The organism is Bradyrhizobium sp. SZCCHNR1051, from assembly GCF_032489615.1.
In the GTDB taxonomy this organism is placed as follows: Bacteria; Pseudomonadota; Alphaproteobacteria; order Rhizobiales; family Xanthobacteraceae; genus Bradyrhizobium.
In genome coordinates this window covers 1-57671 of the sequence record NZ_JAUEYJ010000009.1, presented here as the reverse complement: position 1 = coordinate 57671, position 57671 = coordinate 1, and the positions used below count along the sequence as shown (strand labels likewise).

The window sequence follows — 57671 nt, the reverse complement described above, 5'->3', positions numbered from 1 at the left end:
TTCGTTTTCACGATCACATCTGGGCGGAAGTTTGCGCAGCTTTGTCTGCCGTGAGGTAGCAATGGACCTCTTCAGCTTCATCGATTGTGCAAACCGCACGCAGTCGCTGTCCGACCTCTTCGATCTTCTCGTCAGTTCTGCAGCCGATGAGGGGTTCGGCCAAGTGGCTTATGGCGCCCTGAACTATGAAGAGACGGTACGGCTGCCAGAGCATCCTATGCCGGCCGTCGCTCTCAACTTTCCGCTCGATTGGCGAGAGCACTATTTCGAGCGCAAGTATCACGAGATCGATCCGGTCGTCAGGCGAACCCCGTTTCATAGCAGTCCATTCATGTGGGATCAGCTGCTCGAGCAGAAGCAGCTGCAGGATGGCGAGCGGTTGGTCCTTCGTGAGAGCCGCGAAGCCGGTCTCAAGCACGGGGTGAGCGTGCCGCTGTTTGGGCCATCGGGGCGCATCTCCGTTCTATCCTTTGCATCCAGCTTCGACGATGCCGACCCGATCCGGCATATGAAGCATCTTCACGCCTTGGCGTGTCAGTTCCATGTTGCTTTTGGCGAGCTTGCCCAGCCAGCGATGGGCAAGAAGGCGATTGGGCTCTCGCAGCGCGAACGCGAATGCCTGAAGTGGACCGCAGAGGGCAAATCCTCCTGGGATATCGGAATCATCCTCAAGATCAGCGAAAACACGATCAACTTCCACCTCAAGAAGGCGATGAGAAAGCTTGGCACGAACAGCCGGACGGTCGCCGTCGTGAGGGCGATAAGGCTTGGTCTCATTGAGATCCCCGGATTATCCGGCCCATCCGTGTCGGCGTGGACCGACACGCCACCGACTGAAGCCGACGCCGCCCGACCGTTGCCGCTCTGACACTCACGACGAAGCGCCGTTCCTGCGCGGCGCGCAATTGGCGAAACGGCGCGATGGTCGCGCGCAATCGCCAGCTTTGAGATCGATCGCTTCCGTAAGCCAACCACGGCGCGTCCTCCATCGATGCGCGCGGCGGTGTGGCGGCACAGGGTTCCGCGTGCCGCCTGTAACGGAGCTATGCTCATGCTCTCATGGGGGCCGTTCCGGATGGAGGCGACGCGCTCCGGGTAGACGGTTCGCCGGGTCTGCAGTCGCTGCCGCCTGGGTCCTGGTACTCGAACTTTTGGGCCGCGGTTGAGCTTCGCCGTTAGCCCATAACGCCCAAGAATAGGTCTCCTTGATTTCGGACTTTGACAGAGATGCAGGACTCTTCCAGCCTGATGCGTGGGCAACGGGCGAGGCACCGGATGAAGTACGTCTCTATGAAGTACGTCTATATGTTGGCTTTCTGCATCGCCGTCACGGTGAACGCGACCGGTGATGTGTCTGCAGCGGAAGCCCCGGGGACCACCCTGCAAATCGGGGCCGGTGGATCAGACATTACCACGCTCGACCCCCATCGTGCGACGACCAGCACCGACAAGCCGCTGATCGGCCTGATGTTCAACGGCCTGGTTCGATTCAAGCCAGGGAGCGCGGACCCTAAGGATCTCGAGCCCGATCTCGCCGAGCGGTGGGAAACGTCCTCAGACGGACGAGTCTGGACCTTCTTCCTCCGAAAGGGCGTCAAGTTTCACGGCGACTGGGGCAGCCTCTCCGCAGATGATGTCGTCTACTCGCTGACACGTGCCGCAGACCCCAGCCGATCGAGCTTCGCTGCAGACTTCTCCGCGGTGGAGAGCATCGCCAAGGTAGACGGGTCCACCGTTCGCGTGACCCTGAAGTATCCAGATCCGAATTTCCTCGGCCGCTTGTCCAACTATCACGGCGGAAACATTGTCTGCAAAAGAGCAGTGGAGGAGCTCGGAGACAAGTTTGCCTCCAACCCCGTCGGTACGGGTCCGTTTGCGTTTTCAGAGCATGAAACGCAGCGGCATGTGAAGCTGGTCGCAAACGAGGGCTATTTCCGCGGCCGGCCGCAGATCAGCAATATCATGTACCGTACGATCCCCTCCGACAGCGCCCGCGAGCTCGCCTTTGCGTCTGGAGAGCTCGACGTCATCCAAGGCCGGCGCGAGCAACGCTGGGTCGATATGACCCGCCAGCGCGGCAACATGGTCGTTGATGTCTTCCGTCCAGGAGAGTTTCGAACGCTCCACATCAACAGCAGTATTCCGCCGCTCGATGACCTGAAGGTCCGACAGGCAATCGCCGCTGCGGTCAATCTCGACGATCTCGTGCAGTTTGTCGGTAAGAGCGTCAGTCTGAAAGGCTGCTCGGTCGTGCCCCCGGGCTATATCGGAGAGGACTGTTCATCAGGGGCTTATGCTTACGATCCGGTGAAGGCCAAGGCACTTCTGGCCGAAGCGGGCTACCCAAATGGCCTGACGCTCAAGGTCGTGGTGTCCAACATCTCGGCTATCCTGCCGACAATGGAAATTATTCAGCGCCAGCTCGCAAAGGCCGGTATCAAGCTGGATATGAGCGTTGTCGATCACGCCACGTATCAGAGCCAGATTCGCGGCAATGCCAGCGCTCTGGTGTTTTATGGCGCCGCCAGATTTCCGGTCGCCGACACGTACCTGACCGAGTTCTATCACTCGAGCTCGAGCATTGGAAAGCCGACGGCGGTTGCCAACTTCTCCCATTGCGACGTTGCGGACGCCGACATACAGGCGGCGCGGGTGGAAGGCAGTGTGGAGCGGCAGCAGGAGCTGTGGAAGGAGGCTCAGCGCAAGATCCACGACGCCGTCTGTTCTGTTCCGCTGTTTGAGCTTCAGCAGGTCTGGGGGCACAGCAAGCGTGTCAACTACGGCTATGAGCTCAAAGGAGCCATGAATCTCGCTCCGCCGATCACCGAGGCGACGACGCTTATGCCGCGCTGAGCGACTCCTGGGAGAGCCGTGCGGCCGTCGTGCGCGCCTGCTGCAGGAAGGCGTCGACCAGACTTGCATTGCGGCTGTCGCGCATTCGACAGAGCTGGAAGTCGTAGGACAAAGCGGGCTCGAAGCGTCTGATGGCCAGACGGTCCTGAAGCCCGCTGAACATCAAAGGGTGCACCAACGCGACGCCGAGGCCGGCTGCCACGAATTCGCACAGGGTCGGCGAGACATTGGCAACGAGCACGGTGTTGGGTCTGACGTTGTAGGCGTCGAACATCGTCGCAATGCACTGACCGGCCTGGCTCTCAGGGTCGAAAGACACGAAGGGAATGTTGTCGAGATCATCCGGCTCCACAACGTTCTTCATGGCGAGGGGATGATCGGTCGGCATGATGCAGACGAGCGGGTGCTGGGTCAGCGGTTCGGCGATCACATAGGGATTGTCGATCCGCGAGCTGACAAGGCCGACATCGAGCTTGCGTGTGACCAGCCAATCCACGATCCATTCCGAGCTGCGTGACTTGACCGAGCAGAACACGTTGGGATGCTGCTGCAGGAAGCCCATCGTCGCCTGCTGGATGAACGAACGCGACAAAGCCGGCATGACTCCGACAAGAAGCTGCCCCTGCTCCTCGCGGCGGATGGCCTCGACGGCATTCTCCACCTGGCGGACACCTGAAAAAATCCGATCAATCTCCTTGTAAAGCCGCATGCCGCGCTCTGTCGGAGCAAGGCGGCCCTTGACGCGATCGAACAGGCTGAGCCCGGTATCCTCTTCGAGATGCGCGATCAGTTTGCTCATCGCGGGCTGGGAGATGTTGAGGATCAAAGCGGCTCGGCTGATCGAGCCGCTCTCGATCACCGCTTTGAACGCCTCGACCTGTCTGAGATTGATCTGACGAGCCATCCCATAACCCTGAAGAATACAGCCAGAGATTTTCGACTTTGACCAAATATCTCTTTTTGTCGTCATATTGGGCAAGAGGAAATCTGATGCATCCTGAGATAATAGTTATCGGTGCGGGCACGGTCGGTGCTGCGATCGCTTATGGGCTTGCGCGAAGACAACGCCGAGTGCTCGTGCTCGACGGTGACGATCGCGACCATCGTGCGGCGCGGGCCAATTTCGGCCTTGTTTGGCTACAGGGCAAAGGCCAGAACATGCCCGCCTATCAGCAGCTGTCACGCCGTAGCGTCGACATGTGGTCCGACTTTGCGTCGGAACTCACTGATCTGGCCGCGTTGGATCTTCAGTATGAGCAGAATGGCGGTTTGGCGTTCTGCCTCGGAGATGACGCGTTCGAGAAGCGCCGCTTGGACCTTCAGCGGCTGCAGAATCCGCTCGGCGGAGCGGAGGCGGATTGGCGGATGCTCGATCGCGCTGAACTGGCCAAACTGCTTCCGAAGGTTCGATTGGGGCCTGACGTGGCCGGCGCCAGCTTCGGCCAGCGGGACGGGCATGCCAATCCGCTTCAGCTCCTTGCGGCTCTTCATGCCGGAATCCTGCGTCTGGGTGGAGATCTGCGCCCAAACGCTGCGGTGCGGCAGATCGTGCCCAGCGAGGCGGGCTTTACGGTGACGTTCGGAAACGAGACCGTCAGTGCGCCGCGCGTGCTGATCGCTGCGGGTCTCGGGTCTCAGGCGCTGGCGCGGCAAGTGGGTCTTGAAATCCCGCTGCGGCCTCAACGCGGGCAGATCCTGGTGACCGAGCGCCTTGAACCATTTCTGCCTCTGCCGACGAGTGGCTTGCGTCAGACCCGGGAAGGCACCGTGATGATCGGTGCTACCCATGAGGAGACCGGTTTCGATAGCTCCGCGACCGCGATCGCGGCGGCAGATCTCAGTCGGCGGACGCTTCGCATCGTGCCGGGGCTTGCTGAGGCAAAATTGGTTCGGCAGTGGGCCGGGTTGCGCATCATGACGCCTGATGGGTGTCCCGTCTACGCCCAGTCCCAGAAGCACCGGGGAGCCTTCGTGGCGTTGTGCCATTCAGGCGTCACGCTTGCAGCTCTGCATTCCACCGTCTTGGCCGATGCCATCTCGGCCGGCCAGTTGCCGGATTCGCTCGATATCTTTCATCAGAGTCGCTTTGATGTTTCGAAAGCTGCATGAGCCCGCTGAGACCGTGACTGTCTATGTCGAAGGCAAACCTGTCACGGCGGAGCCGGGCGAAAGCCTGGCAGCTGTGCTGCTCCGGCAGGCTGTCGTCTGGTCGCGCCCCACACCGGTCAAAGGGAGCGGGCGAGCTCCCTATTGTATGATCGGCGTCTGCTTCGACTGTCTCGCTCAGGTGGATGGAATCGCCTCGGTTCAGACCTGCATGACCCCGGTTCAGGAGGGCATGAAGGTTGAGCGCCAGCAGCGTAAGCGGTGCTTGCCGTCATGAGCACCACCGATCTTCTCATCGTAGGGGCTGGCCCTGCTGGCATGACAGCGGCCATCACAGCCCGCCGCTATGGAATTGACGTCCTGGTTGTGGATGATCAAAGTTCGCCTGGCGGGCAGATCTGGCGCTCGGTCGAAACCCAAGCGGCGACCCCGAGGGGCGCCATCCTTGGAAGGACTTATCAGGACGGAAAGGCTGCGACCGATGCATTCCGCGCCAGCGGCGCGCGGTACGAGCCTCGTACACAGCTTTGGCAGGTCGAACCTGGTTTTCGTGCCTTCGTGACCCATGATGGTAAGGCCCGGACGATCGAGGCGCGCGCCATCATCCTCGCAACCGGCGCCCAGGAGCGGCCTGCTCCCTTCCCAGGCTGGACACTGCCGGGAGTCCTCACGGTGGGTGCCGCTCAGGTCCTGTTGAAGACCGCCGGGCAGATCCCCTCCAAGCCGGTCTGGGTCGCTGGTTGTGGCCCGTTGCCGCTTCTCTACCTCGTTCAGTTGCTCAACGCCGGAGGTCAGATCGCCGGCTATCTGGACACGACACCGGCCGGGAGTCATTGGGCGGCGCTCCGGCATCTGCCGAAGGCCCTGCGTGCCAGTGGGGCGCTCCTCAAAGGGCTCGCGTGGACGGCCGTCCTTCGACACCGGCGTGTGCCCGTCGTCCGTCATGTCATCGACCTCGTGGCGCACGGATCGGACCGGATCGAATCCATCAGCTATCGAACGGCCGATGCACAAGAGAAGACCGTTTCCGCGGATAATCTGTTTGTGCATGAAGGTGTCGTGCCGAACGTCCATGCACCGCTGGGGCTGGGCTGCGCGGTTGAATGGCGTGACGAGCAGGATTGCTACGTTCCGGTTCTCGATCAATGGGGTGAAACGACCAAAGCCGGTATCTTCATTGCCGGGGACGGCGCGGGCATTGCTGGTGCGAAGGCCGCGCAATTTCGTGGGGCGCTCGCAGCAGACAGGCTGGCAGTCAAGCTCGGCTATGCGGACGAGCAGATCGTGCTCAAGCAAGCGCTGCGCGTTCAAAAGAGTTTGGCTCGCGAACTTGTCTTGCGGCCCTTTCTTGACACCATGTTCAGACCCCACGGCAGGATTTTTAGTCCGTCCGATGAGACCGTCGTATGCCGCTGCGAGGAGGTCACGGCAGGAGAGATCCGGGCGATGGCGCAGATCGGCGGCTCCGGCCCGAACCAGATCAAGGCCTTCACGCGTGCAGGGATGGGCCCCTGCCAGGGGCGGCAATGCGGTTATACCGTCACCCGCATCCTCGCGGAAATCCAGGATTGTCCTATAGGGGAGATCGGCTTCTATCGAGTCAGGCCCCCGCTCAAGCCCGTGACGCTTGGAGAGCTGGCCACACTCGATCAAGAGGAGGAGGTGTTGTGAGGCACTTTCCCTGTCTGGAGAGAAGAGTTCAGTCCGAACATTCTGGTTTCTGTTCGCGAATGTGCTGGGTGATCCAATGATCAGCTTTGCCTTCAAGCGGCTGCTGCTGGCCATCCCCACTTTGCTGGTGATGCTGACAGCAATCTTCGTGCTGGTGCGTCTCGTTCCGGGTGATGCGGCATCCGTCATCCTTGGCGATCAGGCAACCGAAGCCTCGCTTCGCGCGATGCGCGCCCGGCTCGGGCTCGATCAGCCGATCCAGGTCCAATATCTTCACTTTCTCGGTGAGGTGCTCACCGGAAATCTCGGGCAATCGCTGAGCAGCGGCCGGACTGTCGTGCAGGAGGTCCTGCTGGTGTTGCCCTCCACGATCCAACTCACCTTGGCGGCCATCGTGATCGGAATCGTCCTGGGTCTGCCGCTCGGAATCCTCGCCGCGCTCGGCCGCAACAGCTGGATCGACTACGTCTCGCGGCTGGTCTCGTTGGTCGGGCTATCGTTCCCAGCGTTTGTGTCAGGCATTCTTTTGCTCATCGTATTCGCAATCCAGCTGGGATGGTTCCCCGTTCTCGCGTCCGATAGCACTGATCCGATCGAACGGTTACGAAGCCTTGCCTTGCCTGCGCTGAATCTCGGCTTGATCCTGATGGCCTATGTGGTGCGTGTCACGCGGTCATCCATGCTGGGAGTCCTTGGCGAGGATTACATCCGCACAGCGCGCGCGAAGGGAGTGACTCCCACGCGCCTCGTCATGCGACACGCTCTGCGCAATGGCCTCATTCCGGTGGTTACCGTTGTTGGCCTCTACTTCGGTACGTTGATCGGAAATTCGGTGCTCACGGAGATCATCTTCAACCGGCCCGGCCTCGGCAAGCTGATCTTCGGGGCACTCAACGCTCGCGACTATACGCTGCTCGAGGGGCTGATGATCATCTTTGCCATCTGCGTCATCGTCGTGAATACGCTGACGGACATTACCTATGGGCTTATCGATCCGCGGGTGAAATACAAATGACGGTTGGGGTTGCATCGGTTGCAGTGTCGCAGCCCAGTCGATTGTGGCTGGCCTTCTCCAGAAATCCTCTCTTCTGGCTGGGTGCGCTGCTCCTCGCGCTCATCATCGTCGTGGCGGTGCTCGCGCCTCTGATCGCGCCTCATGACCCGCTGGAGCAGAATATCGTGGCCAGGCTCGAGCCGCCGTCAGCGGAGTTTCTGTTCGGAACGGACAATTACGGCCGAGATGTCCTGTCCCGTCTGATCTATGGAGCCCGCATCTCACTGATGGTCGGTTTCGTCGCCATCCTGATTGCGATGACAATCGGCTGCACGATCGGAATCGTTGCGGGTTATGTCGGAGGAGCGCTGGATCAGCTCGTGATGGGAGTGCTCGATGTCATGCTCTCGTTTCCAGCTCTCCTGCTCGGCCTCATGATTGCGGCGATGCTCGGCGCCAGCCTTCAGAACCTGATCATTGCAATCGCAATCACGGAGATCGCGCCGTTTGCGCGAGTTGCCCGGGCGCCAACGATTGCCTTGAAGCAGCAGGACTTCGTGATCGCCGGCCGAGCGCTTGGGTTCGGACCCGTCCGGATCATGGGGGTTCATATTCTCCCCAATCTCATCTCGGATGTCGTGGTGATGAGTTCACTATGGATGGCTTCCGCGATTCGCACGGAAGCATCGCTGAGCTTCATCGGGCTAGGCGTTCCGCCACCGACACCGACCTGGGGCAGCATGATCCGCGAAGGGTTCGACAACATCCTCGACGCCTGGTGGCTCGCGGTCTTCCCGAGCCTTGCGATCCTGTTGACCGTGCTCGCCCTCAATCTCCTGGGAGACGCTCTGCGAGACGCCATCGATCCAAAGCTGCGGGGGGAATAGCAGGCATGACATCGTTTCCTAGGCCAGCTCTCGACCTGCGCAATCTGCGGACCGAATTCCGAATCGGCGGCCATTGGTACCCGGCAGTACGAAACGTCTCGGTATCACTGATGCCAAACGAGACGCTCGCGGTCGTGGGCGAGTCGGGCAGTGGCAAGAGCGTCACGGCCCTGTCCATCCTACGGCTGCTTCCGCATGCCGGTGCTCGCATCCAAGGCGGAGAGGTGTTGTTCGAGGGTCAAGATCTCGTGACCTTGTCCGAGCGGGACATGAGCACGATCCGGGGCAATTCGATTGCGATGATCTTCCAGGAGCCGATGACCAGTCTCAATCCGACCATGACCGTGGGAGACCAGATCGCGGAGGCGATCCTCATTCATCGCGGAGGGTCGCGCATGGAGGCCAAGGCTGAGGCGCTTCGGCTCTTGGCGGAGGTCAAGATTCCATCGCCGAAGAGCCGACTAGATGAGTATCCGCATCAATTTTCGGGGGGGATGCGCCAACGCGTCATGATTGCCATGGCGCTTGCCTGCCATCCGAGGGTTCTTCTGGCCGACGAGCCGACGACGGCACTCGATGTGACGATCCAGGCGCAGGTGCTGACTCAACTCGAAGAGCTCAAACAGGCCTACGGAATGTCGATGTTGTTCATCACGCATAATCTTGGCGTGGTTGCGCAGATCGCCGACCGCGTTGCCGTGATGTATGCGGGCGAGATTGTCGAGCTTGCGACTGTCGACGCGCTGTTCGCAAAGCCCATGCATCCTTATACGGCGGCGTTGCTGCGCGCCATGCCGCGAGCTGACCGGGCCAGCGAGAGTCTGGAGCCGATCCCCGGCAGTGTTCCGGCCCTGTCTGCCGTTCCAGCAGGCTGCGCCTATGCGCCCCGCTGCCCGTTCAAGGACCGCAGCTGTACCGAACTGCACCCAGAGCTCGTATCATCAGGTGATCCCGGACATTTGGTGCGCTGTCCCGTCAGACCGGTCGGAGGAGTGCATTGATGACGACATCCCTGGGAAGCGGCGACTTTGTTGTACGTCATCTTTCGAAGACCTTCGTGAGACACGGAGGTTCAGGCGCCAGATGCGTCCGGGCGGTCGATGATGTGTCCTTCCGCATTCCAAAGGGGGCTTCCCTTGGCCTCGTGGGCGAGTCCGGTTGTGGCAAGTCAACGGTCGCGCGTACCATTCTTCGGCTCATTGAGCCCGATAGCGGATCAATCTTATTCGACGGCATCGATGTCCGCGCCGCCAAGGGGGCCACCTTGCGCGCGTTGCGGCGCCGGATGCAGATCGTGTTTCAGGATCCGTATTCTTCGCTCAATCCGCGCCGAACAATCCGGCAGACTCTGGAAGAACCCCTTCGTGTTCATCTGCGACTCTCGTCCAAGGACATCCGCGAGAAGGCGGAAGCCGCCATGCTCGAGGTCGGGTTGCCGCGAGAAGCACTGGAACGCTACCCGCACGAGTTCTCAGGGGGGCAGCGGCAACGGATTGGCATTGCACGGGCGCTGGTCTTGGATCCCGAACTGGTCGTCGCAGACGAGGCCGTTTCTGCTCTCGATGTGTCGGTCCAGGCGCAAATTCTTCGACTGCTGGAGGGGCTGCGCGAACGCCGCGGCCTGTCGTTCTTGTTCGTTTCGCATGATCTCGGGGTGGTCCGCCATTTCTGCGACCGAGTCTCCGTCATGTATCTTGGGCGCATCATCGAAGAGGGGCCGACGGCAGATGTTCTTGACCGTCCGTTGCATCCTTACACCAGGCTTCTGCGCGACAGTTATCCAGTGCCGGATCCGAGGGCCCGCCGGCCTCTGATCCAGATCGTGGGAGAGGTTCCTTCTGCAGCCAATCCGCCTCCGGGCTGTGGCTTTCATCCGCGTTGCGCGCGAGCGGAAGGTCTATGTTCCGTCGAAAAGCCGCAGTTGGAGACGTCGGGAGACGGCCGATTCCGGGCATGCTACTTCCCGGAAACAAGCGAGATCGCGTGGGGGAGCCTGCGCATCGGAGCGCGATGACTTGAAGCCCCGCCAAAGAAGTTCATTGGCGAGTGTGCCGTGATCGTAATCCAGTCGCCCAATTCCTTGGATTGAGGTCGACCGAGCGGAAGCTTCGCTGGAGGCTAGCGCGAGAGCCGCTCCCTGATCAGCGGCGAGCGGTGTTTACCCGATCCGATCGGTGCAGCATTCGCGCGTTGCTGACCGGCTCAGGTCGGGGAAGGTAGGTGGCAGGTCCGTCCGGGGCGAAGTCGAGCGAATAGCCCAATCCTCGCACCGTACGGATATAGTTCGGCTCGCCACGTTCACAAAGAGCCTTGCGAATGCGGCTGATATGAACATCGATCGAGCGAACGGCGTTCTCCTGAGTATGTGCTCGAATGCTGGATAGGATCTGCTCCCGAGAAAAGACCTTTCGGGGGCATTCGAGGAGCTGTTGCAAGATCCGATATTCGACGGGGCAGAGGCGAATGCAGCGCGCTCCTCGGGAGACGCGATGCGCGTCGGACTCCATGACAATGTCGGCAAATCGAAGCACTTTGGGACTGGAACAAGTCGATTCGCGCAGAAGACCACGCAGCCGGTCGATGAAGATGTCCGGAAGAAACGGCTTCAATATATAGCTTGTCCGATCCGCATGGACGCACGCCTCCTCGAGGTGAGGCGATACGCTTGCCATGATCAGCGTCGGGACATTCTGCGTTGCAGGGTCCCGGTGCAACTGTTCGAGCGCGAAGGCTACGCGATCCCCGCACGATACATCGTCCAGGGCGATCAAGCCGGGGCGCGCGGCGGCGGCGGAGGCGATCGCATCTGTCAGGGTGCCAGTCAGCATGCAGTCGAAGCCGTTGCTCTCGAGAATGTATTTGAGCAGGCTCGTGAATCCCTTGTCGCCGACCAGCAGGACGCGTGGTCTCGAAGGCACGGAGATGGAGCGGCCTTCGTCGCGGGCTGTAGAAGCCGGCGCAGACATCTGGTCGCATCCCGCCGCGGATTGGTCGACCCCCGAATCCGGTTTCCAGCCGGTCGCGAATGCAAGGCCCTTGTCCTGATTTTTAGCTGAGTTTGCGACACTGCAGAACTCCTCGGCAGGCTCGTCGCTGCCAGCTAGGACTGCCTTGTGCACCATTCCCATCTCCATCATGTGTCTGCTGCATCAGATGCAGTAGAGCAGCTTCCGGCGCGCGCGGAAGCTACCAAGCCGGATAGGGGGCTGGACGTGTACGGCTGCCGCCGGCAACCTTAGGACGGGTACGGATCCGTGAATGGTGATGCAATTCCGCAGATGGCGGTCGTCGCTTGCGGAACAAGAAGACTGCGCTCCGGACCGCGGACCTCTACCAGGGTTGGTAGTGGCAGTGTGTGGTCGGTCGCCCTATCTTTGCGGTGCAGGCTCTCCGTGCCGCAGCCGGTCGCAAGTCATCAAGCTTTGGCGCGTCCAGTCGAAGGATCCATGATATGATTTTCGGAGAGGCGCAGATGGTCAGCCGCATCGGATTTGTGCAGGGTGACCTCATGGAGCCGGCTGACAAGAGAGGACGAGGCTTTCTCACGGATTGCTGGCGCGAGGAATTCTCGGTTGCCCAAAAAGTCGGCTTCGAATTGATCGAGTGGAGGATCGGTGACGAGCCGATCCTGATGAATCCTGTGATGTCTTCCACCGGACGAGATCAGATGCGGCGGCTTAGTCGCGAGTGCGACATCTGCATTCCATCGCTGTCCGCCGACTTCATGATGCAATCCCCCTTCTACAAGGTCACCGGCCGTGAGCATTGGGCGAGGCTCGATCTGCTCGGTGCCGTGATCGAGGCGTGTGCTGAGATCGGCATCAAGCTCCTCGTGGTGCCACTCGCGAACGGCGGGCAACAGCTTTCCTCCCGCGAGGCGGCGGCACTTCGATCCGGACTGGATCGGCTTGCGCCGCTCCTCGAGGCTTGCGGCGTCGTCCTCTCCCTTGAGTCTGATCTCGATCCGCCGCTCTTGGCATCGCTGATCGAACCATACCCGGCAGACCGGTTCGGCATCACATACACGGTTGGATGTCGAGCTTCGACAAGCGCTGATGCGCATGAGGCCCTTGCCGCCTGCGGCAACCGGATCGTGAACGTCCACCTGAAGGACTGGAATTTGCACGTCAACCGCGCTTCGCCGTCTCGTCAGCGAACCAACCTCGCCGGCGCGCTCAATCAGCTGAGACTCGCAGGTTATCGGGGCGATCTTATTCTTCAATCGACCCCTGGTAACTGTCGAGCAGCATTGCTCGCCCAGTATGGTGCCATGGCTGCGACCTGGTGGAGCTTCGGGGGGCCAGATCATCTCAGTCTTGCTCCAGGGATGGTCGAGGCGAACGAGAACCTGCAACAGCTGTCGCATACGCGGTGAGCTTGGAGCTCGACGCCACGCCGAGACGAATTCCCTGCAGGCTGTGACTTCGCACCTCTCTGCATGAATTGGTGCGTCCCAGAGCCCGCTTTGGACGAAGCATGATCCTGGCGGTTGCCCTTGACCGAGCGAGGACGGCGCCTCCGCGCGCGTGAGCCAGTCGTGCAAATATAAAGGCGATCTGTTGACTGCAAAGGCAAGTCAATGCGCGCATTTATGCGTTTCACCGCTAGCCCATTATTAGTGTCCGAGGCGCGTACGTTAGCGAGATGCTTCCGTATGTTTACAGGATTATTATGTTGACCGGATCGCGCTGCTCCAAGAATACTTGAATCTACGTTGGGTTGCGTCATGGAGCAGCAACATGCAGACGTCGGTTTCGATCATTGGTGCCGGGAATTGCGGATGTGCGTTCGCGGCCGATCTTGCCAGTCGAGGAGCGAACGTACTGTTGTACGCGCATCCGGCGCATCGCCGGCACGCGGAGACAATCGACCGCAACGGCTATCTGGAAGCAGGCCTCAAGATCGAGGGCCGCTTCCATCCGGATGTCAGCTCGGACATGGCCGACGTCGTCCGGTTCTCCAAGTTCATCATCATCACGGTCCCGTCATATGGCCATGAGGCCGTCCTGAGCGAACTCGCAAAGTTCGACCTCAGCAAGCATGTCGTCATTTCGATCACGGGCAACTTCTTCGCTCTCATGGCGCGCAGACAAATCAATGCGCGGTACATCCTCGAAACCGCCACGGCGCCCTACGCCTCGAGAATGCAGGATGGCAAGGTGACGGTGATGGGCATCAAGAGCATCATGCCGATCGCAGCGATGCCGGTCGATGTCAGTGAAGCGTTGCGCGATGAGATTGGCGCGATCTTCCCGATGCCGCTGGAGTGGCGCAGCAATGTTCTCGAGATCGGCATGTCTTGCATTACCGGAGTGATTCATCCGACGCCGGCGCTGATGAACGCCGGATGGATCGAGACGCGAAAGGGCGACTTCTATTTCTATCGTGAAGGCATGTCGACGTCGGTCGCCCGCGTCATCGACGAAGTCGACAAGGAGAGAATGGCGATCGCCAGGGAATTTGGCTTCAAGCCGCAGCCTGTCGTGGCGATCATGAACAGCTACTACGACAGGGCCTTCGCCAGTTTCGGCGAGTTCGCCAGAGAGACGGTCGAACACAACACGACCAAGATGGCGCCGACGCACATGCGCGACAGGTTTATTGTGCAGGACGTTCCATACGTTCTGGTTCCCTGGTTCGAGCTCGGCGTCAAGGTCGGCCTCCATTCCACCGCGATCAAGTCGATCATCGATCTGGCCTCCATCGTCAACGAGACGGACTATCTGGAGACCGGCCGAAACCTGCGCAGGCTGGGACTGGATGCGGCTTCCAAGGGACAGGTGATCGAGACATTCAGCGCACCGCTCGCGCCCTGGGACGATGAGCTTCGCCGTATCGCGTAGATCTTGGCCGCTTCTCGACCATGAGGCTTGTATGACGATCATCAGCAGCCGGCAGGGCGTGCCAGACAGCTCGGTGTCATCTCACCTGCCGGCAATCGGCTATAAGGTGCTCTCGGCAGCGGTGCTCGCCGTCATGTTCGCCTTCATCAAGAAGCTGGGCGGCGAGTACCCCGTGGGACAGATCGTCTTCGTTCGGAGTTTCTTCGCTCTGCTGCCGATTCTCTGGCTTGTCCGGCGTCTCGGAGGTTATCGCCTGCTTCGCACCGAACGGCCGGGCGCTCATCTGCGCCGCTCCGTTGCCGGTCTTTGCTCCCTCTTCTTCAGCTTCACGGCGGTCGGGATGCTGCCGCTCGCGACCGCGACGGCGCTGGGCTACGCAGCACCGTTGTTCATTACGCTGTTTGCCATTCCCTTGCTCGGGGAGAGCATTCGCCTCCATCGTCTTGTTGCCGTCGTTTTCGGATTTGGCGGCGTGCTGCTGATGGCCCATCCCGATGGCCGGGGGCTCTCCTCGGGAGTCTTGTTCGCGCTGGCCGGTGCGGTGGCTACGGCCCTTGCATTGATCTCCATCCGCAAGATGCGGGACACCGAGACGAGCATGGCCATTGTTTTCTACTTTTCGCTCTCGGGCACATTGGTGAGCGCAGCGACACTGCCGTTCTCTGCAGTCTGGCCGAGCGTGACTGACTTGCCGATCCTCGTCGCAATTGGTGTTCTGGGCGGCGCTGCTCAGATTCTGCTCACCAAGGCCTACCAGATGGCGCCGGCGAGCGTCGTTGCACCCTTCGAATACGCCACCTTCGTCTTTGCCTTTCTGCTCGGTCTCCTCGTCTGGCGTGAGATGCCGGTCCCGATCGAGCTGGCTGGGATTGCCGTCGTGATCGCTTCAAATCTCTTCATTGCGATGTACGAGCAGCTGGCCGGAGTTTCGTCAAAGCTTCGCCTGCCCGGCAAGTGGCACCACACCGCGACGGTCCGCGCCAAAACCGACTGAAAGGATCGGCGCGGATCCGGCTCAACCCCATAACTCCGACGAATAGGTGCTCGCAAAATTCGACTTTGACTTCCTGCTGCCATTCGCGCGGAAGATGCTCAAAGGCCAGCTTCGTGCCACTTCGATAGAGTTCGGTTTGCCAATCATGAGTCGGACGGCTGCGCTACCTCACCTCGTCCGATCAGCACACATGTTGAAGATCCCTGGAGGCCCGCATGACATACACCGCTGCCGAGCTGTTGGCCGAATGGGTCAGCGCGAGCAAAGTTCCAGAAGAAGCCCGGATCAGCGCGGCGAAATGCGTGCTCGATTTGATGACCGCCGCGATAGCCGGCCATGAGACGCCAAATGCGGTGGCCGTGCGCCGAATAGCGAGCGCGACCTGGGGCCATGGACCGGCGGCGATGTGGTTTTCAGGAGAGCGGTCGACCGCTGCGGGGGCAACCTTCGTCAATGCGGCCTGCGCGTGCTCGCTCGACCTGGATGATGGCCACCGCGCCGCTTCGGGCCACCCCGGCGCAGCGATCATTCCGGGGGTATTGTCACTGCTCGGCAGTCCGTCCTTGGATGGGCAACGGGCGCTTGCCGCCATTGCCATCGGATATGAGATAGGCATTCGTATTTCTGCTGCCCGGGATCTGCGAAGCGTCCCGACGGTGAACAGCGGCCTCTGGAGCGGTCAAGCCGTTGCGGCAGCGGTGGGTTGGCTGAGAGGGCTGTCGCGGAGCCAGATCGCACACGCGATCTCAATCGCTGGGACAACGGCACCGAGCCAGTCGGCCACTCCATACACCCGGTTCAGAGGCAACAGCGTCAAGGAGGGCATCCCATGGGGAGCTGCCAATGGCATCCTGGCGGCCGATCTGGCCAAGCAGGGCTTCACCGGACCGATCGACATTCTGGACAGTTCAGAACGGTACGATCGCGCGCGGCTTCTCGACGGGCTCGGAACGAGTTGGCTCATCAACAGCACCTATTTCAAGCCCTATAGTTGCTGCCGTTGGATTCACGCGCCGATTGACGCGCTGATCACGTTGCTGAGCGATCATGACATTCATCCGGAAGCCATCATCAGCATCGATGTGGAGACCTTTGGGAGGTCGTTGACCCTGAGCAACGAGGTGGAGCCGCGTACGCTGGAAGGAGCGCAATACAGCCTTCCGTTCTGCCTCGGTGTCGCCGCGACCAGCGGCGCACCAGCGTTGCTCCCCTTGAGCAACGAGTCGCTGACAGACCAAAGGGCCATCGAGATCGCTGGACGCGTCCACATGACCGTCAATCCCGAATTTGAGCTGATGTTCCCGGCTGCGGTTCCCGGGCGAGTTCGCATCACCACGGCTTCGGGCACCTTTGAGCGGACCGTGTTGGCGCCGAAGGGAGAACCTACGAACCCCATGAGCTGGGACGACATCGGGTTCAAGTTCCAGGCCATTGCAGCTGGTCGCGCCGATGCTCGTGTCGCGGCTGGGATTCCAAATGCGATCGGCGCGTTGCGAAGGGGAGATGTTGCGCCGTTGCAATCGATGCTGGAAGCAAGGCTGTTCGCCAGCTCGAATGACGCGTCGCCCGTCGAGCGGCTTGAGGTCGCCCAGTAGGCCCAGCGAGCGATGAGACGGCGGCAAAAAGTCTTCCTGGCAACAGGTCTATGCAGATCGCTTTGTCCCATCCCCTGGACAGGAGCGTGCGTGCGAAGCCGGCGAGGAGGGACCGGCCACTCAGTTTCTGCAGCGGTTTGACATCTCCCCTAACCATGCTGTCTCATTTGGCTTCCTGATATGAAAATGACGAGAAAGCAGCACTGCCTTTAGGGGTAGTGGTGCTGAATGCAGTCGTATGCCTGTCACAATATCGGGAAATCCTTCAGTGCGGTGAAGACGACGCTACGGTCGCCGTCGACGTGAAAGCGCCATACGTCAATCGGATCGACCTTTAGTCTCTGTTTGAAATCTTGTTTTGAGCAGCGAGAAGGCCGGCATGGTCAAGACACCAGTTTTCATCGGACCTAGCGTCGCAACGGATGCTCCCTCCCTTGCACGAGCGGATACTGCCCGTCTGCTCTGTCCCCATCGGGCAGATTGCGGGACGAACTGGCGGGGGTCAAAGGCGAACCTTGTGTTCGCAGCAAAGCTGCTCGGCTGCTTGCGCACAGGAACGTCACCGCCACCATCTGCGCTCGAATGGTCCGGATTTGTTGAGCACTGGACTGTCATCGTTCGCGACGACATATGTGTGCTTGAGGGAACGGTATGGCGTCTCCCATTGTGCCAGGGCAGCTTGGCTGCACCTCTTTTGGCCATTGATCCTGCCGCAGGGTGGGCGCGCGCGCTCGGGGAATGGCTTACGATAGGGGCGCCTCACAAGAGCACCGGCGCAGCCGGACTTCGTCCGGAGCTGATCTCCGATCGTGCTGCACGATGGCTGGAACATCAGCTCGCCCCCACAGATTGAGCTGTGGCCCAGATCGCTTGACCGACATTGCCAAGGGCGGACGAAGCGCTTCTCAGACGGATGTGAGCGCCATTTGAGAGCGCGCGTGAGCTTCGAGCGTAAGCAAACTTGATAGGGTCGCGCGACCGCCGTCGATCTGCTGAAATCCTCAGCAAGTGGACCTGAGGCGAGGCTGGTATGCCGCAGACTGCAGCGGGGCCTCATCATCGCTGCCCGGAATCACGCGATTTGAGTGAAACCGAAAGTCCCTGGAATACGCAAAATCCACTGTGTTGCGCTCGATCGGTGTCAACGCCGCAGATTGATAGCCACGTGCAGGAGCCCTCGTTGCTAGCCTCTGCAAACCTTGGTGAGAGAGTGGAAATGGCAGGGACGAGTGTGTAATGAGCGAGTTCAACTGGAGGTCGTCCGAGTCTTACAAGAAGCTCGAAACAGCCGATGCGGCCGACTTTGCCTGGGAATGTCTACGTCGTAATCCAGACTATCGGCGAGACTACAGCGATCTGCTTGCACAAGACAAAGACGGCCCGACCGATCCTGAATTCCGGCAGCGATGGGGGCTTTCTTTTCGCGGCTGACCCAATGCGCCGGTTTGATGCTCAGGCCATATTCTGGGCGCCGGAAGTGCTGCCGACTGTGCTTCGGGTTGCTCCGACCTCGCAAGGCTCGCTTGCGCCATTCTCTCATCTCGACCTTCGCGGATCGCCCGGCATCGAGCTGAGACGGGCGTCCGACGGCTGGTACGCGGTGCTGCAGTTGGGCGGCGCCACGCACCGGCTGATGCTCTCCCGGCTTCCGGCGAAGGGGACGGCCGTGGCTGTCGAACTGCCGCTCGACCGTGATTTCGATTTGCAGACGCGCGCGGCCTATCGGCTTTGGACGGCGCTGAGACGAGGTCCGATCCGGCTGCCGGCTCACACCGGGCCCATTCAGCAGCGCCGGCGCCTCGTTCTTGCGCTGCGCGCCTTGGATGGCCGCCTCGAGGGCCAGAATTATCGGGCGATCGCCACGGTTCTGTTCGGGTCCGAGCGAGTTGAAGATCGGGGATGGAAAACGCACGACCTGCGCAGCCGGACGATCCGGCTGGTTCAAACAGGTCAGACCCTGATCCGAGCCGGCTATCGAAATCTGCTGCGTAGCCAACGGCGATCAGCATGATCGGCGCGCTGGTCCGTCTCGCAGCCGCCGCGGGAGTCGACCCTCTGGGCAAGGACTGCATGAGGGATGCGAAAACTCAGTCATTCGGCTTGGCCGATGTCCTGAGCGCATTACTCGTCGTCGCGCGAGCGGAGAAGTTCAGCCATCTGCAGCACCTTTCGGCGAAGCCGCTCGTCGGATATGCCGAAATAGAGCTCGAGCAGTTGGCGAGATTCGCGTTTGGTCACAAGCTCACTGAAGTCCGCCGTCTGCTCATGAGCCGCCTCTGGCACAGCGGCGCCTGCCTTGACGTCAATCTCGTCAAAGAACCACGTGATCGGAACAGCGAGCTGGTTTGCGATTTCGTACAGCCGAGATGCGCTGATCCGGGTCTCGCCCGCTTCATACTTCTGAATGAGTTGAGCTGTCACGCCGAGGCGTCTTGCCAGGTCATCCTGGCTGAGATCGAGCAGGTTCCGTCGCAGGCGCAAGCGCGTTCCCACATGCTGATCGACATGATTGGGCTTCTTGGATGACCTCCTGAGCCGCTTGCCTTGGTTTCGGGACGCAGCGGGGCGGCCGTCAGGGAGCTGTTTGGAAGTCGCCACGTCCGCTTACCTCATGCCGTATCCAAGATGTTCGTCCATGAAGCATCAATCTCAGCTTGAAACAATCAACCAGAATTATGTCATTCGCGCTACAACTACAGAGGATAGATCAAATGCAATCGTCGCCAGCCACGGTTTGATGTGCGTGACGTAGCAAAGGGCAAGGAATGTCGATGCAGGATTGCTGTCCTCAATCTGGCCGCGTGCCTTCCAATCTGAAGATCGATCATGGTCCGATCAGCCTCCTGGGACGCTTCTTCCTCGCCGCTGACACCGCCGCCCAAGAGCGCGGCATCAGCGTCTATTTTGCGAGCCTACAGGATTTGCTCGACATCAACAGCGCAAATTCCGACAGCTGGCGACCGCTGGTGCCGATCTTCCAGCCCGACCTCGGCGGCGCGACAGCTGAGAACACCTTCGTCATGGTCGGAAAAGACAAGGACGGGGAGATCGTCGCGACACAGGCGGGTCGGTACTACGACTGGACAGCCACGACGCTGTTCGAGGAAGCCATCTCGCTTCGTATGTTCTACGCAGATCCGGCAGCCGCCTTGGCGCGCGGCGACGGCTGTCTGATTGCGACCCCGGTGGCGTCGACGATTGCGGGGAGGGTCGTGTTTTCCGGCGCCGGCTGGTACCGGCGCGATTTTCGCGGCAGAGGGTTGGCGCGAATCCTGCCCCGGATTTCGCGTGCCTATGCTCATGCGCGCTGGAATACGGATTTCACGATCAGCATGATGGCCGACGCTGTGATTGCCGGCGGCATGGCGGATCGCACCGGCTACACCCGGATCGAGCGGTCGAGCGTCGAACTGGTCGTATCTCCGCTCGGATCGATGCGCTGTGGTCTTGTCTGGATGCCGGTGCAGGAGATGCTGGCCGATCTGGAGGCCGCCATGGGCGTAAGCTGGCGCGAGGAATCCGATCCGCGCGCAGCGGCGATGTGAGCAGAGCCGGCTCTCAATGGCGGGGGAAAGCATGCAGGGACCGCTGGGTCACCGGGAAGCCGAGGCATATGTCAGGCACCTGTTCGCGTGTATCGACGCTCACGACTGGGCAGGCTTGTCCAGCCTGCTGGACGACGGTGCCGTCTATGAGCGTCCAGGATATGAGCCCTTTGTCGGCAAGTTGGCCATCATGCAGTTCTATCGCCACGAGCGCATCGTGGCCTCGGGCGAGCACCTGCTTGAGCAGGTGCTGAGCAATGGCGAACAGATCGCCTGCTGGGGCAGCTTTGCGGGCCAGGACAAGAATGGGCGTCCCTTGAGGGCCAGATTCGCCGATGTCTATCATCTCAGCGGTGGCCGCATCGGCCTGCGGCGGACGTTCTTCGACAGTCCGGCGCTCTGATCAGCGCAGTGGCTACGCGCTCTCGGCACCAGTGAACAACTGCTCGCCCCAGGGGGCATCGACAGGATGGGGGGCTGCGGTGCAGCCGGCAGGCATTGGCCACAGATGCTTGGTTGGACATCGTTTGGGCCAATGCGTGTACAGCGCGGGCGTCAGGCCGTCATGGCGCGCGTCTCGGAACGCCAGGCTGCCGCCTGCAAGGCCTCGCCGTCCATCCCTGTGCGGGGCAGCCCGAGATGGGACAGCACTGTCGGCGCGATGTCGATGACGCGCGCGGGTGACTTGCGGATCCGACCCGGACTGAAGCCTTCGCCCCATGCCATCAGGAACGGAGCCTGCTCGTAGGTCCCGAGTCCTCCATGCTGTCCGCATCCAAGTCGGTCGGGCTTGCCGAGGGCAGGCTTGGCCGCGAGGCTCGAACCGCGGATTCCGAAGCGGTTGGGGACGTCGCTGGACCGCATGGACACAGCAAAGGCAAGGCCGCCGGTGTGAGCTTGTCCAACGCGGTCGAGCTCGTCCGGCCCGAAGACCTGCCCGGCCCAATCACTGCGTTCCAGAAGCGATCGCACGTTCTGCAGCGAGGGGCCGCGCTGGGAATCGACATAGATTAAGGCCGAGGTCCCGTTCGAGATGGCCAGAATCTCGTCGGACATGGGGTTGGCTTTGAGACCCGCGGTGATCAGCGCTGCATCGATGTCGACGATGTCCTCGACCGTTTGATGACCATGATCGGATCCGATCAGAAGGAGGATGTCCTCGCCCTGGTCGCGCTGTCTTTCGACGGCTGCGATCACCTCGGCCGCCCGACGATCCGCCTCCGCCAGCACGGCAAGATGGTCCGGAGAACCGAGCGGTGCGTTGTGTTGAATGTGGTCCGGTTCGCCAAGCCACAAAATGCCGACCGCCGGGCGACGCTTCACCATCACGTCGTCGATGAAGCGGGCTGTCATCCTGGCGTCACCGCCGCTGTCCAGCGTGACGTCCAATCGATCGCCGGCCGCGACTTCAATGCGGCCAGGTCCGAACGAGCCGGCCCGGTGATAGACAAATCCATGCCCGTCGGGATCATGGGCATAGGCAGCCCCGGGGGACACGTTGCTGAAGACGATCTGGCCACCCACGGTCTTGACGCGTTCCGCCAGGGTCGGCACTTGCAGTGAGGATCCCGTGACTCGGCGCTTGTGTTGCAGAAACTGCGGATCTCCGGCGTCGCGCAGCACCAACCTGCCGGATTCGATCAGGGCAACGGAATTGCCTTGCAGTCCATGTCTTGCCGGAGTGCATCCGGTTGCAACACTCGCCGACACGACGCGTGTGCACGAAGGAAAGACGGTCCGGTAGTCCTCGAACCATTCGGCGCGCGCGGCGAAATCTGCGAGATGGGGCGTGGTCGCAGGCGAAATGAGGTCCCGTCGAAGTCCGTCGAGGATCATGATGACAACACGCTTCATGGTCAAAGGTCCACCTCATTGAGTGCGACACTGAAAATATCGAAATTGCGCAAACTGCGCCCGTCGGGCGCGCCCGGGCTCGCGCGAAGCCGATGAGACAGGATGAAGGGGACGCGCTGCTCGGCGAGACCGCCATGCGAGCGCAGCCTTGCGCCCGCCAGGTTGGAAAGCTCGTGGTCGCACGCCCGGGCGCCCAGGGCGATTCCCTTTGCTGCGATCACGCAGACGTCGCCCTCGCGGTCGCGCGGCAGCTCGAAGCGGGCGGCCGCATCGTCTCCGGTCAAGGCGAGACCGACGCCCGGAAGCCCCGCGAGAAACGAAACGACGTCTGAGGCGCGCAGGACTGGATCCAGGAGGTGAACCCGGACGAAGCCGCCGAGCGCGCCGTGATGGCGGACGAACGGGTCGGTGATGGGACAGATCACCCGCGTCCGCCCGAGGCCGAAGACTGCGTCGAGCTGATCGCCGAGATACATGACATTGGGCGAACCATCGGCGTGCGCCATATCACTCATACCGTGATCGGCGACGATCCCGACGAGCGCGCCCTCGGCGAGCAGTGCGCCGAGCCTCTGATCCACCTTGGCCATGAACGCCAGGGCTTCCGGCTCGTGCGGTGCGTAGGCGTGCTGGACATAGTCGGACAGCGACAAATAGATCAGATCAGGACGATGATCCGCCAAGAGCCTGAGACCCGCGTCCAGGACGAACAGGGACAGGTCCGCCGAATACTGATGAGGGACGGAGCGGCCGATCCGCGCGGGCACGTCTGCAATGCCATTCTCGGCTTCGCTGCAGCAATCCGCCTTCTCGGCAGAGAACACGATTCCCTTGAGGTCCTTGCCAAGCGCCTTGCGGAGCTTGTCCTTGGCCGTCACGGCGGCCACCTTGGCTCCGGCACGGGAGAAGGCGGAAAGGATCGTCGGCGCTCGCATCGGCGATGCGTCCACCATCATCACCTCCTCTCCGCTCGCGGCATCGATGTAGAAGTTGCCCGACACCCCGTGGTGCGCGGGCGCGACCCCGGTGACGATCGAAACGTTGTTTGGATTGGTGAAGGTCGGTATGGCCGCGAGCGCCGTGGTCGCAAAGCCGTCGCGTCGCATGCGATCGAGGGCAGGGACGATGCCCGCGCTGCTCGCCGCTGCGATATAGTCGGGATCGCAGCCGTCGAAGCAGATGATGACAGTGGAAACGCGCGGCCAATTGTAGACCCGTCCGTTCACTTCGATCTGCGTGTCGGAACCCGTTGTCGGCTCGGTGGCGGATGAATATCGCATCAATGATCAACCCGTGTTGGCAGGCGGCAGGTGTGAGCAACCCAGGCGGCGCTCTGAAGCAGCTCACGGTCAGAGCCATGACGCCCAATGAGCTGGAGACCGATCGGCAAGCCGTGTGCGCCGCAGAGCAGCGGCAGTGAGACGACAGGCAGACCGCACAGGCTCCAGGGCATGGCAAGACTCCCCGAGCCGGGACCTTCATCGAGCCTTGTCGCCTCGCCCAGCGCCGAAAGGGTCACAAGCACATCGTGCTGCGCGAACAGCTTCGACGTCAGTCTGATCAAGCGATCGGCCAACGCGTTCAACTCGATGTAACGTTTTGCGCTGAGCGCAAGGCCTGCGGCAATTCCATCCTGCAGCGGTGGACACAGCTTGGCAGACAGATGCTGGGGTAGATCGCCGAAGCGAGCCGCCAGATGAGCGTTCAAAAGGCCAAGAGCCACCTCGATCGCACCGCCGAACTCGCTCGGAAGATCCAGCTCGTGGACTGCAACCGGCAACGCACCGATGAAGGCCGTCAAAGCCTCGCCCGCGTCCGGAGCGACCTGCTCGAATCCCGGTCCGCGCACCACAGCCAGCCTGGGAGGGCGTCCGATCCGATCGGCGGCGCTGTCGACAACGGGATCAAATGCGCCGGCAAACAAGCAGAGATCCTGGACGGATCTCGCGAGATAGCCAATCTGCGCAAGCCGCGGCACCAGGATGTTGGAGCCTTCCATGCTTGCAAACCCGAACGACGGCTTGAAGGCATACGCTCCGCAGAATGATGCCGGCAGCACCGTCGAGGCGGTGTGCTGAGTCCCGAGTGCAAGAGGGACCATTCGGTCGACCACAGCTGCCGCCGAGCCGGCCGAAGACACACCAGGTGAGCGCCCAAGATCATTGGGATTGCGGGTCGCGCTCGGATGATACATGCCGAACTCCGACGTCGTCGTCTTGCCGATGATGATGGCGCCGGATCGCCTGAGCATCGCGACCGCCGCGGCGTCCGCTGCCGGGCGACGGTGGCGCAGCAGGCTGCTGCCATATTCTGATGGCATGTCGATCGTATCGAAGACATCCTTGACGCCGACGGGCAGGCCGTGGAGCGGTCCGGAGAGCCGGCCTTCCGATTGCGCCTTGTCGGCGAGGAACGCCTGCTCGCGCGCCGCGTCCACCGCGACATGAGTGAAGGCGTGGACCTCGCCGTCGCGTGCCGCGATGCGAGCGAGGCAGGCCTCGAGTAGTGTGGCCGCGGAGAGGCGTCGTTCGCGTATGGCCGAAGCTGCAGCCGTGGCTGTCAGCTGCGAAGGATCGCCATCCATCTCGCAAAGCTGACGCCGACTGTGTGGGATCGCGATGGTCATGATCGGCCCGTCTCCTCGAGGGTCTCGGCAGGTGCGAATGAGCTGGCGCTGGTCCCGCGGAGCCGTGAAGGCCAGGCGAACGCGTGTCGAGGCATCATCCCGTCACGAAAGGTCAGGACGCATGATGCGAAGACGATGCCCTGGAGCACCTGCACCCAGGCCCCATAGGGAGCGAGAAAGTGCTGCATCGTGACCAGGACCGCGGCGCCGACCAAGGGTCCGCTCAATGTGCCGAGGCCCCCGATGAGGCACATCAGAACAGCCTCTCCGGAGAGGTGCCAGTGCGCGCCGGACAAAGTCGCGAGCTGAAAGGCAACCGCACTCAGTGACCCGGCGAGGCCGGCACAGCTGGCGGCGATCGCAAAGGCGAACAGCTTGAGGCCCCGGGCATTCTGACCAAGGGACAGGGCGCGCCGCTCGTCGTCGCGGACCGCGACAAGCATCATCCCAAGCTGAGACGACAGCAGCCGCTTGATGCCGAAATGGACGGAGCAGAAGGCTGCGACGGCAAGTGCATAGACGGCGAGGTCGTTGCGCAGATCAATCAGACCGAACAGGAGGCCGCGCGGCACCGCCTGCAGCCCGTCCTCGCCATGCGTGAAGCTCGACTGGACGAACACGAAGTAGACCATCTGGGCGACGGCGAGCGTGATCATGGCTTGATAGATGCCACGCCGCCGGATCGCCAGCGCTCCCATGACGATGCCGAGCAGAATAGCGGCAGTGATCCCCGCCAGCATGGCCAGCTCCGGGGACATCGCCCAGTGCTTCAGCGCATGCGCGGTGACATAGGCGGCCGTCCCGTAGAGAGCCGCCTGTCCGAACGACATGACCCCGGCGAACCCCAGCAGGAAGTTGAACGACGCGGCAAGAATCGCAAAGCAGAAGATCTTGACCAGGAAGATTGGGTAGAGCAGTGCCGGCAGGACAGCGAGTGCAGCTGCGATGATGACGACGATCAGGATGCGCTCGTATTTCTTGTCCGCGCGTACATCCGGCGTGGCCGTGACCGGGGGAGGAATGCCGGCAAAGGAATGATGACGCAGCACCTCGATGCCGAACAGGCCCTGTGGCCGGACCGACAGGACGATGCACATGAAAGCGAAGATCATGACATTGGCCGCTTGCGGGAACACCGCCAGTGTCGCGCTCTCGAGCAATGCCAGGCAGTAGGCCGCCAGGATTGTCCCTCCGAGGGAGCCCATCCCGCCGATCACAATGATGGCGAAGACAACAAGCAGGACGTCGGACCCCATCAACGGACTCACCTGATAGATCGGCGCCGCAAGAGCGCCGGCGAGGCCCGCAAGAGCCGCGCCCAGCCCAAAGGTTGCCGTCATCACCGCAGGAATCGGGACGCCCAGCGCTTCGGCCATCGTGGCGTTCTCGGAAGCCGCCCGAAGCGTCGCTCCAGCCTTGGTTCGTGCGATCGCGATCCACACCCCAAGGCAAACAATAAAGGCGACCATGACGACCCACAGCCGGTAGACGGGGAACACTGCAAAGCCGAGATCGACCACGTCCGACAGCCAGGCGGGCGTCGTGAAGGGCAGTCCCGTAGAGCCGAAGATGACCTGAAATCCGCCCTGGATCGCGGTTGCGAGCCCGAAGCTCAGCATGAATCCATAGAGCGGATCGAGACTGTAGGTCCGCCGCAACAAGAGTCGCTCCAGCACCATCCCGGTCGATCCAACCAGAACGGCAGCCGCACACAGGCCCACGAGATAGGGAAGACCAAGGCGCGCAACGGCCGCCCAGGCGGCAAATGCACCCATCATGTAGAGCGCGCCGTGAGCCATGTTGAGGATGTTCAAGAGCCCGAAGATCAATGCGAGGCCGAGGCAGAGCAGGGCATAGAACGATCCATTGACCAGACCGATCGTGAGATAGGAGAGAACGAGGTTTGACATAAGGATTCACACGGCAACGTATTTGGAGAGGCGCGCTTCGATGCGCTCGGCCTCGCAGGTCGGGCAATTGTCGACAACCAGTCCGTTCTCGATTGCAACAACTCGGTCAGCGACGCCCAGCACGAAAGCGAGGTTCTGTTCGACCAGCAGGATGGTGTAGCCGCGCTGCTTGAGGGCGGTGATCGCCTGTTCGATCTGGCGGATGATGATGGGTGCCAGCCCCTCCGTCGGCTCGTCCAGCAGCAGAGTTCGGGCACCGGATCGCAGGATCCGCCCGATCGCCAGCATCTGTTGTTCGCCGCCGCTCAGCTGCCCGCCGAGATGGCGGGTCCGCGACCTGAGATTCGGAAACAGTTCGAAGATCTCATCATCACTCATGCCGGAGCCGCCCAGCGTGGGCGATAGCGCCATGTTCTCGGCCACGGTGAGGCTGGCGAAGATCCCTCGCTCTTCCGGACAGTAACCGAGACCAAGATGCGCGCGCTCCGATGGACGCAGCGAACGCACCTCTCGCCCCTGCACCAGCACATGCCCCGACTGCCGCTGCAACAGGCCCATGATGGCGCGCAGGATGGTGCTCTTGCCGGCGCCGTTGCGGCCCAGCAGCACGACGACCTCACCCTCCGATACGGTGAAGTCGATCCCGAACAGCGCCTGGACCTCGCCATACCAGGCCTTGAGGTTGGATATCGCAAGCGGAAGGCTTCGTTCCGGATCAAGCATCAGCGGCTGCACCGAGATAGGCGGCGCGGACGCGGTGGTCGCGCGCAACGTCTTGATAGGATCCGTCGCTCAGAACGGCGCCGTTCGCCAGGACGGTGACGTGGTCCGCGAGCCGTTCGACGACCTTGAGATTGTGTTCAACCAGCAGGACGCAGCAATCCTGCGCTGCGTCGGCAATCATCTCGACGACTGGACCGATGTCTTCCCGGCCGAGCCCCGACGTCGGCTCGTCGAGAAGCAGGAGGCGAGGTTTGAGGGCGAGCGTGGTTGCAATTTCGAGCAGGCGTCGCCGGCCATAGGAGAGTTCACGCGCCTGCCTGCGTCGGTCGGAGGTCAGGCCAGCTCGCGCGAGCAGAGTCTCGTTGTGAGGGGCGAGATCGCCGCTGACGCGGCGGCGCAACAGCCGGAGTGGTGGGCTGGCATGGGCCTGCGCCACCAACATGTTCTCCTCGACCGACAATTCGGGAAATACCGCGCAGATCTGGAAAGATCGGGCCAGCCCGAGCCTGGCCAGCCGATTGGCAGGCCGGGCCGTGACGTCGCGTCCAAACAGTTCGATCTGACCGCGGGTGGGCTTGATGAAGCCGCTGATCGCGTTGAACAGGGTGGATTTGCCTGCTCCGTTGGGACCGATCACCGCGTGAATGCAGCCTTCCCGAAGGTCGAGCGACACCTCGTTCAAGGCGACGAAGTCCTTGAACTGAACCGTCAGAGCACGAACCTTCAGCACGGGATTGGTCGGCAGCGGGGCAGAGACAGCTCTCGGATCTTCGAAAGCCTGGAGCGAGGCGCTGGCTACCATGTTTATTGCGCCTTGGCCGCCTGCGAGCTGCAGCCGGATGCCGACGCGGGACGGAATGCCGCGCTCGCAGGAACCGTGGCTGTGCGGACGTAGAAGTCCCACGGCTCCTTGCTTTCGGCAGGCGCCTTCACGCGATAGACGCCGATGTCATAGGTCACCCGTCCATTCGCCTGAATGTGCGCCACGCTGCCGAAGCGGTCGACCGGCAGCTGCCGCATCTGGTCGTTGACAGAAGCGGCGTCGTCGCTGTTCCCTGCCCGTGCGGCCTTCAAATAGTGCAGCACGCTGACATAGACGCCGGCCTGCTCACGCGTTGGCATCCGTCCATGGGCGGCAAAAAACCGCCGGGCGAATGCGCGCGTCGCATCATTGTCGTTCCAGTAGAAGCCGGTGCTGATGATCAGGTTCTGCGCGGTCTCCAGACCGATACTATTGATATCCGTTACGAAGGCGTGTAGCGCGGCCAGCTTTTGCCCGGACCGCGTGATCCCGAATTGGCCGGCTTGCTTGATGGCGTTGACAGTGTCGGCGCCGGCGCTGGCAAGCGCGATCACCTCGGCGGAGGAACTGCGCGCCCTCACCAGGAGTGTGGAGAAGTCGGCGGTGCCGAGCGGATGGCGAGCGCTGCCGGTCACTTTGCCGCCGCGCTCGTCCACGACCTGTTGGGCTACTCCCTCCAGATCATGGCCAAAGGAGTAATCCGCGGTGAGGAAGAACCAGGTCTTCAAGCCCTGGTCGAGCAGCGACGCCGCAGTGCCGCGCGCCAGCGCATAGGTGTCGTCGGTCCAGTGTGTGACATAGGGCGAACAATAGCGGCCCGTGATGTCGGTAGAGGCTGCGCCGGATATCAGAAGCGAGCGCTTCTTATCGGTTGCGAGCGGGATCAATCCGAAAACCACGCCCGAATGCGGCAGATCGACGATGGCATCGACGCCGCGCCGGTCAAACCATTCGCGGGCGATGCTGGAGGCGATGTCCGGCTTGTTCTGATGATCTGCCGTGACGATCTCGATCGGGGTGCCGTCGATGGTTCCCCCGAAATCGGCAACGGCCATCCGGGCCGCGAGGATCGAGCCAGGACCACCAACGTCGGCGACCACGCCGCTCTGATCTCCCATGACGCCGATCACGACCTTGCCGTCCGAGAATTCCGCCAATGCGGCACTCATCGAGACGGAGAGAAATGCAACCGACAGCAGAATGCTTCGCATGGTCAGCCCCCTATCATTATTGGCAGGGGGTGCTTAGCCGGGTTCGCTGACACATTTGTGACGGGTGCGGTACAATTGGGCTATCCGGGATGGCAGTTGTCGTAGCGACCGCGACGGGGCACACATGGGTCCTGACCCAAACCCGACTCAGGCTGTGACGTGACCACCTCAAACCTGAAACTGCGCGACGGCGAGACCGACAACGCCGATACGATCCTGGAAGACCGGGTCCTGGTTGCCAGAATATGCTGGTACTACTTCAAGGAAGGGCAGACCCAGGAAGCGATATCGCAGCGGCTGAACATGACGCGGAAGCGCGTCAACCGGATCCTCGGGCTCGCGCGGGAAAGCGGCTTCGTACAGATCACGATCACCGATCCCGCCGGGCAGAGAACGAAACTCGAGGCGGAGCTCGCTGCACGATACGGCTTGATGCAAGCCATCGTGGTCCCAACCCCTATGACCGACCCGGACGTCAGGTCGTTTCTGGGAGCGGCAGCTGCCAACTACGTCGCTGAACGGCTCCCCGCGGACGGCTCGCTTGGGATCACCTGGGGAGGGACGATCAACGCAGCCGCCCAGAACCTGAGGCCGCGTCAGGGGCAGAACACCAAGGTCGTCCTGCTCTGCGGCGGATTGGCGGAAAGCGCGCCGATCAATCCGTACGACAACGCTGCGATGATCGCTCGCGCGCTCGGAGCCCGCTGTTATTATCTCACAGCGCCCATGTTCGTCGACGACGCGGCCTTCCGAGACCTCATCGTGGACAGCGAGCCGGTTCGCTCCGTGCTGGCCATGGTGCCAAGTCTGGACATGGCCCTCTTGAGCGCGATCGACCTTTCCGAGCAGTCAAAGGTGCTCGAATACAACGTCATCTCGCGCAAGACCTGGACATCGCTGCGAGCGGCCGGCGCGGTCGGAGACATTTGCGGCCACTACCTCGATCGCAGGGGCAAGCGAGTGGATCATCCGCTGTCGCGGCGGACCATCAATCCGCCTTGGGACCATATTCATCGGATCAAGCACCGGGTTCTGGCAGCGGGAGGACTGCAGAAGGTCGCGATCATTCGCGCCGCGCTGCTGGCCGGGCTCTGTCATGTTCTCGTGACTGATGAAAATGCGGCGGAGAAGCTGCTGATCGGCTAGGTGCGCATTGCGTGCGCAGCCGCTTCGTTCCTGGCGCGGCGGCACGACCGCTTTGATGACTCGCTCGGTGGCAACCGGCGAGCAGGTCGAGGGCCCTAGACCGGCCAGGGCAGGGAGTAGGTTTTCACCTGCGTGAAGCTGCGCATCGCCTCCAGGATGCCCTCCTTGTGACCGAGGCCGGACTGCTTGATGCCGCCGAACGGAGTGAGTTCGGTGCGATAGCCGGGAACTTCCCACACATTGACGGAGCCGACCGCGAGGCCCTCGATGAGCCTCGTGATGTGATCGAGGCGGTTGGAGCAGACGGCGGCGGAAAGTCCGAACTTGGTGGCGTTCGCAATCCTGATGATCTCGTCGATATCATTGTTGCATCGGATGATCGGCAGAACCGGGCCGAACGTCTCCTCGGCAACGAGCTCGCAAGCGGGCGAGACATGATCGAGCAGCGTGGGAGGATAAAAGGCGCCGCGAGGTTCACCGCCGAGCAGAAGCCTGGCACCTGCCGCGACCGCACCGGCCACGCGTCTGGCAATCAGCTGGGCTGCGTCTTCGCTGATGACGGTGCCGAGATCAACGCAAGGGTCGCTGGGGTCGCCTGTTGAGAGCTGCTGCATGTGGTGCAGGGCCCGCTCGGCGAAGTGATCGGCAAGCTCCTCCACGACGAGCGCCCGCTTCACGGCCGTACAGCGTTGACCGGAATGTCTGACTGCGCCCTGCACGGCCAGATGCGCGGCCCGATCGACGTCCGCATCCGAAAGGACGATGAACGGATCGTTCCCACCCAGTTCGAGGACAAGCCGCCGGTAACCTGCCCGTTCCGCGATCTGGTGCCCGACGCGAACCGACCCCGTGAATGTCACGAGCTCGGCGTCCTCATCGGTGAACACGGAATCTCCAAGATCGCGCGGCGTTCCGGTCACGATCGAGAGCATGCCCTCTGGCAAGCCTTGTTCGCGGAGGATCCTGCCCAGCGCAAGTGCCGTCAGGGGCGTCTGCTCCGACGGCTTGAGCACCACGCGGTTGTTGGTCGCTATTGCCGGCGCCAGCTTGTGGCTGACCAGGTTCAGCGGATGATTGAAGGGGGTGATGGCCGCGATGACCCCCGCGAGCGGCGTACGCATTGAAAAAATGCGCCGCTGATGAGGGTTTCCGCCGATGTCTCCAGGGTAGATCTCGCCATCATTTTGAATCAGCGCATGGGCGGCAAACGACCAGACGTCGCAGGCGCGCCTGGTTTCATGCAGGGAGTCCCTCAGACAGAGACCGGTCTCGGCGGTTATGAGCTGTGCGAGCCGGTCCTGATCTCTTGCGATCGCACGCGCAGCGCCGAGCAGGATATCGGACCTTTCGCGGCGGCTCAGCTTTGGGCGGAAGCGCGCGGCTGCCGCGAATGCAGCCCGTATTTGACGTGGCTCTGCCTGCGGGACCGTCCCGACAAGCGCGCCGGAGAACGGATTCCTGACTTCAATGACGCGATCCGCGTCTGCTGATGCTCCAGCCAGGAGCATCGGCTGGTAGATCGGCTCAACATCGTGCATGTGTGGCTCCTCAACTCAAAGACTGCGCTGGCTGACGCTTGCTTGGGGCTTGTCGGCCTCGTCGATTTGGCTGAAAGGCGCTCTGGCCGGCTTGTTGCGCGAAGGCTGCTCTTCGCGCTGCCAGATCACGATCGTGACGCCCATGATGATCAGCAGGCTGGCAAGAACCGTGCGCAACGCGAGCTCCTCCCCCTGCAGGATGAGAGCTGAGATCAGCGCGACGACGGGAATGAGAACGAGGCTCTGAGATGCGATCCGCGCCGGAATTGAAGCCAACGCATAGTACCAGGCAACGAATGCGAGGCCGGTCGCTACGATACAGTTGAACGCGATCGGGAAGGCGAGAGCTGAAAGGCGCTTGACCTCGAAATGCGGCTCGAGGACGGCTGAGGCCATCATGACCGCCATCCCTGCCGCTGCGAGCTGGAATGTAGTCCGGCTCCAGACGTCGATATCGCTGTGAGCTCGGTTGGCGAGCCACGTTCCCAAGGCCCAGCAGATGGCCGCAATCAGCAGCAGGGCAACCCCTTCCGCGTCGTCCAAAGTCATTGGCGCAGCCGTTGGCCCGAGGCCATTGGCGCTCAACAACATGATGCCACCAAGCCCGCTCCCGATCGCTCCAAGCTCGAAGCCGGTCTGCCGCCTTCCGTCCAAGACCCACTCAATGATCGCAAGCCAGAGCGGCATCGTATAGAAAATGAGAGCACTTCGGCCGACGTCCAGATATTGGAGCCCAACGAGGCTCAGGCCCAGCCCGCAGGCCATCTGCAGCATGCCCACGGCAATCAGGTTGAGCCGTCCGCGATCGCCGATGCGGAGCTGATACCCCAAGGCAAGGCGCGCCACCGCGATCGCCACCGCGCCGCCGAGAAGACGCAGTCCTGTAAAGAACAGGGGCGGCGCGATCTGCAGCGCGTCCTTTATGACGAGCCAGTTCATACCCCAGATCAGGATCACGAAGATCAGGCAGAGGGCTGCCGAAGCAGACGTCTTGCGGACCATCACATCGTTTCCCCTTTAGCCGGCAGCTGAAGGTTCAAGAACGTAGCGCCACATGGCGTCCTGGAATCGGCGCTTGTTCCCGACAGGCGTATGGCGGGTGGTCACGCGCGGAAGCGTTGCGGGATGGCAACGATTGATCTTGCAAAGCAGGAAATGCGGGCCCCGCGTCGTCGCACAGTGCTCCATTGCTGTCAGGATATGCCCGGCTTCGGCACAACGCACCGACGAGCGATAGCCGCAGGCGGATGCGACAAGATCCAGGGACGAGCTTCGTGACGTCGAGGCCTGGCCACCGGTGGACGCATAACTTTCATTGTCGAGCACGACATGGATGAGGTTCTGGGGTTTGGTGTGGCCAATCGTGGACATGACGCCCATGTGCATCAACGCGCCGCCGTCGCCATCCAGTGCGAGCACGGGACGGTTGGGCATGGCGATGGCGAGGCCTGCCGCCAATGCGCTGCAGTGCCCGAGCGAGCCCTGCATGTAGAAATTCTCGGGACGATCGTTGACCCGGAAGAGCTCTCGCGTGATGAATCCGGTCGTCGAGACGATCGACGTGGTCGGATCGAGCCGCTGGCAGATCAGTTCGATCGCCTCTCCCGCGCTGAGCGGGTAATCGAGCGGTGCGTCGGGGGCCGCTCCCGCGGAGCTCGGCGTGAGCTGGCCCTTTCGCAACAGCACAGCAAAAGGTGCCTCCTGCCGATGCGCTTCAGCGGCGCGGATGAGAAGCCGATCCAGTCCGCCCGTCGTTCCGTCGAACTCGTCCCAGTCGACGGCGAGCTGATCGAGGATCGCCTTCGTCGCGGCACCCATGAAGATGTGCTGCGGCTCATCTGCGCTCTCGTCGGGATGCCCTCGCACCGAGATCAGCAACAGGACCGGGATCCTGTTGACCATCAACAACGAGGTGAGTGGATTGACGACGTGACCAAGACCGGAGTTTTGCAGCGCGACGACGGCTCGCTGGCCAGACAGCGCGGCGCCAGCGGCGAGCGCTACCGCGCTGCCCTCGTTGGCCGCGGGTACGTCCGTCCACGCGCTGCTTTCGGCCGCCCTCTCAAACAGGTCAGCGAAGTGCGAGCACGGAACGCCCGAGAAGAACGTATAGCCTGCTGCACTCAATCTCGATAGAAGAACGCTCGTCGGCACGGACATGTCTCTGCTCCTGCACAAGGGCATTGGGAGCGGCTCTGCCGCCCCCAATGAATCGACGTCCTGTGACCTCAACTGAGTTTCTTCGCCACGATCAGGCTGCGGTTGCAGAGCGATCTGTGGTACTCGACCTGCCCGAAGCCGGCCTGTTCGAGCATCCCGCGCATGTCTTCAAAGCTGTAGCAGCAGCCTTCGTAGCCCGTGGTCAGGAGCACCGAATATTCAGCTTCGGCGGCCGGGGCCGGACGCCCGCCGCGATCGTCGGGATGGCAGCTGTAGACAGCAATGCGGCCACCGGGCTGGAGGCTGCCGTGGGACTTGCGCATCAGCAGGCGGACCTTCTCGGGTCCCCAATTGTGAAGAACGTGGGAATAGAGATGAAGGCTTGCATCGCGTGGCAGCGGGTCGACAAACATGTCGCCAGCGACGATACGGACGCGGGCGGGAAAGAGACCCCGCGCGATCAGACAGGATCGCGCGAGCTCGTCGACCGGGGGGCGCTCGAAGATGGTCGCGGATAGCCGAGGATATCGCATCAGCAGATGAGCGGAATAGACGCCGGAGCCGCCGCCGATGTCGAGCATGGACGTATCGCCGCTGCAATCGAGCAGGGTAGCGAGATGCGGGGCAAAGATCCGGCCGCGCTCCTCCATGCCGCGCGTGTTGAGGTCCGCGAACTCATCCGTCTGCATCAGATCGTCCCAGCTGGTCGTGTCGCCGCGCGCGACATGCCAGGTGTCGGAGCCGTCGTTCCGCAGGACGTCGTACAGCTCGCGAACCGACGACTTGTACTTCATTGTGGCGATGTAGGAGGCGACATTCTCGTCGGATCGGCTGCTGAGATATCGGACGGCTTCGATGGTGGCGTGAAGTTTTCCGCCCTCGCGGGCAATCAGGCCCCAGGATTCGAAGAGCCTGATCATTGTACGTGTCGGCCGGTCACGAAGCGAGAAATGCTCCCGCAGTTCGTCTTCAGAGACGGGATGACCGTCCAGATAGGTGAACAGGTCGAGCCAGGACACCGCTGCAATGTAGAGGTCGGCGGCGTATGAGCTATCCCGCCACTTGATGACCTGGGCAATGTCGGGGCGGTCGACCTGTGAGACATCGGTCGGTGTGTCGATGCGAGATGCGAGTGCAGTCGGGGTCATGGGTTTGATCCTTTACGAGAACGGCATGAGTTGTTCGGTCAGTCTGGCTGGCCTGGCGCGGCATTCACGGGCAGGTATCGGGCCTCGGCGCGCGCGAGCTCGTCGTAGTGAAACAGCGAGAAGACATCCTCGAGGGTCGCGACCTCAGCCTCGATCCCGGCGATGCTCTGCTCGGTGATGATGCGTTCGCAGACATTGCGCATCGCGCTTGTCGCGGCGCGCATCGAATGATTGGCCCAGATCACGGTCGAGATGCCGGCAGCACGAAAAGCGGACGCGGGGGTCCGATAGTATTTCGTTGGGACGATCACGACGGGGAGGCGGTTCTGCCAACCATTGGCGAAGGCGAAAATCTCGTCCGCCGTGCTCTTCCGGGAATGAATGAGAATGGCGTCCGCTCCGGCGTCCGCATAGGCGTGAGCGCGGTGAAGGGCCTCGTCCATGCCATGGCCGGCGATCAAGGCCTCGATGCGGGCGACGAGGACGAGTTCGTCTCCAACCGCATCTTTCACGGCACGCAGACGCCCGGAAAATTCGCCGGCATCGGCGAGCGGATGACGATCGCCGACGAACGAGTTCATCTTCGGAAACTGCTTGTCTTCCAAGGCCACACCCGCGGCACCCCGCTGACGGAGCTTGTGGGCCAGAATGCGCGCGTTGTTGAAATTGCCGAAGCCGCTGTCACCGTCGACGAGAACGGGGAGATCAGTCGAATCGACCATGCGTTCGACGACGTCGATGAGCTGGGTCCAGGACGCCTCACTTGCATCGCGATAGCCGAGAGAGCAGGCGATCGACAGGCCGGATGCCCATAGGCCCCTGAAGCCGGCGCGCTCGGCGACGGCGCTTGAGAGCCCATCATGGGCCTCCATCAGAAAGCTCAGATCTCGATTGCAGCAGATCTGCTCGCGGAGCACTGCGGCGCGAGTGGCGAGTTCCGGACGATGATCTGCAGCATGACGAATCGATTGCGGTCGCGTGAGCATGCAAGGTCTCCCTTCCCCGTGCGGGTCTGTCATCAACCACCAGTTGACAGTTTTGCGATACCGGGATCAATTACTAACTCTGGTAGTCACACCAGCGCATAGGTTCCGGTGGGGAGGGCGAGGGAGGCGATCTCGCCGAGGGCGAGCACTGCCGGCGAGCAGGCCCGGGTTCGTGCTGGCAAGGGGAGGACCGCGGCCCTGCCGCGTCCGCTTGCGCCGCCGGGAAAGTCGCGTGCCTGGAGGGAGGGCGATGGCCGGCCGCTACCTAAGCTTGTAGTAGCGGCGCGGACCGATATGCGTTCAACTGGTTGCTTCGTTCGGCATCCGGATCCGCCGTTTGGCGGATCTGATGACGATACATCAATGGGCGCCAGAGACGCTGGCGCGCTGCCGCGTTCGTATTGAAGATGGCGTGGATCCGATGACAACCATCCTTCTGGACGATCATGGGCGGGCTTGGGATGCTCATTCGCCGGTTTTGCGGCGATTCCTGCAATGCCCGGTGTCAGATTTTGATTTCTCGTCCTATGTGGTCGACAATCTGGGATTCGTCGCTGTCACCATGATCGACAGTCGATCGGCCCGGATCCGGCTCAGGCCGAGGACCGCCTGCGGGATCAGCATCGCTTCGGCGCTATACTTCATCGCAGATAGGGCCGTGGAGCGAATCATCGTTGTGAAAACGGGCGATGAAGTTGTCGAGCGCATGTTCCCGAGGGTCGGCCAGGCGATGACCTATATCGGGGATGAGGTCGCGCGAGCCCGCCTGCATCTGTCGCCGGTGTTCAGAAGCCGTGAGTTGCCCATCACTGCGCTTGCCAAAGAGGCAGAGCCGCTTGCGGTCCTGTTCATGCGATGGCTCGAATGTGATCAGGGCCGCGACAATACCGAACTGAAGGGCCTCCTCGATCTACACTCGCTGCAGCGCTTCGTCATCATCGAGCCTGTCGACGGCCGGCTTATTTTCGCTGACATCGGCTCGGGGTTTGAAAGCTTCGGCAGAACCTGGCAACAGCATGCACCGGGATTGCCGCTCGAGGAGCAGCCGGACTATCATTACGGCCAATGGGTCCGTGGCGTTTACGACCATGTGCTTCATACAGGCAAGCCGCTCTTCGACGACGTTGATGCCGTCATCCGGCGCCCGCACCGAAATGACAGGTTGCGGGTGCACTACAGGCGCCTCATCCTTCCCTGCGGTTCGACTGGCTCCAGACCAGCTCGGCTTGTCGGTGCGTCGCTCGTCGAGAACGTTGCATCAACCCCTTGATAGCTGCGCGATGCAGTACGAGGATGATTGATGCACCCCTGATGGCGAGTGGTTGAGTGCGGTCTTGCGAGCTTTCCGGCTGTTGAGCGGCCCGCTTGCAATGCGTCAATTGTCTTGAAACCTGGCAGTTCGTGCCTGGGTCCGCAGCAACGCGGCGCGGCATGGCTTGGCTCAACGCAGGCGCGACATGTCGCAGCCGTCTGCTCAACCGGAGCCTTTGATTGCGCCGTCCCATGATAGGACGGAGGCGTTCAGCGCTGTGCCAAGTGAGGCGAACAGGCGTTGGCTACTCGCGTAAGACGGGTGGTGATGATAGTGGCACGCAGCAATAGGCCGCACTGCGGACGCCGGACGAGCTTTCTGGCCAGTGACTCCGCCGCTGGTGTAGCACCACCAATTTCGGTAGCTCGCCAAGCGCAGGCTTGCGTGGCATGAGTGGGCCAAGCTGGCCGAGCGCAACCTCTTTCGTCTCGGCACGTCGCGTGAAATGAGCCGGCGTCAAAGACAACGCCGTTTCCTGCGTCGCGATGCGAGCTCTCCGCATTGCGTCGTGACGGGGCTCTGGCAGTCTGGGACCTATTGATGACGGCCTGAAACAGATATTGTATTGATGTTGATACGACTGGGCGATATCGTCTCACGTCGAGAAGGAGAGGCGGACTTCGTCCGCTGGGTGCACGTCGATCCCTTGCAACCGATCGGCTGTCGGCGACCTTCCACCGACCGTTTTCGGCCTGGAGTTCGGTGATGTCTCTTGATGAAACCCTGCGGATTTTGGCAACCGTCGAGCCAGGTGGTCTGACGCTCGATGAGCAAGCCATCGAAAGCAATCCCGACGCCGTGCTCGTTGCCCTCGGACGCAGCTTTGAAGCGCTCTCCGCAGAACTCGCAACTCTCCAGCAGCAAGATACGCAATCAGCTGCGGCCACCTGGGATGCAAAATCGCAGATCTCCGCCGTGGTGGTGCCCGGTGTAGAGCGCATCGAAGCGGTCTTGAGCTCGCTTGACCCGATTGAACGCGCCATCATGGCGATTCCGGCCAGAACGGTCGTCGGTCTGGGGGTAAAGGCGCGACATGCTGCACATGTGCTCTCAAATTACTGGGCGGACGTCCCCGAGAGGCTCGACTGGGATGCCCGGACCGTGCGGCATCTGATCGAATCCGCTTGTTCAGTCGCCGGTGTAGAGCTGACCTAAGGTCTTTGCTGCGGGCCGTCTTCGTCATGGAGCGGTGCGATGGCCGTGGCGACTGGCGTGTGCCGGCGCTTTCGCCCCTATGGGGCGGCCAAGTAGGTCGATTGGGCAGCGAAGCTTGTGAGCCTCAGCGGCGCTGCGCAATGAGGACCTGCGATTCAATGACTTCTACGACGCCGCCGGCGGTTGCGAATGGCGATATCTCCATCGTCAATTCCTGCGCGAGCTGACCTTCGAGAACGCCCAGCTGTTCAGGGGAGGAGGTCGACATCGATAGTGCGCGGTCGATCAGGCGAGCGACAGGCACGAGACGCTGCTCAATGACACCAATTCTGGTGAGCTGACCGAAGCGCGACTCCAGCAGGATCGATTCGTGACGTAAGCGCTCGGGTGCGAAACCGACACTCTTGTTGGTGAAGCGATCGACGACGTCCGAGTAACGCTTGTACCAGGCGTTCTGTGGGACATCGGGACGTACGTCATTGAACAGCAGGACTGCGCCGTCCTCCTCGATCAATGGGTCGAGCTTTCGCAGCGTATCGGCGCGATCCATCCAATGAAAGGCACGTCCAATCGCCACGGCGCGAAAGCGGCCGAGCTGCGGGCTGAGGTCGAACGAGCTGCCTTCGATCAGTTCGATCTCAACGGCCGCCGCGTTGGCGATCGCCTGAGCAGCCTCCAGCATGGCAGGCTCCGGATCTATTCCGATGACCTTGCCGACCAGGGGTGCAAATGCGATGCCGAGCCACCCTGGTCCACAGCCGAGATCCATCAATCGGTGGTCCTTGGTCAGACGAAGGTGATCCGCCACGACTTGGATGAGCGCGGGTGCGTAATTCGGTCGCCCGGCCACGTAGTGAGGGACCGTCGATTGAAAGCGAGGGAATGAAGGGGAAACTGGTTCGGACGTCATCTGTATCGTTCGGCCGCCGTGCAGAGGCTCATGTCTTGTGACGCCTCCCGGTGTGGGCCGGTCCGCCCACGGCGCGGCCCCATGAGATCGTGAGCGCTTCTCCTTCGCACGCGTACCGAAATGTCAGTTTGGACGGGCCGTGCTCGGGACTTGGCGCGCTTACAGCAGGCTAGAAGTCTTTCAATGGCATGCGAAGCTCGTAGGTTGCAGGTGGAGCCAGCAGCTCAAAGTGCTGAATCGGACGTCCGGCGCTGTCGAAATGAATGCGCACCACCTTCAAAAGCGGTGCGCCTATCGCGACATTGAGGCGTGCTGCGACAACGGGGTCGGCTGCAGCTGCCGTCACAATCTGCTCGCCAGATGTGAATGTGATGCCGAAGCGCTGCAGAATCGCATAGAGCGACCCTCCTTCCATGTCTTCAGGACCAAATTGCCGTCCGATCGCTTCCGGAATGTAGGTCGTGACCTGCATGATTGGCCAGTCATTCATGTAACGGATGCGAACTGTGCGCTGGAAAAGGTCGCCTGGCTGGGCTTGAAAGTGCTCGCGAACGTGACGAGGGGCCACCTTGAACTCGAACTCGACCACGTGAGCTCGCGTTGTGCGCACGATCTCCCTGTTTCGAGCAGCGAGGTCCATCATCGGCACCGTGAGAGGCTCCGGCTTCGAGAGCTCCCGTACGAACGTGCCGATACCCTGGCGGCGTTCGATCAGTCCGAGCTCATCGAGAGTGTCCAAAGCTGCCCGGATCGTCACGCGCGAGACGCCGAAGAGCACAGCCAGATCCGCCTCCGCCGGCAAGACTTCTCCTGGTGCATAGCGGCGTTCTGCAATTTCGTCCTGCAGGACCAAGAACACCTGATGATGAAGCGGTATGTCGCGCCGCCGTCTTGCAAGGATCGCGGGCCGTCCTTTTGGGCGCTTGGGCTTATCTGTCGGACGCGTCTTCCGCGCCGTTTTCTTGGCGGCCGAAGCAGAAGCGTTCGAATGCTGCGGAGCTCGCGGCGCCACCACCTAGCCTCGATCCCACAGTGCCGCGGGCATGTTCATCGGCTCGAACTCTCCACGATGCTATTTCGATGCTAGCGTCTGGAGAGCCTTTTCGACGAACCTGTTCGTAAATGTCTCCGCGAGATCGACCTTCACGCCACGCAATTGTGGGTCGACGGTCGACAACACCTGAAATGCGATCCCCGCGCCCTCGGCGCTGAACCGGCCATCGGGCGAAAACATGTCTCGGGTGCCCCGGATGGAGGCGAGGAAGATGTTTCGATCAGGTTTGGCCCAGTCCTCCGGGAGCGCATCGGCGATCTCGTCGACGGACGCGCGATCAATCCACTGCAGGGCGCGCACCATCGCGAGAACAAGGGCCTGGAGCGTATCGGGATTGCGTTCGATGAAGTCTGACCGCGCGTAGATCGTCCCTGACGGATAGAGACCGCCAAAAATGCCGATGGTCCCCTCGTTGGTGCGAGTGTCCGCGACCAGTTTGACGTCACCTGCGGCGGTCAGCGCCGTAAGCGCCGGCTCACCCGTGACGACCCCATCCACAGCGCCGTTGCGGATCGCTGCTACGGCACCTGTGCCACCTCCGACACTGACGAAGGAAATGTCGGCCGGAGAGACACCAGCTCGCAAAGCGATGTACTCCACCATGAACTGCGTTTGGGATCCCAATGCCGTGACCCCGATCTTCATGCCTCTCAGGCTGCTTGGGTCGCGATAGTCCGCAGCCTTCTCTTTTCGCAGGGCCAATGCGAACGTCGGATGCCTGCCAAACAGCACAACCCCGACGATTTTTTGTCCCTTGGCATGCATCTGAATCGTGTGGTCGAAAGCGCCAGCGGTGAGTTCAGCACTTCCTGCCACGAGAGCCTGGAGCGCCTTGGATCCGCCGCTCACGTCAAGAAGCTCCGGGTCGAGGCCCGCGTCCCTGAAAAAGCCAAGGCGCTCGGCAAGTGTGACCGGTGCGTATTGTAGGAATGCCTTTCCGCCGATCGTCATTCTGACTCTGGACGTCTCGACGGAGTTGCCCGCCCAGGCCGAATTCGCCGAGCCACACAACGCCAATAGCGGAAGCCCGAGAAAACTACGTCGCTGTAACACTGGCCGGGTCTCGCGAGCGCTGGGAAGGAATGTATGCCGGTAGTGAATTTTTCTCACGATCCGATCACATTCGAATCATACGAACGATCATCCGCACGAGCAAGACAAAAGCTCGCCGAGGTTGCACAAGTCGAATGCGCGCGAAGCGATCATCATCATAAACTACGACCAAAAATTGTCGAAAGTAGTTGTTTGACGTCGATTGGGGCCGGCCAGCCGGCTACGGCGATGAGGCCGAACTATCCCACGCGCTCAAGATCGGCCGGCGACGCTCGCGACCTGCGAAGCGCACGCGGCAGATATGCAAATCGCTCAACCCGTGAAGACACGCCGTACGAAGGACGGAGGGAGTGTCGTAGAACAACGCGGCGGAGCGACAGTCGAGGAGGGCGGTTCTGGAAGGCTGCCTTTTTCTATGCTGGCCGGGTCGATGCTGGCCGCTCCTAGGGCTGAATTCACGACCACGAGCGTTGTGGCTGTCGCTCGACGGTTAGCCCTCGATTGAACTGCAAGATCGATCACCAGTCAGTCGGCGGGCCGCAAAGGGAGGGGAGTCTGGAAGCCTTCCTGAACAAGACGGATTAAATTGCCGTTTATTGATCTCCAACGGGAGATTTGAGGAGCTCTGTCCCGCAATGCAGGACCATGCGCGAAAGTTTGGCGGTCTTGCCGACATTTACGACGCCAGCAGGCCGACTTGATGAAGATCGCGACGATCGCTGCTGCCGCGAGCGTGGCCTCTACCTTTCGCCGAGAACCTCGGAGCCTGACAGATCTTACAATCGGTCTCCGGCTTCGCAATCTGGCCTCGGGGGATTCGACCGAGAGCGCCGCCGCCGACTAGCCGCACCGGTACGGAAGCTGCCACGCCGTTGCTGTCCGGCGCGCTTCGCCGCCCAACGGCGATGAGACGAGAGCGGTCAGCTCAGCAAAATGATCACAGTCCCCGACTTCACCAGGCGATTCGATTGGAAGTAGCGAGCACGTCAAACTCGCCTGATATGACGAAGTTCAATCGGCAATCGACATCAGGCTGGGACGTCCGTCTTGCGGGTCACCCAGACAATACCGGCGCGCTTGCGGCAGACGAACGAGAGGATCTCCGCGGCAGCTGGCAGGCGAGCGAGCAACGACAGCCCGGGCCGTCCTGCGGACTGAATCCGGAATCGCATGAAGTCCGCCTCAGCGGAAGCTGGCGCAGCCCCAAAGGCCGATCGCCACCATCTTCGCAACTCACCCGGCGAGTAGTAGAAAACGTCAGTCTTGAGCTGCCGCAGCATAAAGTCGGCCCACTCTTTGCTGCTCTTGCCTTCCCGATAGTAGCCGAATCCGAGCCGATGCGCGGCTCGCATGTAGAGATGTGCCAATAGGTCGGGCATGTGATGTACGAAGTAAAGTCCCACGTGTCCCTCGAACCACGATGTGCGGTCAGGAAACAAAGCCAGGAATGCCCCTCCGGGCTTTAGTACGCGCGCGATCTCGGAGACCGCAAGCTCCGGGTCTCGAACATGCTCGAAGACCTGGTTGGATATCACAACGTCGAAGAACCCTTCATCGAAGTCGAGGCGTCCGTTGCGGAGCGCTCGGAAGTGCTCAGGACGTTCTGAGGCCGGCGCGTCGAGGTCCGCTCCGAAGAACTCGTAGCCCGCCTTTCGTCCATAGACCACCACCTCGCCGCGCCCGCAGCCGTAATCCAAGACGCGGGGACGTTCAACGCCTGCTAGCGAAAGCGCTCGTCGAAAGACAAACTCGTAATTCGGGCTCATGGATGGAGACTTCGCAAAAACAGCGCGCCTCTGCAACACAATGTTTCTGCATGTGATGGCAGATTTCGAATATTGCCGCTTCGAACGAAACAGCCAAATTCATGCTCCAGCAGCGTCACGACGTCGGTCAGCCGCCTGGGATAATTGTTACCGATAGTGTAGATCCGCCATGGTAGCCCGGCTGCCCGGAGGGGCTAAGCATGTTTCCGTCCAATCCGGGTTTATCCGTGTCGGATGGCCGATCAGGCGAATGATGGCGATATGTATCCTTGCAACCTTGTCAGGTGGGTTGGCCAGGCTGAAACTCTGAGGGAAGACGCTGCGCAGGTTGGCGCTGCTACGCTGGTGGGGCCGACGGGCCTGCGAAGCTCAACTCGCCAAAGTCAACTCCGCCTCTCCTTGATATGAAGCAGCGTTCATATCCAGAATGCCGTTTGGCATCCGCTTGCGACGGAGAGCGGCGCTAGTTACGCCCGTCGCCATTGTGCTCGATGCCCTCGCCGATATAGTCGATCTGGCTCCCATCAATTCCGCGCCGATGACCTCGAACGCCGGCAGGCGCGGTCCCGCGCGCCCACGCGAGATTGAACGGTGGGCGTGGCGCTGGACGCCTCCACGCTCGCCGACTGGATGCGAGCGGCGGCTGCTACATTGATGCCGCTGGTCGAGGCGATCAAGGCGCATGTGCTTAAGGACGAGCGCATCCATGCCGACGACACCACGGTGCCGGTTCTAGCCAAGGGCAAGACGCGCAGAGGCCGGGTGTGGACCTACGTTCCCAACGATCGCCCCTTCGTCGGGCATGCGCCGCCAGCGGCGCAGTTCTTCTACTCGCCCGGCCGCACCGGCGCACATCCCGGGGGCATCTTGTCGGTCATGCCGGGCCAATGCAGGCGGATGCCTATGCTGGCTTGAACCACCTCTACAAGGCCTCGCGCAAGCCGGTCCGATCATCGAGGTCGGCAGCTGGGCGCATGCAGGACGCAAGTTCTTCGAGATCGCGCGGCTGAAAGCACGCGCCGATCGCAACCGAAGTGGTCGCGAAGATCGATGCGCTGTTCGCTGTCGAGCGTGAGATCAACATCCTGCCGGCCCACCAGCGCAAGGCCTTGCGCAACGAGCGCAGCTGCTCGCTGGTCGAAGAGCTTGAAGCTTTCCTGCGCGAACGCCGCGCCGTCCGGCAAGAGCGAGACCGCCAAGGCGATCGACTACAGCCTCACGCGCTCGGAGGTGTTCACGTGCTTCGTCGATAACCGTTGGCGGAGCATGACCACAATGCTCCCGAACGCGAGCTGTGCGCCGTTGCCGTCGGCCACAAGAACTGGACCTCCGCCAGCTCCGACTAAGGCGGCCGCCGTGCCGCCGCGATGTACACCCCGACCCAGACCGCTAAGCTCAATAACGTTGATGCTAAAGCTTGGCTAGCCGACGTCCTTGCCAGACTGCCTGAGCATTCGGCCAGAAAGGTCGCCGACCTGCATCCCGGGGACTGGAAGGCCGCCTAAACATCGGCCGCCGCCTGATCGAACCAGTCAAGCCTCGAATTTGAGCAACCGCTCAGCCGCTAGTCACCAATCTCTTATGGTGCAGGTCAATTCGGATGTTCTTCACTGCACCTACCTAGGTTGATAGTTGCACGCGCAAATCATCCTGTGATCGAAATGAATTCATGGAGCAGTGCCGCCTGCCGTCAAATCGGGCGACCGTTTCCTGCGGTCAAACGTGTGCTCACTCGGCACGACGTCGCCGCGCAATCGAAGCGACTGCATAATTAGGAAGGCAGCGATGATCAGACAATCGGCTCCGATCCCGCTCTCCGCTTATGACCAGTCGTTCGGCCTGGCGCCGTCGGTCATTCGTGTGCTCAGTTACAGATACGTGCCCGACATCGAGCGGTTCAACTTCGCACTCTCTCGGGCGTTCGAGCGATTTCCGCAATTTGCGACCGCGCTCGCTCGGTCGCAGCGTGGATCGTCCGAGCTGCTATCGCTACAGAGCCCGCAACGCCTGATAGTACGGCCGCCGGTGATCTGGGACCCCGATTCAGATACTGCGAACCACCTTCCACTTTTCGTGACTGGCTTGGATCTGGCGCCAGGAGATCCGGTTTTCACCGCTACTCTGACCCCCGTGAACGGCGGAGCTGTGATCGGATTGAGCATGTCGCACGCGGTCGGAGATGGCTATTCGTTCTATCTTTTCATGTCATATTTGCTCGAACAGTTTGCGGCCGCGCCTCCGTCTCGTCTATCCCCAGAGCAACAGCTAGACCAGATAATCCAGTCTAATACGCCGGATTCGCAGGTCGCATCTAAACAAGAATTCCGCGTGAAGCGCGCATTCAGCGTAATCGCTTTTGGCCGGGAGTTTTTGGAGTCGCTACGCGCCGAGCTTGCGACGGATCAGTTCATGCCAACCCTCAACGAAGCACTGACGGCATTTCTATTTCATCGTTACGGCCCGACGCTTCTGGGCGGCGCTACGGCGCTCCGTCTTCGCGTACCGGTAAATGTGCGGAATGTACACCCAAATATTACTAGCACGTTCATTGGAAATGCGTTTCTGGAGTCAATCGTGCCTGTTGCAGACGTGATCGACTCGCCATCAGCGGCGCGTGACACGGCGAAAAGAATACATGTGGCTGTGAACAGCGTGCGAAACCCGAACTACTTGTCATCGGCTCTTAACATCCGGGACGGCCGAATCGAGTTGAGCGCCCCAGATACCTATATATTCAACAATCGAACTGACGTTGTCTCAACAAACTATGCGCGGATGCCAGTTCATACAATTGACCTTGGCAACGGGCCGCCGGTTCGAATCTTTTGCGCACTAACCGCGCCAACTGGCTTTGTCCTTGTGCCAACATTTGATGGAATTGAAGCGCACATGTGCCACCTCGCATGACGACGTCACACGCGTGCTCCGGTCGACAGAGGCCGGATTTGCAATAAATCCGAAGCGAAGCAACGACCTCTTGAAGGAATGGGTAACAACGCAATGACTCAACATCGCAACAACGAGATCGACGGCCGTGACGTGGCATTTGCAACCCCTCCGCATTTGGACCACGTCTTCCTGACGGTCGGCGCCGAAGCGTTGAAACTCATCAACGAATGCGAATTCCTTCGCGGTGAACAGTTTAGTCGATTTGCAACACGCTCTTCGGAGAGCTCACTTCTGTCATCTTACACTGCAACGCGAGCCTACGGCAAAAACACTGTCGTCGAGATATTCCAAGACAGATTCGGCGGTAACGATACGTTCAACGAACACTGTGCAGGCATTGTACTCAGCTTCGATCACCCCGGCGAAATGAAAGGAGCTCATCGAGCACTTCGTTCGGCCGGGGTTCCGTTTAGCAGCGAAATTGTAGAGCGGATTACGCCAGGGGCCGATGGCGGTCGTGACCGAAGCCCTTGGTATGAATTCACCAGACCCGAACTGGGCGGGATCAGCCCGGTCGCATTGTTTCTGCATGAAATGCAACCCGGCTTCTTGGCAGAAATCGGTGCGAAGGTCGGTCCCGGTGGCCGGCAGGATCGGTCGGAACGTTTCAACGCGGCCCTTGGCCGGTTGCATACGGCTGACCACCTTATGGAAGACATTGCCCTGGTGACTGTCCGACTGCGTCCCGGTCGAATTGAACGGGTGTCAGCAATCCTCTCTACCTTGGGATATGAGGTGTCAGCCGTGGAATCCGGCATCCGAGTGCGTGGAATAGATGCCGAATTTATCTTTCTGGCGGACGAGTCCTCACGAGAAGGAACCGTGGAGCTCAAGATAAAGATGGCCAGGCCCGTCCCTGGCCGCCGCTTTGATTTCGGCTCCGAGTCGTTCCTCGTGCTGTCGCCCGCAGGCCCCGACGATTGCTCGGCCTCGTGGACGTTTCTTCCTCACCGCAAGGCGTTGTGAGGCTGACATGACAGACCACCTGCAACCGGTTGGAGCTGATTGCGCTATTGCCGGACTAGCGCGCTCGCATGATGGAAGATCGGAGTTGCCGGAGCCGTTCTCGGCGTCGTGGGATGGGTCGCCTGGACCGACACTGGCATCCTTGTGGTTGAAGCGCATCGAGGAGCACCCGGAAGCGACCGCACTCCGATGCGGAGACGTAGCCCTTACGAGCCGCGAGCTGAACGAGCGAGCCAGCGCAATTGCTGATCGAGTTTTGGCGCTTGCCCAGAACGGACAGGAAATTGCCATTGTCGCTGGCAGAGGCTCTCATCTCGTGGTTGCGATCATCGCCGCAGCCTTGTCGGGGCGGAGCAGCTCAGTCTTGTCGCCGTCGATGTGGCGGCTCGACCTTATTGCGGCGACATCCGGTAAGATCGTTCTTACAGAACGCGCCCTACTGGCGAGCTTTCCATCTTCGACGGCCATCTGCGTAGACGATTGGGGCGGCATCGAGCGATTGAATGGTGCCCACCACGTCGAACCAGCGCCACCAAAGTCCGACAAGCCTCTGGCGGTCGGATCAAGCAAGGCGATCGTTGCCCAGCATCCAATTGTGACCTTTGTGGACGGTTTGAAGCAACGGCGCTTCCATCCAACGCGAATAGCGCTGTTCTCGGATACTCACTCAAAAGAGTTCCTGCCGGAGCTCTGGGCCGGGCTACTTTTGAGCTCTGTTACCCATTTGATGCCGGCCGCGACCGATTCGTTAGCGACACTCGTCAAGACGCTGCCTTCGGAAGCGGCCGAGCATGGAAGCATGTCCATCTTTTTGACAGCGGCTACGGCGGATGCCCTGTTGGCCGCAATACCCGATCTACTGAGTGTCACCGACGGGCTAATAATCCATGGAACAGGGGTGAGCCCTGCGCATTCTGCTGCAATTGCTGCTCATGCCGCAAGCCACAGCGCGCTTGTAACGCTCACGGGATTCGGACAGTCACCGGAGCTGTTTCTGCCGATCAGCCCGGCGGACAGCGACCCGTTGGTCGCGATTCACGAAGCTAAAGACGATGCATTATTAGTTGTTGCCGACAAATCCGGTGATCCAGTCGAACCTGGAGTGATTGGCCATATTTGGCTGCGCTCACCATCCGGTGCCTTCGTGCAGACCGGCGTGCAGGGCTGGAAAACGCCAGCCGGCAGACTAGAGATCTTCGTTTCTGCGGAGTGGAATATCTCGCACGTATTTGAACCAGAACGGAGCCGACTGATTTCGTACTGGCGCGAACGCCTTGCAGATCTCGCCCCTTGCATCCACCTGCCGCAAGACCGGCATCGCGCGCCAAAGATGAAAACTGGATACGCGAGCATCATGAGCAGCCTTCCTCCTGAATTGGAGGCTAGCGTTACCGCGCTTGGCAGGAAGCAGAATGCGTCCGTGCAGACGATTTTATTGGCGGCTTTCGCCTTAGTTCTACAGCGATATAATCGCGATACGGATATCGCCATTGGCATGTCATTCCCACGGAAGAAGGGCGCTTTGACTCAATCGAACGGCGGCGTCTTCACGGATGTCGTCGTGGTGCGGCCTGTGGTCTCAGCATCGCGCTGCTTTTCCGAGTTAGTCGATCGCTTGACGGCAGAGGTAGCCCGTGATGCAGAACACCGAATACCGTTCGCGGACCTGGTCGAGGTTTTGCGGCCAGAACCCGACGCCGCGCACGGCGCGATCTGCCAGGCGTTCTTCGCATTTCGGCAGGACCAGGCGGATCTAACAGAGGACGAAGCGACGAGCGACGGACTTCGACCTATGGGTCTGAGCGGGGCAGCCCATGGTGATCTCTCACTGAATGCTATCCATAATGGCTCATCACTCATTGTTCGATTGGCCTATTCGACGGCTATACTCGACGAAGCAACGGCAAGCCGTATCGTCGGGCACTTCGTAACCATGATCACTGAAGGCGTTAACCGCCCAGAAGCCGATCTTGCACTTCTGGAGATTCTACCGACGCCCGAGCGTGACCTTATCCTCAAAGAATGGGCTTGCGGACCAGTTGAGGTGGAAAATCGCCATCTCGTTCACGAACGCATTTCGGCTCAAGTCAAGCGCAGCCCAAGTGCCTCGGCCGTTGTTGATGCCGTGCGTACGATGTCATATCGAGAACTCGATGAGGCCGCGAACGCCTTGGCAGTACACCTGCAATCTCTCGGTGTTGGTCCGGACTCCGTGGTCGGCGTTTACATGGGACGGTCCGGTCAAACAGTCGTAGCGTTGCTCGGAATTCTAAAGGCTGGCGCGGCGTACCTGCCCCTCGACCCTGAATATCCGAGCGACCGCTTGGCTTTTATGGTTTCGGATTCAGGAGCAGCGATCGTCGTTTCGACGATATCAATGCTGTCTGCGGCTCGTTCCTTAGGAACCCACGTTGTGCCAGTCGATACGGTCATGAACTCAGGCGCTCGGCTGGCGCCCGTCAATACCGATTCGGCCCGCCTCGCCTATCTGATCTACACCTCCGGTTCGACAGGACGACCAAAAGGCGTTCGCGTCACGCATGGAAACCTTGCGACGTTCCTCACCGCAATGGATGCCCAATTCGGCGCCGACGCGCCAGGCACTTGGCTCGCGGTGACAAGTATCTCTTTTGACATCTCGGTACTGGAGATATTTTGGACATTGACGAAGGGCTTTCGAGTGGTGATCAGAGCCGATCAGAAGCTCCAAAATGCGACCTCCTCGCCACCGTTGCCTGCACGTCCGGCTTCGGCGTCGGAGCGGCCGATGGAATTCAGCCTTTTCTTTTTCGGTAACGCCGCGCCCGACAGTGATAGAAAAGCCGAGCGATATCGCCTGTTGTTCGAAGCCGCTAAATTCGCCGACCAAAATGGCTTCACCGCCATTTGGACTCCAGAACGGCATTTCCACGCCTTCGGTGGACTTTATCCGAATCCGTCCGTCCTTTCCGCGGCGCTGGCAGCCACAACTCAACGGATCAGCATTCGCGCGGGAAGTGTCGTGCTGCCTCTCCACGATCCCTTACGGGTCGCCGAAGAATGGGCGCTCGTGGACAATCTATCCGGCGGCCGCATTGGGATAGCGTTTGCGTCGGGTTGGCAGCCCGATGATTTCGTACTCGCTAGCGATCGGTACGAAGGCCGAAAGCAGGAGATGCTTCGGGGTATTGGAGAGGTTCGAAAGTTATGGAAAGGCGACACGGTACGTCGGCGGAACGGTGTCGGTAAGGAGATCGATGTTTCTGTATATCCGCGGCCCGTTCAGGGGGAATTGCCAATCTGGTTGACGAGTTCGCGTCACCCAGAAACGTTTGTCGCGGCAGGTGAAGCCGGCGCTGGTGTTCTCACCCACTTAATCGGTCAGAGTCTCGACGAACTTGCTGAGAAAATTGCAATCTATCGAGATGCATGGAACCGGAGCGGCCGGCCGGGGCGGGGACATGTCACCCTGATGGTACACACCTTCGTGGGCAATGACGTGCACCTAGTGAAAGACTTGGTGCGCCAACCCCTCAAAGATTACATCCGCTCTTCATATGATCTTATGGCGGGCTTAGGCGTCGCCCGCGGGGTCAATATACGAGATCTCCCAGAGCAAGAACTGGAGGGCTTGCTTGACCTTGGGTTCGAGCGGTTCTTCGCAGAATATGGACTCCTCGGCTCGATCGGCGACGCCGCGACGACCGTGGCAAAGCTGTCTGAGATCGGTGTCGACGAAGTTGGGTGCCTCATCGATTTCGGCATCGACGACAGACTCGTCCTAGAGGCCTTGCCGCACCTGGCCTCAGCTAGAGAATTGTACTTGACCAAGCGGGGGGCAGACGAGACGACGTACCAAGGTGGCAGCAGCGTTATCGACGATATGCGACGTCATGATGTCAGTCATATCCAGTGCACGCCCACCCTTGCCAGCATGCTATTAGCGGAGCGTGGATCGGGCGATCAGATGCAACATCTGCACCGGCTCCTCGTCGGCGGCGAAGCACTGCCGCCGGATTTGGCTTCTGCCCTTGCCAATGCCGTTGGTGGCACGGTTCACAACATGTATGGGCCGACTGAGGCTACCGTGTGGGCAACGTCTTGCGCTGTGTCGCCCGATCAGGCGCCAAAGATCGGGCGACCGCTGCCGGGCTATCGTACCTATGTCGTCGATGCCGCGATGCGGCCAGTTCCTATCGGCGTAGCGGGTGAATTGATGATCGCAGGCGGAGCCGTCGCTGACGGTTATCATGCTCGGCCTGAACTAACCAGCGAACGGTTTACGGCAGATCGTTTCTCAGGCGACGGTCATGGGCGGCTCTATCACACCGGGGACTTGGTCCGATGGCTTCCATCCGGGGACCTGGAGTTCCTCGGAAGAGTTGACCACCAAGTCAAGCTACGAGGCCGACGCATCGAGCTGGGCGAAATCGAGGCTGCGATCGGTGCGCACGAAGCCGTCAAACGTGTCGTTTGTGACGTGCGTGGAGATGGCGATGGACGGCGACTTGTTGCCTACGGCGAGATTGTTGCCGGGCATGCACCACCAACTGTTGCTGAACTGCGTACGTTCTGTTCGCGCACCTTACCGGAGTACATGGTCCCCTCGGACTTTGTCTGGATTGACGCCCTGCCGCAGACGCCCAACGGAAAGATTAGTCGGCAGGCGCTCCCAGATCCAGTCGTGAATCACAATGTTAACGAGGAGGATATGGCGCCGCTCGGCGATCTCGAAGAGAAGATCGCGGCGATTTGGCGAGAGGTTCTGGAGATCGATAGAGTCGGCCGGAACGACAATTTCTTCAGCCTTGGTGGAAATTCCGTACTGATTGTTGGAGTTCGGAGTCTTCTAATCGACCGCGTTGGGGATGTCTCTCTCGTGGATCTTTTCCGCCATCCGACGGTCGCGACACTCGCCACCGCATTCGCGGCGCGCGCTGAACCACAAGAGGCCAATAACAGCTCCGCGTCGCGCGCTGCGGAAGCGGCGGAGCGCCGCCTCGCTGCTTCACGCAGCCGACGAAAGCGGACCAGTACAACAGGAGCGCCAGCATGAACTACGAGGATATAGAGGCGATTGCAATCGTCGGCATGACAGTGCGTGTCCCTGGAGCGCGGACGACCGACGAGCTCTGGCACAACATTTACGGAAAGATTGAATCGGTAACATGGTTCAACCCGGCCCAATTGGATGGTGCCGGAGTTCCACGCCAGCTTTATGGTGATCCGGCCTATGTTCCAGCCGCGGCGGTGCTCACCGATGCCGATCAATTCGACGCGGAGTTCTTTGGCATTAGCCGGAGCGAGGCGACGATGCTTGATCCGCAACATCGGGTGTTCTTGGAATGCGCTTGGGAGGCCCTCGAGGACGCTGGTTATGACCCCCACCGATTCGAAGGAATGATCGGCGTCTATGGCGGCTGCTATATGAACCGCTATATCTTTAATCTTTATACTAACGAGGAATTCGCACGGTCGCCCCTGGTCCATTACGCATGGCGTTACAATGACAAGGACTTCATCACGGGACAGGTGGCCTATCAGCTCAATCTTCGAGGTCCGGCCATCACCGTCCAGACGGCTTGCTCCACATCGCTGGTCGCAACGCATTTGGCATGTCAGGCGCTGCTTTCGCACGATTGTGATATCGCGCTCGCAGGGGGCGTTACAATACGAGTGCCGTTGAGCGCCGGTTACTTGGCGCCGGAAGGAGCGATGTTCTCGCCTGATGGCCGTTGTCGTCCATTTGATGCCGCTGCCAACGGAGCGGTTCCGGGCGAGGGGTGCGCAATTGTCGCGTTGAAACGGCTGAGCGACGCGATCGCCGATGGCGACAACGTCCGAGCGGTAATCCGAGCTGCGGCAATCAACAATGACGGACGTAATAAGGTCAGCTTCGCAGCACCTAACCCAGAAGGGCAGATGCGGGCTATCATCGCGGCACACACGATGGCCGCGGTAAATCCAGACACAATCGGATACGTCGAGGCGCACGGTACCGGTACGCGTCTTGGAGATCCCATCGAGGTGTCCGCATTGACAGATGCCTTTCGTCTCCGCACGAAACGCCGGAATTTCTGCGCTCTGGGTTCGTTAAAGGCCAATATCGGGCACCTCGATGCCGCAGCCGGCGCGGCTGGACTAATCCGGGCGGTGTTGGCGCTCGAAAGAAAATGTATCCCGCCACAGGCGAATTTTGTAGAGCCGAATCGCGAACTCAAGCTCGATACATCTCCCTTCTATGTGCCAACAGAACCCCAGGAATGGAAATCTGTTGATGGGCCGCGCCGAGCCGCCGTCAGTGCGTTTGCGGTGGGCGGCACCAATGCCCATGTTATTCTCGAAGAAGCTCCGCCAAGAGCCGTTGTTAACCCGCGGCACCGACCGCACGAATTGCTCGTATTATCCGGGCACAATAAAAAGGCGGTTGATGCGGTGGCGGGGCGTCTCGCCAACCACATCGATGAACATCTTGATCAGAACCTTGCAAGCGTGGCCTTCACCCTCTCAGAGGGGAGGTCGAGACTGCAATCGCGACGCTTCGTCGTGGCCGCAGACGCCGCCAGCGCAGCGCGCGCCTTGCGTGAGCCAGCACAGGTGGTCACTTCCGATGGGTCGAAGCCCCGGATCGTATTCATGTTTCCCGGGGTCGGCACCCAGTATCCGGACATGACACTCGACATTTATGACAGTGAACCGGAATTTCGGAAGCAGGTTGATCTATGCGCCTCTATTGTGTTGCAGCGTCTTGGTATGGACGTTCGACACTACTTGTTTCCATCTCGTTATCCAGGCGTCGAGGTGGATCGGGAATCAGTGCCGCACGTGCTGTCGGCTATCTTCACCGTCGAATACGCCCTTGCCATGCTTTGGCAGTCTTGGGGCGTCAAGCCCGACGCCATGCTCGGTCATAGCCTCGGTGAGTATGTTGCCGCGTGCTTGGCCGGAGTTTTGTCGCTACCCGATGCGTTAGGCTTGAGCGTAAGGAGGGGGCGCCTTTTCGATCTCATTCCGGAAGGCCGTATGATGGGCGTTCCTCTTTCCGCATCTGAGATCAAGCCGTTCCTTGGCGATAAGCTATCCTTAGGAGCGGTAAACGCCCCTGAATTGTGCCTCGTCTCTGGACTCAACGGCGATCTCGAAGCGCTCAGCGAGAAGTTGGCGCAGCGCGGGGTCACGTGCCGCGTCTTGCCCGTGCGAATGGCAAGCCACTCCTATTTGGTTGATCCCTATCTCGACGGTTTCACAAGGACCGTGGCTGAATACCACCTTTCACCTCCGACAATTCCCTATCTCTCGTGCCTTACCGGCAATTGGATCAGACCCGAAGAAGCAACAGATCCCGGCTATTGGGCCCGACAACTTCGATCACCCGTTCAATTCGAAGCCATGGTTCGCACAGCCCTTTCTCAGCTGGGTACGGTTTTGCTCGAGGTTGGACCAGGCAATACGCTCTGCACACTGGCCGGGGCACAGCATGCGGAATCACGCCCGAATGCCATACCATCGTTGCGGCACCCTAATGATCCGCGTACCGACTTCGAAAGCTTGCTAGGGGCAGCCGGCCGATTGTGGCAGTCTGGCGTAACCATCGACTTGAAATCCCTGACCTGGGCTGGCACTCCACAGCGAGAATCGCTGCCGACCTATCCTTTCCAGCGAAAGCGCTATTGGGTCAACCGTGGCAAAGCTATCGGCCCCGGATCGAGTGGCGAAGAGCCAGGTTATGCCGCAGAAGGAACATACTCTCCGGAAGTCGATCCGATCGATGTGTCGGACAATATCGCGGACGTAGTTATGTCCGAACGCGAGCGAGCCGTCGCGGGGATTTGGCAGAGCCATTTAGGCTGCAACCAGATCGGTCTGGATGATAATTTCGAGTCAGTCGGCGGCCATTCGCTTCTTGCGGCACAAATGCTGCCACATCTTCGCGCACTGAGCGACGCGCCAATCAAGATAACGGATTTCTTCGGTTCGCCAACCATCCGCAAATTGGCAGCACTGATTGACGCAGCAGGAATTCGATCCGCGGTCGATCTTTCCGCGGAAGTGGTTCTGGATCCGGCAATTCGAGCATCCGGCCTTCCCGCGGCCCGGCCCGGAAAAGCAACAGCAGTATTGCTTACCGGTGCTACTGGATTTCTCGGTGCGTTCCTGTTGTCGGAACTTCTTCAGCAGACGGAAGCGACCGTCTATTGCTTGGTCAGGGCTGTCGATCCGGTGGAAGGGGAGCAACGATTGCTGGAGACATTACGAAGCAACCGATTGCCAGCTCCGAAGCCTGGTCGGCTCGTTGTCGTTCCAGGTGACCTGGAGAAGCCCAGGCTAGGCGTGCCAGCCGCCGACTACGAGGTTCTGGCTGGTCGTCTCGACGCAATATATCACTGCGGAGCACGCGTAAACTTTGTTCGGCCATATTCGGTCTTAAAGACCGCAAACGTCCTCGGAACCGAAGAGGTCTTGCGCTTGGCGACTCGTCATCGTCTCAAGACCGTCCACTACGTTTCGACGTTGTTCGTCAACGTGGGAGCCTTTGGAACCGGCGCAACGTTCGTTGCCGAAGAAGATCCGCTTCCACCTCCGGTCGGACATTCATCGTCCTACACAGAGAGCAAATGGGTTGCCGAAGGCCTCTGTCGTCTTGCCGCTGAACGGGGCGTACCCGTCGTGGTCTATCGGCCAGGCAACGTTCTTGGCCATCAGCATACCGGGATTTGCAATCCGGAGGACTTCTTCACCAAGTTTGTCCAGGGGTGCATCGATCTCGGCTTAGCCCCGCGCCGGCGCGCAGCTTATCCCGTCGGCACCGTAGACGATGTCGCTCGGATGCTGGTGATGTTCTCGCTGCAAGAAGATGCGATTGGCCGTACATTTCATCTTGTCCATCCCGAAGTGTTGGAATGGGAAGATATGTTCGGCCATTTTGATGAGTTCGGGTATGAAGCGCCGCTCGTTTCGTGGGACGAGTGGCACGCGGCCTTCGTCCGAAAGCTTGAATCGGGGAGCGACAATGTTCTCCTGCCTTTGACAGATATGATCGATAACGTGAAGGTCGACAATCACGATTGGCCACGGTTCGGTGTCGAAAATTCCAAACGCTTCCGCGAACGACTGGGGCAGCCATATCCGGTGCTCGACCGCAGCTACTTCGCGAGAATGTATGGACGTCTAGCCGAAAGTGGCTTGTTGCCTACACCAACGCTGAAGCCGGCCACACATTCGCCGTTCCTCGTTCCTGCGAAATAGGCGTCAGACCGGCAGTGTTTGAATGATTCAATCCGAGGGGGCGTCCAGATTCTCTTCGAAAATCCACGTTCGTCGCGTACGAGTCGTCTATCGACCCAATTGCTCCTCACAGGGCTGTTGGCTAAGCTGAGGGAAATTGCAGTCGGTCTTTCCAAGCGAGTTACTGACCAAGGCTGGGTGGCCAACGCATCTAGTCCGGCGTCTACGGCTGAACGCGACGAGTATTTCGTAGCTGAGGAGGTGCTGCCAATATTCCAAACGCGTCATGGACTCTTCCGGATCTTGGGATGATGGTGATCCGCACTCTTCGCGGATCTCCAGCTAGAAGCTGAGGCGATCGAGAGGTGCGGGGGAGTCCCTATGCTTCAGGCCTTTGTAGGGGGTGCTTTGAGCGTCCAATGAATGAAGGGTTGATCGCGTGTTGTGCGCCGACATCGCATTCGAATCTGAAAATTATTGAGAAGAGAGGAGGTCGGCGGGCATACGGAGACTCCTCGAGTATTAGACGGTCTGCGCCGAGTGACGTTCCTCATGTGATGCTGATAGAGATAAGACTGCTAGAAAACGCGATGTTCAATGCGATGCCGCTTATCCGAGAGGTCGCGCTCACAATTGACCTTGCCCCCAAGTTTTATCCAGATCTGAGTTCGTTCGGGCGGTTTGATGTGCCCATCTGGGCGGTCGTAGCG

Annotated in this window: 46 protein-coding genes and 1 pseudogene; 27 read left to right on the top strand and 20 right to left on the bottom strand. The window is 60.7% G+C overall.

All coding sequences use genetic code 11. The features are described from left to right. Nucleotides 1-61 precede the first annotated feature (61 nt). A complete protein-coding gene (locus tag QW868_RS12910) occupies nucleotides 62-868 on the top strand; it encodes a LuxR family transcriptional regulator (protein ID WP_316166681.1) in 807 nt (268 codons plus the stop codon). 407 nt (nucleotides 869-1275) lie between these two features. Then, nucleotides 1276-2853, top strand: coding sequence for an ABC transporter substrate-binding protein (locus tag QW868_RS12905; protein WP_316166682.1), 1578 nt, complete (start codon nucleotides 1276-1278; stop codon nucleotides 2851-2853). Here QW868_RS12905 and QW868_RS12900 read toward each other — a convergent pair. Then, nucleotides 2840-3823 (bottom strand): LysR substrate-binding domain-containing protein, encoded by a 984-nt coding sequence (locus QW868_RS12900; RefSeq protein WP_315754364.1) that lies wholly within the window; start codon nucleotides 3821-3823, stop codon nucleotides 2840-2842. The two genes, QW868_RS12905 and QW868_RS12900, sit on opposite strands and share 14 nt — an antisense overlap. 20 nt (nucleotides 3824-3843) lie before the next feature. Here QW868_RS12900 and QW868_RS12895 point away from each other — a divergent pair, with 20 nt between their 5' ends. From QW868_RS12895 to QW868_RS12865, 7 genes are all read left to right on the top strand, one after another. Continuing rightward, nucleotides 3844-4962: an FAD-dependent oxidoreductase gene (locus QW868_RS12895; RefSeq protein ID WP_315754366.1), complete on the top strand. Its 1119-nt coding sequence runs from the start codon at nucleotides 3844-3846 to the stop codon at nucleotides 4960-4962. Beyond that, on the top strand, nucleotides 4883-5236 hold the full coding sequence (locus QW868_RS12890; RefSeq protein WP_315813953.1) for a (2Fe-2S)-binding protein: 354 nt from the start codon (nucleotides 4883-4885) through the stop codon (nucleotides 5234-5236). The genes QW868_RS12895 and QW868_RS12890 overlap by 80 nt, the downstream gene beginning before the upstream one ends. Next, nucleotides 5233-6630 carry an FAD-dependent oxidoreductase gene (locus tag QW868_RS12885; RefSeq protein WP_316230699.1) on the top strand — a complete coding sequence of 466 codons (1398 nt, stop codon included), beginning with the start codon at nucleotides 5233-5235 and terminating at the stop codon, nucleotides 6628-6630. The genes QW868_RS12890 and QW868_RS12885 overlap by 4 nt, the downstream gene beginning before the upstream one ends. Before the next feature lie 76 nt (nucleotides 6631-6706). Further along, nucleotides 6707-7645 carry an ABC transporter permease gene (locus QW868_RS12880; RefSeq protein ID WP_315754288.1) on the top strand — a complete coding sequence of 313 codons (939 nt, stop codon included), beginning with the start codon at nucleotides 6707-6709 and terminating at the stop codon, nucleotides 7643-7645. Next, entirely contained in the window at nucleotides 7642-8511 is an 870-nt protein-coding gene (locus QW868_RS12875; RefSeq protein WP_315716420.1) for an ABC transporter permease, read from the top strand. Before QW868_RS12880 ends, QW868_RS12875 begins: the two co-directional genes overlap by 4 nt. 5 nt (nucleotides 8512-8516) lie before the next feature. Continuing rightward, nucleotides 8517-9512, top strand: a complete 996-nt coding sequence (locus tag QW868_RS12870; RefSeq protein WP_315716419.1) for an ABC transporter ATP-binding protein — start codon at nucleotides 8517-8519, stop codon at nucleotides 9510-9512. Further along, on the top strand, nucleotides 9512-10525 hold the full coding sequence (locus tag QW868_RS12865; RefSeq protein ID WP_315754290.1) for an oligopeptide/dipeptide ABC transporter ATP-binding protein: 1014 nt from the start codon (nucleotides 9512-9514) through the stop codon (nucleotides 10523-10525). The genes QW868_RS12870 and QW868_RS12865 overlap by 1 nt, the downstream gene beginning before the upstream one ends. 127 nt (nucleotides 10526-10652) lie before the next feature. On the opposite strand, the gene QW868_RS12860 is transcribed toward QW868_RS12865, so the two are convergent. Further along, entirely contained in the window at nucleotides 10653-11633 is a 981-nt protein-coding gene (locus QW868_RS12860) for a response regulator transcription factor (RefSeq protein ID WP_315754292.1), read from the bottom strand. 329 nt (nucleotides 11634-11962) lie between these two features. Between QW868_RS12860 and QW868_RS12855 the strand changes: the two genes are divergently transcribed. The 6 genes from QW868_RS12855 (at nucleotide 11963) to QW868_RS12825 (ending at nucleotide 18954) form a co-directional block, all read left to right on the top strand. Further along, the gene (locus QW868_RS12855) at nucleotides 11963-12886 is read left to right on the top strand and encodes a sugar phosphate isomerase/epimerase (RefSeq protein WP_316166687.1); all 924 of its coding nucleotides are present in this window, start codon (nucleotides 11963-11965) and stop codon (nucleotides 12884-12886) included. Between the two features lie 364 nt (nucleotides 12887-13250). Next, nucleotides 13251-14354, top strand: coding sequence for an NAD/NADP-dependent octopine/nopaline dehydrogenase family protein (locus QW868_RS12850; RefSeq protein WP_315754296.1), 1104 nt, complete (start codon nucleotides 13251-13253; stop codon nucleotides 14352-14354). Nucleotides 14355-14385: 31 nt separating this feature from the next. Continuing rightward, a complete protein-coding gene (locus QW868_RS12845) occupies nucleotides 14386-15348 on the top strand; it encodes a DMT family transporter (protein WP_316230698.1) in 963 nt (320 codons plus the stop codon). Nucleotides 15349-15563: 215 nt separating this feature from the next. Continuing rightward, on the top strand, nucleotides 15564-16943 hold the full coding sequence (locus QW868_RS12840; RefSeq protein ID WP_316171862.1) for an MmgE/PrpD family protein: 1380 nt from the start codon (nucleotides 15564-15566) through the stop codon (nucleotides 16941-16943). 1236 nt (nucleotides 16944-18179) lie between these two features. Continuing rightward, complete coding sequence (locus QW868_RS12830) at nucleotides 18180-18374, top strand: transcriptional regulator domain-containing protein (protein ID WP_315754303.1); 195 nt, start codon at nucleotides 18180-18182, stop codon at nucleotides 18372-18374. 4 nt (nucleotides 18375-18378) lie between these two features. After that, the gene (locus tag QW868_RS12825) at nucleotides 18379-18954 is read left to right on the top strand and encodes a DUF2285 domain-containing protein (protein ID WP_316171861.1); all 576 of its coding nucleotides are present in this window, start codon (nucleotides 18379-18381) and stop codon (nucleotides 18952-18954) included. A gap of 110 nt (nucleotides 18955-19064) precedes the next feature. On the opposite strand, the gene QW868_RS12820 is transcribed toward QW868_RS12825, so the two are convergent. Next, nucleotides 19065-19436: a helix-turn-helix domain-containing protein gene (locus QW868_RS12820; RefSeq protein ID WP_316171878.1), complete on the bottom strand. Its 372-nt coding sequence runs from the start codon at nucleotides 19434-19436 to the stop codon at nucleotides 19065-19067. A gap of 272 nt (nucleotides 19437-19708) precedes the next feature. Here QW868_RS12820 and QW868_RS12815 point away from each other — a divergent pair, with 272 nt between their 5' ends. Together QW868_RS12815 and QW868_RS12810 are read left to right on the top strand one after the other, a co-directional pair. Continuing rightward, complete coding sequence (locus QW868_RS12815) at nucleotides 19709-20488, top strand: hypothetical protein (RefSeq protein ID WP_316187373.1); 780 nt, start codon at nucleotides 19709-19711, stop codon at nucleotides 20486-20488. A 31-nt stretch (nucleotides 20489-20519) separates the two neighbouring features. Next, a complete protein-coding gene (locus QW868_RS12810) occupies nucleotides 20520-20891 on the top strand; it encodes a nuclear transport factor 2 family protein (RefSeq protein ID WP_316187374.1) in 372 nt (123 codons plus the stop codon). Between the two features lie 152 nt (nucleotides 20892-21043). Here the strand turns inward: QW868_RS12810 and QW868_RS12805 are convergent, their stop codons facing one another. The 8 genes and pseudogenes from QW868_RS12805 to QW868_RS12770 form a co-directional block, all read right to left on the bottom strand. Beyond that, nucleotides 21044-22342 carry an alkaline phosphatase family protein gene (locus QW868_RS12805; RefSeq protein WP_316171860.1) on the bottom strand — a complete coding sequence of 433 codons (1299 nt, stop codon included), beginning with the start codon at nucleotides 22340-22342 and terminating at the stop codon, nucleotides 21044-21046. Between the two features lie 2 nt (nucleotides 22343-22344). Then, nucleotides 22345-23622: a phosphonoacetate hydrolase gene (phnA, locus tag QW868_RS12800; RefSeq protein WP_316187375.1), complete on the bottom strand. Its 1278-nt coding sequence runs from the start codon at nucleotides 23620-23622 to the stop codon at nucleotides 22345-22347. Further along, nucleotides 23622-24968, bottom strand: a complete 1347-nt coding sequence (locus QW868_RS12795; protein WP_316166695.1) for an amidase — start codon at nucleotides 24966-24968, stop codon at nucleotides 23622-23624. Before QW868_RS12795 ends, phnA begins: the two co-directional genes overlap by 1 nt. Beyond that, nucleotides 24965-26017 (bottom strand): branched-chain amino acid ABC transporter permease, encoded by a 1053-nt coding sequence (locus QW868_RS12790; protein WP_316166925.1) that lies wholly within the window; start codon nucleotides 26015-26017, stop codon nucleotides 24965-24967. The genes QW868_RS12795 and QW868_RS12790 overlap by 4 nt, the downstream gene beginning before the upstream one ends. A gap of 6 nt (nucleotides 26018-26023) precedes the next feature. After that, a pseudogene (locus QW868_RS12785) lies at nucleotides 26024-26878 on the bottom strand (branched-chain amino acid ABC transporter permease); the annotation flags it as partial. A gap of 6 nt (nucleotides 26879-26884) precedes the next feature. Next, nucleotides 26885-27601: an ABC transporter ATP-binding protein gene (locus QW868_RS12780; RefSeq protein ID WP_316217938.1), complete on the bottom strand. Its 717-nt coding sequence runs from the start codon at nucleotides 27599-27601 to the stop codon at nucleotides 26885-26887. Beyond that, the gene (locus QW868_RS12775) at nucleotides 27594-28403 is read right to left on the bottom strand and encodes an ABC transporter ATP-binding protein (protein ID WP_316171856.1); all 810 of its coding nucleotides are present in this window, start codon (nucleotides 28401-28403) and stop codon (nucleotides 27594-27596) included. Before QW868_RS12775 ends, QW868_RS12780 begins: the two co-directional genes overlap by 8 nt. A 2-nt stretch (nucleotides 28404-28405) precedes the next feature. Continuing rightward, nucleotides 28406-29614, bottom strand: coding sequence for an ABC transporter substrate-binding protein (locus QW868_RS12770; protein WP_315716405.1), 1209 nt, complete (start codon nucleotides 29612-29614; stop codon nucleotides 28406-28408). 159 nt (nucleotides 29615-29773) lie between these two features. Between QW868_RS12770 and QW868_RS12765 the strand changes: the two genes are divergently transcribed. Then, nucleotides 29774-30760 (top strand): sugar-binding transcriptional regulator, encoded by a 987-nt coding sequence (locus QW868_RS12765; RefSeq protein WP_316230697.1) that lies wholly within the window; start codon nucleotides 29774-29776, stop codon nucleotides 30758-30760. 95 nt (nucleotides 30761-30855) lie between these two features. Here QW868_RS12765 and phnY read toward each other — a convergent pair whose 3' ends face one another. From phnY to aepX, 5 genes are all read right to left on the bottom strand, one after another. Then, nucleotides 30856-32298: a phosphonoacetaldehyde dehydrogenase gene (phnY, locus tag QW868_RS12760; protein WP_316230696.1), complete on the bottom strand. Its 1443-nt coding sequence runs from the start codon at nucleotides 32296-32298 to the stop codon at nucleotides 30856-30858. A gap of 15 nt (nucleotides 32299-32313) precedes the next feature. After that, nucleotides 32314-33300, bottom strand: coding sequence for a DMT family transporter (locus QW868_RS12755; protein WP_316230695.1), 987 nt, complete (start codon nucleotides 33298-33300; stop codon nucleotides 32314-32316). A gap of 15 nt (nucleotides 33301-33315) precedes the next feature. Beyond that, a complete protein-coding gene (gene aepY, locus QW868_RS12750; protein ID WP_316230694.1) occupies nucleotides 33316-34458 on the bottom strand; it encodes a phosphonopyruvate decarboxylase in 1143 nt (380 codons plus the stop codon). A 68-nt stretch (nucleotides 34459-34526) separates the two neighbouring features. After that, nucleotides 34527-35606 (bottom strand): methyltransferase, encoded by a 1080-nt coding sequence (locus QW868_RS12745; RefSeq protein ID WP_316230693.1) that lies wholly within the window; start codon nucleotides 35604-35606, stop codon nucleotides 34527-34529. Between the two features lie 38 nt (nucleotides 35607-35644). Then, nucleotides 35645-36523, bottom strand: a complete 879-nt coding sequence (aepX, locus tag QW868_RS12740) for a phosphoenolpyruvate mutase (protein WP_316171877.1) — start codon at nucleotides 36521-36523, stop codon at nucleotides 35645-35647. Between the two features lie 406 nt (nucleotides 36524-36929). Between aepX and QW868_RS12735 the strand changes: the two genes are divergently transcribed. Together QW868_RS12735 and QW868_RS12730 are read left to right on the top strand one after the other, a co-directional pair. Next, nucleotides 36930-37862, top strand: coding sequence for a hypothetical protein (locus QW868_RS12735; protein ID WP_316171850.1), 933 nt, complete (start codon nucleotides 36930-36932; stop codon nucleotides 37860-37862). 747 nt (nucleotides 37863-38609) lie between these two features. Beyond that, nucleotides 38610-39059, top strand: a complete 450-nt coding sequence (locus QW868_RS12730; RefSeq protein ID WP_316171849.1) for a hypothetical protein — start codon at nucleotides 38610-38612, stop codon at nucleotides 39057-39059. Between the two features lie 124 nt (nucleotides 39060-39183). On the opposite strand, the gene QW868_RS12725 is transcribed toward QW868_RS12730, so the two are convergent. The 4 genes from QW868_RS12725 to QW868_RS12710 form a co-directional block, all read right to left on the bottom strand. After that, on the bottom strand, nucleotides 39184-39969 hold the full coding sequence (locus QW868_RS12725; RefSeq protein ID WP_315754312.1) for a class I SAM-dependent methyltransferase: 786 nt from the start codon (nucleotides 39967-39969) through the stop codon (nucleotides 39184-39186). 169 nt (nucleotides 39970-40138) lie between these two features. Beyond that, complete coding sequence (locus QW868_RS12720) at nucleotides 40139-40984, bottom strand: GntR family transcriptional regulator (protein ID WP_316166711.1); 846 nt, start codon at nucleotides 40982-40984, stop codon at nucleotides 40139-40141. A gap of 57 nt (nucleotides 40985-41041) precedes the next feature. Continuing rightward, nucleotides 41042-41974 (bottom strand): ABC transporter substrate-binding protein, encoded by a 933-nt coding sequence (locus QW868_RS12715; RefSeq protein ID WP_316171847.1) that lies wholly within the window; start codon nucleotides 41972-41974, stop codon nucleotides 41042-41044. 1130 nt (nucleotides 41975-43104) lie between these two features. Next, nucleotides 43105-43842: a class I SAM-dependent methyltransferase gene (locus QW868_RS12710; protein ID WP_316171846.1), complete on the bottom strand. Its 738-nt coding sequence runs from the start codon at nucleotides 43840-43842 to the stop codon at nucleotides 43105-43107. A 591-nt stretch (nucleotides 43843-44433) separates the two neighbouring features. On the opposite strand from QW868_RS12710, the gene QW868_RS12705 reads away from it, so the two are divergent. The 7 genes from QW868_RS12705 (at nucleotide 44434) to QW868_RS12675 (ending at nucleotide 56982) form a co-directional block, all read left to right on the top strand. Continuing rightward, on the top strand, nucleotides 44434-44757 hold the full coding sequence (locus QW868_RS12705; RefSeq protein ID WP_316171845.1) for an IS66 family transposase: 324 nt from the start codon (nucleotides 44434-44436) through the stop codon (nucleotides 44755-44757). A 119-nt stretch (nucleotides 44758-44876) separates the two neighbouring features. Beyond that, entirely contained in the window at nucleotides 44877-45095 is a 219-nt protein-coding gene (locus tag QW868_RS12700; protein WP_316171844.1) for an IS66 family transposase, read from the top strand. Between the two features lie 114 nt (nucleotides 45096-45209). Continuing rightward, the gene (locus QW868_RS12695) at nucleotides 45210-45347 is read left to right on the top strand and encodes a transposase domain-containing protein (protein WP_316171843.1); all 138 of its coding nucleotides are present in this window, start codon (nucleotides 45210-45212) and stop codon (nucleotides 45345-45347) included. A gap of 280 nt (nucleotides 45348-45627) precedes the next feature. Beyond that, complete coding sequence (locus QW868_RS12690; RefSeq protein ID WP_316171842.1) at nucleotides 45628-46749, top strand: acyltransferase; 1122 nt, start codon at nucleotides 45628-45630, stop codon at nucleotides 46747-46749. A 78-nt stretch (nucleotides 46750-46827) separates the two neighbouring features. Further along, complete coding sequence (locus QW868_RS12685) at nucleotides 46828-47757, top strand: DUF5829 family protein (protein ID WP_316171841.1); 930 nt, start codon at nucleotides 46828-46830, stop codon at nucleotides 47755-47757. Between the two features lie 7 nt (nucleotides 47758-47764). Then, the gene (locus QW868_RS12680) at nucleotides 47765-52792 is read left to right on the top strand and encodes a MupA/Atu3671 family FMN-dependent luciferase-like monooxygenase (RefSeq protein ID WP_316171840.1); all 5028 of its coding nucleotides are present in this window, start codon (nucleotides 47765-47767) and stop codon (nucleotides 52790-52792) included. Beyond that, entirely contained in the window at nucleotides 52789-56982 is a 4194-nt protein-coding gene (locus QW868_RS12675; RefSeq protein WP_316171839.1) for a thioester reductase domain-containing protein, read from the top strand. Before QW868_RS12680 ends, QW868_RS12675 begins: the two co-directional genes overlap by 4 nt. Nucleotides 56983-57671 lie beyond the last annotated feature (689 nt).

What these genes read in the sequence shown, in the direction of transcription:
- QW868_RS12910 (WP_316166681.1), top strand. Translation starts at nt 62, where the DNA reads ATGGACCTCTTCAGCTTCATCGATTGTGCAAACCGCACGCAGTCGCTG.
- QW868_RS12905 (WP_316166682.1), top strand. Translation starts at nt 1,276, where the DNA reads ATGAAGTACGTCTCTATGAAGTACGTCTATATGTTGGCTTTCTGCATC.
- QW868_RS12900 (WP_315754364.1), bottom strand. Translation starts at nt 3,823, where the DNA reads ATGACGACAAAAAGAGATATTTGGTCAAAGTCGAAAATCTCTGGCTGT.
- QW868_RS12895 (WP_315754366.1), top strand. Translation starts at nt 3,844, where the DNA reads ATGCATCCTGAGATAATAGTTATCGGTGCGGGCACGGTCGGTGCTGCG.
- QW868_RS12890 (WP_315813953.1), top strand. Translation starts at nt 4,883, where the DNA reads ATGCCATCTCGGCCGGCCAGTTGCCGGATTCGCTCGATATCTTTCATC.
- QW868_RS12885 (WP_316230699.1), top strand. Translation starts at nt 5,233, where the DNA reads ATGAGCACCACCGATCTTCTCATCGTAGGGGCTGGCCCTGCTGGCATG.
- QW868_RS12880 (WP_315754288.1), top strand. Translation starts at nt 6,707, where the DNA reads ATGATCAGCTTTGCCTTCAAGCGGCTGCTGCTGGCCATCCCCACTTTG.
- QW868_RS12875 (WP_315716420.1), top strand. Translation starts at nt 7,642, where the DNA reads ATGACGGTTGGGGTTGCATCGGTTGCAGTGTCGCAGCCCAGTCGATTG.
- QW868_RS12870 (WP_315716419.1), top strand. Translation starts at nt 8,517, where the DNA reads ATGACATCGTTTCCTAGGCCAGCTCTCGACCTGCGCAATCTGCGGACC.
- QW868_RS12865 (WP_315754290.1), top strand. Translation starts at nt 9,512, where the DNA reads ATGACGACATCCCTGGGAAGCGGCGACTTTGTTGTACGTCATCTTTCG.
- QW868_RS12860 (WP_315754292.1), bottom strand. Translation starts at nt 11,633, where the DNA reads ATGGTGCACAAGGCAGTCCTAGCTGGCAGCGACGAGCCTGCCGAGGAG.
- QW868_RS12855 (WP_316166687.1), top strand. Translation starts at nt 11,963, where the DNA reads ATGATTTTCGGAGAGGCGCAGATGGTCAGCCGCATCGGATTTGTGCAG.
- QW868_RS12850 (WP_315754296.1), top strand. Translation starts at nt 13,251, where the DNA reads ATGCAGACGTCGGTTTCGATCATTGGTGCCGGGAATTGCGGATGTGCG.
- QW868_RS12845 (WP_316230698.1), top strand. Translation starts at nt 14,386, where the DNA reads ATGACGATCATCAGCAGCCGGCAGGGCGTGCCAGACAGCTCGGTGTCA.
- QW868_RS12840 (WP_316171862.1), top strand. Translation starts at nt 15,564, where the DNA reads ATGACATACACCGCTGCCGAGCTGTTGGCCGAATGGGTCAGCGCGAGC.
- QW868_RS12830 (WP_315754303.1), top strand. Translation starts at nt 18,180, where the DNA reads ATGAGCGAGTTCAACTGGAGGTCGTCCGAGTCTTACAAGAAGCTCGAA.
- QW868_RS12825 (WP_316171861.1), top strand. Translation starts at nt 18,379, where the DNA reads ATGCGCCGGTTTGATGCTCAGGCCATATTCTGGGCGCCGGAAGTGCTG.
- QW868_RS12815 (WP_316187373.1), top strand. Translation starts at nt 19,709, where the DNA reads ATGTCGATGCAGGATTGCTGTCCTCAATCTGGCCGCGTGCCTTCCAAT.
- QW868_RS12810 (WP_316187374.1), top strand. Translation starts at nt 20,520, where the DNA reads ATGCAGGGACCGCTGGGTCACCGGGAAGCCGAGGCATATGTCAGGCAC.
- QW868_RS12805 (WP_316171860.1), bottom strand. Translation starts at nt 22,342, where the DNA reads ATGAAGCGTGTTGTCATCATGATCCTCGACGGACTTCGACGGGACCTC.
- phnA (WP_316187375.1), bottom strand. Translation starts at nt 23,622, where the DNA reads ATGCGATATTCATCCGCCACCGAGCCGACAACGGGTTCCGACACGCAG.
- QW868_RS12795 (WP_316166695.1), bottom strand. Translation starts at nt 24,968, where the DNA reads ATGACCATCGCGATCCCACACAGTCGGCGTCAGCTTTGCGAGATGGAT.
- QW868_RS12780 (WP_316217938.1), bottom strand. Translation starts at nt 27,601, where the DNA reads ATGCTTGATCCGGAACGAAGCCTTCCGCTTGCGATATCCAACCTCAAG.
- QW868_RS12775 (WP_316171856.1), bottom strand. Translation starts at nt 28,403, where the DNA reads ATGGTAGCCAGCGCCTCGCTCCAGGCTTTCGAAGATCCGAGAGCTGTC.
- QW868_RS12770 (WP_315716405.1), bottom strand. Translation starts at nt 29,614, where the DNA reads ATGCGAAGCATTCTGCTGTCGGTTGCATTTCTCTCCGTCTCGATGAGT.
- phnY (WP_316230696.1), bottom strand. Translation starts at nt 32,298, where the DNA reads ATGCACGATGTTGAGCCGATCTACCAGCCGATGCTCCTGGCTGGAGCA.
- QW868_RS12755 (WP_316230695.1), bottom strand. Translation starts at nt 33,300, where the DNA reads ATGGTCCGCAAGACGTCTGCTTCGGCAGCCCTCTGCCTGATCTTCGTG.
- aepY (WP_316230694.1), bottom strand. Translation starts at nt 34,458, where the DNA reads ATGTCCGTGCCGACGAGCGTTCTTCTATCGAGATTGAGTGCAGCAGGC.
- QW868_RS12745 (WP_316230693.1), bottom strand. Translation starts at nt 35,606, where the DNA reads ATGACCCCGACTGCACTCGCATCTCGCATCGACACACCGACCGATGTC.
- QW868_RS12730 (WP_316171849.1), top strand. Translation starts at nt 38,610, where the DNA reads ATGTCTCTTGATGAAACCCTGCGGATTTTGGCAACCGTCGAGCCAGGT.
- QW868_RS12725 (WP_315754312.1), bottom strand. Translation starts at nt 39,969, where the DNA reads ATGACGTCCGAACCAGTTTCCCCTTCATTCCCTCGCTTTCAATCGACG.
- QW868_RS12715 (WP_316171847.1), bottom strand. Translation starts at nt 41,974, where the DNA reads ATGACGATCGGCGGAAAGGCATTCCTACAATACGCACCGGTCACACTT.
- QW868_RS12710 (WP_316171846.1), bottom strand. Translation starts at nt 43,842, where the DNA reads ATGAGCCCGAATTACGAGTTTGTCTTTCGACGAGCGCTTTCGCTAGCA.
- QW868_RS12695 (WP_316171843.1), top strand. Translation starts at nt 45,210, where the DNA reads ATGTACACCCCGACCCAGACCGCTAAGCTCAATAACGTTGATGCTAAA.
- QW868_RS12690 (WP_316171842.1), top strand. Translation starts at nt 45,628, where the DNA reads ATGATCAGACAATCGGCTCCGATCCCGCTCTCCGCTTATGACCAGTCG.
- QW868_RS12685 (WP_316171841.1), top strand. Translation starts at nt 46,828, where the DNA reads ATGGGTAACAACGCAATGACTCAACATCGCAACAACGAGATCGACGGC.
- QW868_RS12680 (WP_316171840.1), top strand. Translation starts at nt 47,765, where the DNA reads ATGACAGACCACCTGCAACCGGTTGGAGCTGATTGCGCTATTGCCGGA.
- QW868_RS12675 (WP_316171839.1), top strand. Translation starts at nt 52,789, where the DNA reads ATGAACTACGAGGATATAGAGGCGATTGCAATCGTCGGCATGACAGTG.